This is a genomic window from Candidatus Enterococcus moelleringii (assembly GCF_017377575.1).
Taxonomy (GTDB): domain Bacteria; phylum Bacillota; class Bacilli; order Lactobacillales; family Enterococcaceae; genus Enterococcus_A; species Enterococcus_A moelleringii.
Map to the genome: position 1 here is coordinate 1 of NZ_JAFREM010000008.1, position 57,671 is coordinate 57,671.

The following is a 57,671-nucleotide window of genomic DNA, read 5'->3' on the forward strand; positions in this document are numbered from 1 at the left end:
GATAGATCTTTTACTATTTAAACGGAAACCTTTTTTACGGGTATTAGCACCTCAAAAACTTGATCCTCCGGTAACTCAGAAGTGGCTTCGTCCTGCCAAAGCAGTTCCCAAATATCGCCATCTAAAACTAACTTATGCTCCTTCAAGTAACTCTGGAATCGATTATTGAAGGTGTTAATATGATGGATTTCATCCTTCATAAAACCTGAGACATAATAGCCGGCAGGGCGTGTAACGATTTTTTGTAATTGATATAAATGGAGGCGATCATCCGGAATTTTCACCAAGGCACGATAAGGTGCTGTGTGAAAGTTTTCTTTATAAAAAGCAGCTCCATCCACTAGAAAGCCTATGGGGTAACCGCTAAAAAGATCTTTGCTGTCAACAGAAGAATAGAATCGACCGTAAATTTGCACGGAATCCATCGTGTCGCCGCTTTCGATAATGTCTGAAATGACAAAGGATTCTGTTTCTCGATAGCTGTAGGTAATAGATTCTAGATCGAAGTCTTTTAAGGTTTCATAACGTTCTATGAAACTATCCAAGGAAGTGCGAATGTCTTTCAATTGTTCTATTTGCTGGTCAACTTTACTTCTCTGGCGATAGAACTCCTGGAGAGCGTAGTCTACATTCCGATTTTTTAAAAAGACTTGAATTTCTTCTAAGGGCATTCCGATATTTTTTAACAGCAAAATGACATCTAGTTCAAAGTACTGATCAATTCCGTAATAGCGATAGCCGTTATCGCCCACCTTCACGGGTTTAAACAAGTCGATCTGATCATAATAGATTAAGGTTCGACGGCTAATACCGGCATATTGAGCCATTTCACTGATGGAGAGATATTTTTTCATAAGAATTTTCTCCTTTTGCTTGACTGTAACGTTACGTTACAGTTTATTCTACCATTTGAGAAGGAGGAATAGAAGATGAAATTATTTAAAATCTTTTTCAAGGATTATCGCAAGATGTTCTTGGCAACCTTCATTTTAATGATCTTGCAAGCTGTTGGAACGTTAATGATTCCTTACTATGTTGCTGAAATTATTGATGAAGGTATTTTAATTCAGGATCAAGGAGCAATTTGGCGCAACGGCGGCTTTATGCTGGGTGTAGCCGTACTAACAGGGATTGTATCAATTATTGCCAGTTATTATTCAGCTATTTTAGCCGGTCGTTTCGGCTATTTTTTACGGAAACGTTTAGTCGAAAAGACGCAAAGTTTGTCGCTAGCTGAAATGGAAGAGTTTGGTACTCCGACGCTGTTGGCACGTACAACTAGTGATATTACCAACATTCAGCAAATTTTGATGATGGTATTTCAAATGATTATTCCTGCTCCATTAATCTGTATTGCTTCTATTGTATTAACTGGGGCTATTTCGTGGCGGTTTGTTTGGATTCCGACTCTATCTATCGTGTTGTTCTCGGTTGTGTCATTAGTCGTTATCAAAAAAGCTATTCCATTGGCTGATGTTATGCAGCAAAGAATGGATAAAATGATGCAGGTTTTACGTGAGTTCTACACGGGTGTACGAGTGATTCGGGCTTTTGACAAGACAAAGTTTGAGAAGAAACGTACCGATAATACATTCAGTACTTACGCAGATGTCATGATCCGTGTAAACAAGCTGTTTGCTGTCTTAAATCCGACTGTCAATTTGGTGATGGGGCTTGGGATGACGGCCGTGCTAGCTTTTGGTGGTGTCCTTGTTCTGCAAGGCAATGTGCCAATCGGTAGTTTGACTGCAATTAGTGAGTATACGATTTTGAGTTTATGGTTCTTAACGATGGCCGCAATGGTTATCGTTATGATTCCTAAAGCTTTGGCCTCTTTGGAGCGTATCGGTGAAGTATTAAATAAAGAAGAGGAAATTGTCGATGGATCGAAGGAAAGCTTTGAAGCTGCGCCTGAAGGACCTATTGCTGTTTTTGATCATGTGGATTTTGCCTATAGCGGAGCAGAAGAATCTGTTTTATCAAATATCTCTTTTGACATCCCCAAAGGAATCACGGCCATAGTTGGTGGTACTGGTTCTGGTAAGAGCACAATCGCCAAGGCGATGCTGCGTTTCCGTGACACTTCAAAAGGTGAGATACGTTTTCGAGGGGAACCTATTCGAAATGTTTCGCAAAATGCGCTGCGGGATCGGATTAGCTATGTTCCGCAAAAAGCCTTTTTATTTAGTGGGACGATTGAGGATAATTTCCTCTTCGGTAATCCTGAAGCAACTAGCGAAGAGATGCAAAATGTTGCTAAAATTGCTCAGGCCGAAGAGTTTATTAATGGTTTAGATGGTCAGTATCAAGCGACTGTTGCTCAAAAAGGGAATAATTTTTCTGGCGGGCAAAAGCAACGATTGAGTATTGCACGTGCTTTGATCAAACCAGCTGACTTGTATTTCTTTGATGATAGTTTTTCGGCATTGGATTATCAAACCGATGCGAAATTGCGTCTGGCTTTGAAAAGCTATTTAAAAGATGCCGCGATTGTGATTGTGGCTCAGCGTCTTTCTACTATTAAGGATGCGGATCAAATTATTGTTTTAGAAGAAGGTAAAATTGTAGGTAAAGGGACCCATGAGGAACTGTTAGCTACCTGCAGTGTTTATCAAGAGTTTGCTAAATCTCAAGGGATGGAGGAGAAGAAGCATGAGCATGAAGCAAGTTGATGAAACAATTGATACAGAAATGCCTAAAGACATGAAAAAAACCGGCTTAAGACTATTTAAACTGTTGGCAGAGCAAAAAAGCCGCTTTTTGATTATTATTACCTCTGCGATCTTTTTCGCCGCTCTAATGGCAGTTACGCCGTTGATTTTGGGCTGGGGATTAGATGCTATCATCGCACTGTTCCAAAACAACCAATTTTCGTTGGAGGCGTTAGTCACTGCTCTAACCTGGCCGGTTATCTTCTTGTTTTTAACCTGGATTGGAGTTTCGCTGTTTTCATTACTGCAAGAGTACACTATGGCTAGTGTGGCTGAAACGCTGACCTTGCGACTGCGAAAAACATTGACCGAAAAATTAAACCGTCTGCCGATGAACTTTTTTGATCAGTACAAGACCGGGGATATTTTAACTAGAGCAACGTTGGACTTGGATAAAGTCTCTGAAGTATTGCAAGTAGGCTTGATGCAGTTAATCTCAGCAGTCCTCTCAATTGTGATTGGTTTAGGTCTAATGATCTATTTGAGTCCATTGCTAACTATCGGGATTGTCGTCATTCTTTTGATTAGTTTGTTCTTGACCAATTACTTAGCTAATAAAAACCAAGAATATTTCTCTGAGAACCAGGTGGCTCTTGGGGCTGTGGGAACTAAGGCAGAAGAAAATTATTCTGGCAACTTGGTAATTAAGGCTTACAATCGCCAAAAGGAAACGTTAGAAGAGTTGGATGAATTGAACGAAGCCCAGTTCCAAGCCTTTAAAAAAGCTCAATTTGTTAGCTTTGCTATTAATCCACTAATTCGTTTAATTAACCAGCTAGGATTTGTAACCAGCGCGGTTGTCGGCGGGATTATGGTAATTAACGGTCAACTATCGATCGGGTTGGTGCAAGCTTATTTACAATATGTTAACCAGGTTTCTGAACCGATCACACAAGTTTCTTATGTGATTAACAGCTTGCAAAGTGCCTTTGCTGCTTTGGAAAGAATATTCGAGATTCTAGACTTGGAAGAAGAAAGTGAAGAGCCGCTGACTTTATCTGTTCCTGAAAAAGTTCGCGGTGAGGTGGCCTTCAAGCATGTAGCTTTTGGCTATCAGCCGGAACATTTATTAATGGAGGATGTAAATTTCAAGGTTAAGCCGAAACAGACGGTAGCAATTGTTGGTCCAACTGGTGCCGGTAAAACGACAATGATCAACCTATTGATGCGCTTTTATGATCTGAATGGCGGACAAATTGAAATTGATGGCAAGAACGTCAAACATTTTTCGCGCGCAGCTATTCGCCGCAAGTTCGGAATGGTTCTGCAGGATACTTGGATGTTTGAAGGAACAGTAGCAGATAACATTGCTTATGGAAATCCTGAGGCTACTCGTCAGGAGGTCATACAAGCGGCTAAGGCGGCTCAATGTGATCACTTTATTCGTACGTTGCCGAATGGGTACGATACGATTATATCGTCTGAGGATGGCCAAATTTCCCAAGGTCAGCAGCAGCTCTTAACAATTGCCCGAGCAATTTTAGCTGATCCGCAGATCTTGATCTTAGATGAAGCAACTTCTAGTGTGGATACACGGACTGAGGAAATGATCCAGCAGGCAATGGACCGCTTAACTAGTGAACGAACCAGTTTTGTCATTGCTCACCGTTTGTCTACGATTAAAAACGCTGATTTAATTTTGGTTATGCAAAATGGCTCGATTATAGAGCAAGGGAGTCACCGAACCTTAATGGAAAAAGGCGACTTCTATGCCAATTTGTACAACAGCCAATTTGCCTCAGCATAATCGCAGAAAGCTCGACAAAAATGTCGGGCTTTTTTTGCTTGCAAAAAGGGAAAAAGTTTGTGAAAAACGTTTCATAATGAAAGTATTCAACGGGATTTTCTCGAGTATAAAAAATCTTCTGAAAACTCATTGACTTTTAATTTTGTTCGCGTTATAGTTAATGAAATTAATGAGAGAACCATTAGACTAGAATGAAGACAAGGAGCCGTTCACATGCGCAAGTATACTCAAATGAATCAAATCGTCTTATTAATTATTGAGTACAGGACTTAGAACACCGGAGGAATGTTTATCCGAATGTTTGAGTCCTATTTGCGTTAAGGAATGGGATTCTTGCAAAAGCATCCCACTTTATTGTTGGGATGCTTTTTTAAATGGAATGGGAGATGGAACGTATGAGAAGTGATCAGATTAAAAAAGGAATCGATGCAGCACCCGCCCGGAGCTTGCTTTATGCGACGGGGCAAGTAAAAAATATTGAAGATATGAACAAACCGTTTATTGCGATTTGCAATTCGTACATTGATATAGTACCTGGACACGTTCATTTGAGAGAATTAGCAGATGTAGCAAAGGAAGCGATTCGTGAAGCTGGCGGTATTCCTTTTGAATTTAATACGATTGGTGTCGACGACGGGATTGCTATGGGGCACATTGGGATGCGTTATTCCTTGCCCAGCCGTGAGTTGATCGCTGATTCAGCTGAAACTGTAATCAATGCTCACTGGTTTGATGGAGTTTTCTACATTCCAAATTGCGACAAGATCACACCTGGCATGATCATGGCAGCTATGCGGACCAATGTACCGGCAATTTTTTGCTCTGGTGGCCCGATGAAGGCGGGGATTGATCCAACTGGTCACCAAACGACATTATCTTCTATGTTTGAAGCAGTAGGCGCCTTTAAGGAAGGTCAAATGTCAGAAAAAGACTTTACCTTTATGGAACAAAATGCTTGTCCAACTTGTGGATCATGTGCAGGGATGTTTACTGCTAACTCTATGAACTGTTTATTGGAAATGTTAGGACTGGCTCTTCCAGGAAACGGCACAATCTTGGCAGTATCTGACGAACGTCGAGAACTAGTTAAAAAGTCAGCAGTTCAATTGATGGACTTAGTGAAAAAGCAAATTAAACCACGAGATATCGTGACTAAAGAAGCCATTGACGATGCTTTTGCTTTAGACATGGCGATGGGTGGTTCAACAAATACAGTCTTGCATACATTGGCAATTGCTAATGAAGCAGAAATCGACTACAACCAAGAAGACATCAATGAAATTGCTAAGAGGGTTCCATACTTATCTAAAATAGCACCTTCATCAGCTTATTCAATGCATGATGTACATGAAGCTGGCGGGGTTCCTGCAATTATTAATGAATTAGTTTCGATCGATGGAGCGATTCATCCCGATCGGATCACAGTTACAGGTAAGACCTTACGCGAGAGTGTCAAAGACTGGACTATCAAAAATGAAGAAGTGATTCATCCGAAAGAGAATCCTTACAGCCCAGTTGGCGGCTTGTCTATTCTATACGGCAACATTGCTCCTGAGGGCAGTGTCATTAAGGTCGGGGGTGTAGATCCAAGTATTAAAGTATTCAAGGGTAAAGCTATCTGTTTCAGCTCTCATGACGAAGCGGTTGAAGCAATTGATAACCATACGGTCGGCAAAGGACATGTAGTAGTTATTCGTTATGAAGGTCCTAAGGGCGGACCAGGGATGCCTGAAATGCTGGCTCCTACCTCAAGTATTGTTGGTCGCGGCTTAGGAAAAGATGTCGCTTTAATTACCGATGGTCGTTTCTCAGGTGCCACTCGTGGGATAGCAGTCGGACACGTTTCTCCTGAAGCAGCAGCGGGTGGTCCATTAGCTTTAGTACAAGATGGTGATACGATTACGATTGATTTAACCAACCGTACCTTAAATGCTGAAATTTCAGAAGAAGAAATGATGAAACGCAAAGATCAACTTGTGAAATTTGAACCAAAAGTGAAGAAAGGCTGGTTGGCCCGCTATTCTGCACTTGTAACTTCGGCACACACCGGCGGTATTATGAAACTACCAGAAGATTAGGAGGAATCGTTATGGAAAAAGTAGAGACCAAAGCGCAGCAGCGGGAAAAGATGTCAGGGGCAAAACTGCTCTTAGATTGTTTGCACAAACAAGGCGTAGAAATTATCTTCGGTTACCCTGGAGGATCTGTTCTGCCTTTATATGACGCACTTTATGATGAAACTACGATTCCCAATATCCTGACTCGCCATGAGCAAGGAGCGGTTCACGCTGCAGAAGGCTACGCTAAAGCTACAGGAAAACCAGGCGTTGTTATTGTGACCAGTGGACCAGGAGCTACCAACGCTGTGACAGGAATTGCTGACGCAATGAGTGACTCGGTTCCGTTGATAGTAATTACCGGACAAGTAACGACACCAGGTATTGGTAAAGATGCATTTCAGGAAGCAGATGTTCTAGGAATTACCTTACCAATCACTAAAAATAATTATCAGGTTCGCGATATTGAAGAGCTGCCGAAGATTGTGCATGAAGCTTTCCATATTGCCACAACTGGCCGCAAGGGTCCCGTGGTAATTGATTTGCCTAAGGATATGACTGTCCTGGAAGCTTATGCGGAATGTGATAATGTAGTACACCTTGAAAGTTATCAGCCCAACACAGTCCCTTCAAAGATGCAGATTGAGCGGCTGATGAAGCAGTTTTCTAAAGCGAAAAAGCCAGTTATTCTAGCTGGTGGTGGAGTAGTAGCAGCTGATGGCAGCGAAGAATTTCGTGAGTTAATCGAGCGTTATCAAGTTCCAGTTGTTTCTAGTTTGCTTGGATTGGGCGTCTTCCCTCATGAACATGAGCTGTTCTTGGGAATGGGAGGTATGCATGGCACGTTCGCGGCTAACATGGCAATGATGGAAACTGATTTTCTGCTTAGCATCGGATGCCGTTTTGACGATCGGATTGCTACCAATCCAGAAGCTTTTGCTAAAGATGCTGTAATTGCGCATATCGATATTGATCCAGTCGAAATCGGGAAAATTATTCCGACAGACATTCCGATTGTGGGAGATGCTAAAATTGCTTTGCAGCAAATGCTGGACAAAAAAGTGGAAAAACCTGAATGCAGTGAGTGGCTAGCGCTTTGTGCTGAAAGAAAAGCAAAATATCCATTGCAATATACCGACAGTAATGAGACGATTAAACCACAGAAAGTTATTGAGATTGTCGCAGATATTACGGAAGGCGAGTCATTTGTGGTTACGGATGTTGGTCAGCATCAAATGTGGGTGGCTCAATTTTATCCCTTCCGCTTCCCTAAACAACTAATCACCAGCGGGGGACTAGGCACGATGGGTTATGGTATTCCGGCAGGGATTGGTGCTAAGTTTGGTGAGAAGGATCGTTCGGTAGTGGTTTTTGTGGGCGATGGTGGTTTCCAAATGACCAATCAGGAATTGGCTATTTTAAATATTTACAACTTGGACATTAAGTTTGTCTTGATGAACAATCATTCGCTAGGCATGGTTCGGCAGTGGCAAGAGCGCTTCTTCAATGAACGTCGCTCTCAATCTGTAATGGATGACCAACCGGACTTTATGAAACTGGCTGAAGCTTATGGGATATCAGGCATGAAGATCTCTGAGCCTGGTAAGTTGGATGAACAACTGCGGGAAGCCTTCGCAACAGAAGGTCCGATGTTGATTGAAGTAATCGTGGACAATCGGGAACAGGTTCTGCCAATGATTCCGGCAGGCCAACCAAACGATCACATGTTGGGGGTGGAATAAGATGCGCAGAATGATTACAGCTAAAGTGCACAACCAATCAGGAACATTGAGTCGAATCACCAGTATCTTGAACCGCAGACAGGTAAACATTGAAAATATTTCAGTGGGAACCACTGAGGTGGAAGGCGTTTCACGTCTGACGATGATGATCCAAGCCGATACTTTAGCGGAAGTAGAACAGGTAACTAAACAGCTGAACAAACAAATTGCGGTAGTGAAAGTTTCTGACATTACCGATGAACCCCATTTGGAACGTGAGCTGGCCTTAATTAAGGTGAATGCTCCAGCCCCAATTCGTTCAGAGATTCAAGCAATGATCGATCCGTTTCGGGCTGACATTGTTGATGTATCATTGAAATCAATCGTGGTGCAAGTAGCCGGATCAACTGACAAAGTGAACGCCTGCATTGATGTATTAAAACCCTATGGAATCAAACAAATGGCACGTACCGGTGTTACCGGATTTACCAGAGGTTAATCGCAAATTTTGCTTTTAATAGATAGTTTAAAAACGGAGGAGAATAAATTTATGGTTAAAGTTTATTATGACGATTCAGTAGCAAAAGATGTATTAGAAGGAAAAACAATTACAATAGTTGGTTATGGTTCTCAAGGCCATGCCCACGCTCAAAATTTGCGTGATACAGGTCATGAAGTAATTATCGGCGCTCGTGAAGGTAAATCAGCTGACGCAGCCCGCGAAGACGGCTTTGAAGTATTACCTGTAAATGAAGCAACTAAAAAAGCTGAAGTTGTGATGATTTTAGCACCAGACGAAATCCAAGGTGATTTGTACGAAAATGAAATCAAACCTAACTTAGTGGCTGGCAATGCATTGGCTTTTGCTCATGGCTTCAATATCCACTTTGATGTAATTGAACCACCAAAAGACGTGGATGTTTTCTTAGTAGCACCAAAAGGACCAGGACATTTAGTTCGTCGTACCTTTACTGAAGGTTTTGCGGTACCCGCTTTATTCGCTGTCTACCAAGACGCAACAGGAAATGCTCAAGAAGTTGCATTGTCTTATGCTAAAGGCATCGGCGCAACTCGGGTAGGTGTTTTGGAAACAACCTTTAAAGAAGAAACTGAAACTGATTTATTCGGTGAGCAAGCAGTATTGTGCGGCGGCTTAACCAGCATGATCGAAGCAGGCTTTGAAACATTAGTTGAAGCAGGCTACCAACCTGAATTGGCTTACTTTGAAGTTTGTCATGAAATGAAATTGATCATCGACTTGATTTACGAAGGCGGCTTCGGAAAAATGCGCGATTCAATCTCTAATACTGCTGAATACGGCGATTATGTATCAGGACCTCGCGTAATCACTGAACAAGCAAAAGCAAACATGAAAGAAGTTTTAACCGATATCCAAAACGGCAACTTTGCTAACGGATTTATCGAAGACAATAAAAAAGGCTTCCCTGAATTCAAGAAAATGCGTGAAGAAAGTGCCGGACATCAAATTGAAAAAGTTGGCGCTGAATTACGTAAAATGATGCCATTTGTATCTCGTAAAGACTAATTAGATAGGGAGTGTGGAAGATGGAAATCGTCAAAGATAGTGATGTGCGAACTGCCTATCAGCTGTTGAAAAACGCAGTCACACATACCCCGCTCCAGTATGATCGTTACCTGTCGGAAAAATATCAAGCTAACGTATTGTTTAAGCGTGAGGACTTGCAAAAAGTCCGCTCGTTTAAACTGCGGGGCGCTTATTATGCCATCAAGAAATTACCGGCTGCTGAATTGCAAAAAGGCGTTGTTTGTGCCAGTGCAGGAAATCATGCACAAGGCGTGGCCTACACGTGTAAGGAGTTAAACTCGCATGCTGCGATTTTTATGCCTAGCACAACTCCGCAGCAAAAGGTTTCCCAGGTTCAGTTTTTCGGTGGCGACAATGTTGAAATCTTCTTAATTGGTGATACCTTTGACGCTTCGGCAACGGCAGCCCGTAAATACTGCGAAGAAAACAACATGACCTTTATTGACCCTTTTAACGATCCAAATATCATTGCTGGTCAAGGAACCTTGGCTTTAGAGATGATGACGGATGCGGAAAGAGAAGGCTTCAAACCAGATTATGTCTTAGCAGCGATTGGCGGCGGCGGTTTAATCAGCGGGGTTTCTTCTTATGTGAAGAATACTTCACCGACAACTAAAGTAATCGGCGTTGAACCAGCTGGAGCTCCTTCGATGCAAGCAGCTTTTGATAATGAAGGACCAATTGAATTGAATGAAATCGACAAATTCGTTGATGGTGCGGCTGTCAAAAAAGTTGGCGAGATTACTTATACCCACGCCAACAAATATGTGGATGGTTTAGTTACAGTAGACGAAGGTTTAGTTTGTTCAACCATTTTAGAGATGTATGGCAAGCAGGCGATTATTGCTGAACCGGCTGGTGCATTGAGTGTGGCAGCTTTGGAACCGTTGAAAGACGAGATCAAAGGGAAAACGGTCATTTGCATTATCAGCGGAGGCAACAATGATATCAATCGTATGGCTGAAATCGAAGAACGTTCGCTGATGTATGAAGGCTTGAAACATTATTTTGTGGTTAGCTTTCCACAGCGTCCGGGCGCGTTGAAGGAATTTGTTACTGAGGTATTAGGACCAGATGATGATATTACGCGATTTGAGTACACAAAAAAAGTCAATCGTGGAGCTGGACCGGTAATCTTAGGTATTTTGCTGAAACGTAAAGAAGATCTGCCAGCGTTGTTGAAGAACATTGAACAATTTGATCCGAATTACATTGATTTGAGTGAAAACCAGACATTGTATGGTTTATTAGTATAAAAATAGAGGCTCTTGATCCTTAGCAAAAGGGATCGAGAAGCCTCTTTTTTTAGTCGATCAACTGATACTGATCGTTGAAATAGTTTTTGTAGGCACTATAGCCGCCGATAATTGCTCCTAGGCTAGTAGCCGACAATAGCATAAAAGTCACCATGATTTGATATTTGATGGCATGAACCGGGTCCAAACCAGCAAAAATCAAACCTGACATCATTCCTGGTAAACTAACCAGCCCCACCGTTTTAGCTGAATCAATTGTTGGCTGCATTGCCGTTTTAATACTGCGTTGTAGAATTGGTTGAGCGGCTAATTTTACTGAAGCCCCTAACGCTAATTTTTCCAAAACTTGCTGCCGTTGATCGTGAAACTGAGTATTTAAGTTCCGGTAACATAAGCCGATCGCTACCATGGAGTTGCTGGCAATCATGCCAGTAATTGGGACAATTTGTGACGGAATAAATTGAATAGCTCCGGAAAGAATCAATACCCCCAAGGTTACATAGGTGCTGATTAAGATAGCTGCCAATGAGTGGATGTATTTTTTGTGCTGGCTGGAATTTCGTTTGTGAGCGTTCCAAGCAGCATTAAATACGATGAATAAACTCATGGCTGTGGTAAGTATATTATTGTCGACTTGGAATATATACTTTAAGACATAACCTACGATTACCAGTTGAATGACTGCCCGCAGGATGCTGAAAAAGATATCTTTAGATAGATCTAGTTTTTCCTTATAACTAATTGCCACAGCGATTAGGACTAAACCAAAGGAAAGTACCAGCGATAAATTATTGACGGATAGGTTCATGGTCTAATTTCCCTCCTTTAATCCAAATAATCTTTTCAGCAGCTTGTATCTCAGCTTCGTCGTGAGTAACCTGCAAAATCGTGACTTGCTTTTGATGGATATGGGCAATTAATTGCTGAATGATGGCTTTATTTTGTTCATCTAAACCTACTGTGACTTCATCTAGCAATAAAATTTTCGGCAAGAATAGAATATTGCGAATTAAGGCTACCCGCTGTCTTTCACCGCCAGAAAGCTGAGTGATAGGTTTATCAAGGTAATCCTGAGGCAAATCCACCATTTCTAAATGCTGCAGCATGGTTTGCTGGTCTGGATTTTTTTCTCTTATTAAATAGGGAAAGTCCAGGTTATCACGAACGGTATCACCAAATAAAGTCGGCTGCTGGAAACAATAAGAAACCAGTTGACGGTATTCGGTATACAGATATTCGTTCTGTTTCTTTCCATTAAAGATAATGTCGCCTGAGGTAGGTGTTGCCAACGAAGCGATCAGACGCAGCAGGGTACTTTTTCCACCGCCGGATGGTCCGGAAATAGTGAGAAAATCAGATTCTTTAACGTCTAAATTAATGTGATCAATAATTAACTGCTGTTGCGGTTGATAACAAATGTTTTTTAATTCTAACAAAGACATGGCTAAAATCCTTTCTGTTTAACGGGGAACGATAACGAACAGCTCGGGATGATTTTCCACTACCAGCTGTTTTACATGATAATTAGGATGATCAATAAAATGGCTAGTCGCCTGATATCGGTTTAGAAAATATTCTTGGATTTGCTCTTCTGTCCACTGACGGGCTGGGAAATGCCAGAATTTCGTCCCATTTTCCATTACGAAGACAAAACTAGAGCTCCAAGCATTTTTGATTTCCTCGGGAATGTGTGAGAGTTGTTGTTCAAAAACTTGCATAGCGATTCCTCCTAAAGCGTTAGTTTATTGAGAGACTTGTTGTCCCATTTTTGATTTATTTGAAATTAAGCGTGAACGTCCTTCAGTTTTGACTAAAGTCTTTAATTCCTTCAAGGCATCTTTGGCTATCCATTGTTTCGCTTTTGAAGAATCCACCTGAAGTTCTTCGGCCATTTCAATACATAGCGATTTGCTTTCTAGGCTGACTTTCCCTAATTCCCGCAAAGCCCAAGAAGCGGCTTTTTTCACTAAGAGACGCTCATCATCGGCATACTGCTGAATCAGTTGCAGATAACTGCTAATTTCATTAATCGAAAGTTTGGCATGGGTAGAAGTGTTGGCAATCAGAGTAAAAGCGGCTCTTTTCTGATAAAGCTGATCCGAAGTAATCCACTGGCGAATGTATTCGTCAAAATTCTTCTTGATGACAATGGTCTTGCACAAGAGGTCGCAGAGATCCCAAGAATGCACACCATTCATTAAAGCAATAATGTCTTCATTTGTACAATCTTTCGGTTTTAAAGCAAGAATCGTCAGCATCTTGCATTCATGATAACCCGTTTCCCATAATTGCAGCAGAAAGTCTTTGTCTTTTGGCAGCTGTTTGGCGAACTTTCTAAGCGCTGGAGTAGCCACGCCAATCGCATCCTCAGCGGGGATCCCCAGTTTAATGACATTTTGTTTGTATTTATCTGAAGCATTCTCTTGCAGGTACTGAATAATTTCCTCGATTGTCACAGCACACCTCGTTTTATTTTCTATTATCCCTCACTCTGGATTTTTCGTCTATTGAAAGTTCAAGACAAATCATTTTGAGTTTGACCAATTTTGATGTATGATGTGTTCACGGTTACTTACAGATAGTAACAAGTGTAAATCTTTTCATTTTTTCACGAAAAGCTATATACTATAACCGTGAGTTCAAAAGAGCTCAATTCATCTAGGAGGTTTGTATTATTATGGGAAAAGAACATTATGATAGAAGTAAACCACACGTTAATATTGGTACCATCGGACACGTCGACCATGGGAAAACCACATTAACAGCAGCAATTACAACGGTACTAGGCAAAAAAGGTCTTGCAAACCCTCAGGACTATGCAAGTATCGATGCTGCACCTGAAGAACGTGAACGCGGAATCACTATCAATACTGCCCACGTTGAATATGAAACTGAAAAACGCCACTATGCGCATATCGATGCTCCAGGACACGCGGACTACGTGAAGAACATGATCACTGGTGCTGCTCAAATGGACGGAGCAATCTTGGTTGTTTCAGCAACTGATGGCCCTATGCCGCAAACTCGTGAACACATTCTATTATCCCGTCAAGTTGGGGTTAAATATTTGATCGTCTTCTTAAACAAAGTTGATCTAGTTGATGATGAAGAATTAATCGACTTGGTTGAAATGGAAGTTCGTGAATTGTTAACTGAATATGGTTTCCCAGGTGATGATATTCCTGTCTTGAAGGGATCTGCTTTGAAAGCTTTAGAAGGCGATGCTGAACAAGAACAAGTAATCTTGGACCTAATGGATACTGTTGATGAATATATTCCAACACCAGAACGTGACAACGACAAACCATTATTGTTGCCAGTGGAAGATGTCTTCTCAATTACTGGACGTGGTACTGTTGCATCTGGACGTATCGACCGTGGTAAAGTAAATGTCGGCGATGAAATTGAAATCGTTGGGATTAAACCTGAAACTCAAAAAGCGGTTGTTACTGGACTAGAAATGTTCCGTAAGACATTGGATTACGGTGAAGCTGGAGACAACGTTGGTATTCTATTACGTGGGATCACCCGTGATCAAATCGAACGTGGTCAAGTTATTGCTAAACCTGGTTCAATTACACCACATACTAAGTTCAAGGCTGAAGTATATGTGTTGTCGAAAGAAGAAGGTGGCCGTCATACGCCATTCTTTAACAACTATCGTCCACAATTCTACTTCCGTACAACAGACGTTACCGGTAACATTGTTTTACCAGAGGATACTGAAATGGTTATGCCTGGGGACAATGTGACAATCGAAGTTGATTTGATTCACCCAATCGCAGTAGAAAAAGGGACAACTTTCTCTATTCGTGAAGGTGGACGGACTGTTGGTTCAGGTATCGTAACTGAAATTGACGACTAATTACTGAGAAAGCACCGCAGCCGCGGTGCTTTTTTTCTTTCTTTCCCGCATCAAGTAAGCTATGATTAAAAGAAAAGGTGAGGGATTAGATGGAAAAAATTTTTGTAAGTCCGGGTATGTATTTGCAAGGTGAGAATATTTTAGCTTCGCGGTTTGATGAATTGCTACAGTTTGGAAAAAAAGGTTTAGTTGTTACGGATACATTTGTCTATCAATTGATTGGTGAAGATTTAATTTATCGTTTAACTCAATCCGGGTGTCAAATAACTGTTTGGCTAGTGGACATGGGAGATGAAGCTAGTTTGCCAGCAGAAACAGAGTTTGTTTTGGCACTTGGCGGGGGAAGAGCAATTGACCTTGGGAAATCGTTAGCCTTGCGGGAGAAATTAGCTTGTATTGTAGTACCGACATCAGCGGCTACCGACGCTCCGGTTTCTCGTATTTCTGTGGCTTATGACATGGAGGGCTATTTCCAAAAATATCGCTATTTTTCCAAGGGACCTGATTTAGTTTTTGTCGATACAGCTATTTTGGTGAATAGCCCGGTTCATTTTTTGACCTCGGGAATTGCTGACGGACTATCTACTTATGTTGAAGCACGAACGGTTTGGGAGAATGATGGAATCAATACGCTTGGTGGACGCCCGACATTAGCCGCCCAAGCATTGGCTGAAAAGTGTCGAGAGGTTTTGTTAGCAGAAGGACTTGCTGCCGCAGCGGATAATAAGGAGAAAAAAGTGACGCCGTCATTTGAAGCAGTGGTAGAAGCGAATACTTTGTTAAGCGGTTTAGGTTTTGAATCTGGCGGACTTAGTATAGCTCATGCGTTGCACAATGCATTAACTAGTTGTTATGGGAAAGAGCTAAAGGCTAGTCACGGACAAATTATTGCTGTAACTACCTTGATTCATTTAAAAGTTGAAGGGTGTCCTGAATTATCTGAATACCTAGACTTCTTCAAAGGATTGTCTTTACCAACGACAATTACTGAATTAGGCCTGCAGTTGGATGAACCTGAAATTATCAAAGTAGTGGACTTAGCTTTCGATGAAAATGATGGAATTGTTCGCAGTGGAGTAAATGTGACGAAAGAGGAAGTAATCGCAGGGATCCAAGCATTTATATAAAAAAGAAGTGACCGCAGGTAAATTCCAGCGGTCACTTCTTTTTTTAGATATTTAAAACCTTGTCTAAGAAATCTTTGGTTCGTGGATTATGCGGGTTGTTAAAGATCTGTTCAGGTGTACCATCTTCTAAGATTTTCCCACCATCGGTGAACATCACGCGATCGGCTACTTCTTTGGCAAAGCCCATTTCGTGGGTAACGATAACCATCGTCATCCCTTGATGTGCTAAATCCTTCATAACGTTTAGTACATCGCCAACCATTTCTGGATCTAGGGCAGAAGTTGGTTCATCGAAAAGCATCACATCTGGATTCATTGCCAGCGCACGAGCAATCGCCACCCGCTGCTTTTGTCCACCAGATAAACTATCAGGATAAACATCTTTTTTCTCAGCCAAACCAACTCGTTCCAAAAGTTCAACTGCTCGTTCTTCGGCTTTTTCCTTTGGTTCACCTTTCAAATCTAAAGGAGCCAAAGTGATATTTTGCAACACAGTTAAATGTGGGAATAGGTTAAAGTGCTGGAACACCATTCCAATGTGTTGACGAACTAAGTTGATGTCGGTATTTTTATCAGTTAAATCTTGGCCATCAATAATGATCTGACCTTCTGTTGGATCCTCTAAGCGATTCATGCAACGCAGGAAGGTGGATTTACCAGAGCCGGAGGGTCCGATAACACAAACCACTTCGCCTTCTTTAATCGTAACGTTCAGATCATTCAAGACCGTGTTATCGCCAAATTTCTTCACTAAATGATTAATTACAATTTTTTCACTCATCTTAATTCACCTTCTTATCTAAGCGATTCGCTAATTTAGTTAACAGCGTAATCAAGACCAAATACATTACAGCAATAATTAAGTAAACATAAGAACTTTGTGTTGTCCGAGCTACAATGATTTTACCCGTTTGCAGTAATTCAACTACACCGATAGCTGAGATAATAGTAGTATCTTTCAAACTAATAACGAACTGGTTGATGAAAGATGGAATCATTATTTTAACAGCTTGCGGCAACACAATTTTTTGCATGGTTTTATTGTAGGAAAGTCCTAAACTTCGTGAGGCCTCCATTTGACCAATCGGTACGGCATTAATCCCGCCGCGGACAATTTCAGCAATATACGCACTAGCATTTAAAGTTAAGGTGATAATACCGGCAGCAAAGTCAGGAATTATAATTCCTGTCATACCTGGTAATCCAAAGAAAATGAAGAAGGCCAATACCATCATTGGAATTCCGCGAATCACATCAATATAAAGACCAGCAAATATTCGAAGTCCTCTAACTGGCGAAACCCGGAACAATCCGAAGATAACCCCTAATACAATTGCCAGTGCAAAGGAAACAAGTGCCAGAACAATGGTTTTCCACAATCCTTCTAATAGGGCAGGGTAGTTGTTTTTCAACAAACCGCCAATAGTGGATTCATCTACGCCATCGTCACTAGCCGAAATACTGTCATCTCCAATGTGCGTACTTAGGATTTGATCATATTCACCGGTGCGGCGCATCTCTTTCAAGCCTTCGTTGAACATTTCAACCAGCTCAGCGCTTTCGCCTTTCTTAACAGCAAAACCGTATTCGCCGCCAGATTCACGTTCAATCGGGGTTTTCAAATCTTGTCCTTGTTGAACAGCGTAACCAATAACTGGATAATCATCCATCATGGCATCAATCGAGCCAACCTTTAACGCATCATATAATTGATCAGCTGCATCAAAGTTTTTGATGGAGTAGCCATATTCGTCTTCGTGAGCTTTTAAGAAATCGGCACTTTCGGTTCCAACTTTTGCGCCGACTGTTTTGCCATCTAAATCTTCATAAGAAGTAATGTCATCATTGTCTTTGGCGACAGCTAATTGAATTCCGCTTTGGAAATAAGGCTCACTAAAGTCATAATTTTCTTTTCGTTCATCAGTGATTGTCATACCCGCAATCATGCCATCAGCCTGACCAGACTCTAGAGCCTGCATAGCTGAGGAGAAGCCGATAAATTTGAACTCAAGATTAAAACCTTGCAGTTCTGCAGCCCGGTTCAACAGGTCTACATCAATCCCTTTATATTCGCCATCACTGTCTTGATATTCAAAAGGTGCAAAGGCAGAGTCGCTAGCAATAACGTAAGTATCCTTTTTCGGTTCAACCTTTTTCATCTCGCCAGTAGGAGCCATGTCGCCAGTAGCGATGTATTCGCTGACGATCTCGTCATAAGTTCCGTCTGCTTTTAAATCTTTCAAGCCTTGATTGAATTTCTCCAACAACTCTTTATTTTCACCTTTTTTTACAGCAAAGCCGTAAGAACTGCCGACTTCATAATCGCCAACCATTTTGAAAGGCTGCCCATTGTTTACTGCATATCCTAAAACCGGATAGTCATCGAAAATTGCTTGGACATTGTCATTGGATAAGGCATTATACAATGCATCCGCTGCTTCGTACTGCTTAATACTATAGCCATACTTATCTTTGTTGTCCGCTAAAAAAGTTGCACTTTCAGTTCCGATTTTGGCAGCAACTGTTTTACCCTTAAGATCTTCGTAGCTTGTGATGTCCTTGTTATCTTTGTGAACAGCCATCTGAATCCCGCTGTCGAAGTAAGGATCCGAGAAATCAAATGTTTTTTTACGATCTTCGGTAATGCTCATTCCGGCAATCATTCCATCCAACTGATCAGACTGCACACCTTGAATAGACGGGTCAAAACCTAAAGGTCTAAGATCAACCTCAAAACCTTGATCTTCCGCTATTTTATTGATTAAATCCACATCAATTCCGATATAATTGCCATCTGAATCTTGGAACTCAAACGGTGCGAAAGTTAAGTCAGTTCCTATCTTGTAGGTCGTCGCAGCATGACTTTTTTCACTGAAGCCAAGTGTTATAATACTTGCCACCATCAGTATCAAGATTGATAAAAGTCTTCGTTTTTTCATAACAAACCTCCTATAGTGTTATCGTTGGTCTTATTATATGTTAGAACGGCAAAAGAAAACAAGAGGTACACGCGTTCGCACGAAAAAAAACAAAAAAATCCTGACATGATATGTCACGAAAGTTAACATGGAGTGTTTTAAGGAAAATGTAAGATACCATGAAAGATAAGGATAAAAAATAGCGAAAATATGTTCGGTATGCTATAATTTATCACTGAGAATTCTTCTCTTATTATATAGAAGAAAAAAGGAGGACGTTTGTGTGATAGAAAGAGAAACAGGGAATATTTTTGACCTTCATTCCAAATATGAACCCGCAGGAGATCAGCCGGTGGCGATCAGCCAATTATCAGAAGGGCTCGTAAATGGAAAAAAAGCACAAATTCTCTTGGGAGCAACTGGAACGGGTAAAACCTACACCATTTCCAATGTAATCAAGGAAGTAAATAAACCGACTTTGATCATTGCTCACAATAAAACGTTAGCTGGCCAGCTGTATGGAGAGTTTAAAGAATTCTTTCCTAATAATGCTGTTGAATACTTTGTTAGTTACTATGATTATTATCAACCTGAAGCCTATGTACCCTCCAGTGACACCTATATTGAAAAAGACTCCAGTATCAATGACGAAATAGACAAATTGCGTCATTCGGCTACAAGTGCGTTGCTTGAGCGGAATGATGTTATTGTTGTAGCATCCGTCTCTTGTATTTTTGGTTTGGGGTCACCGAAAGAATACCAAGAGCAAGTCGTATCCTTGCGTGTCGGGATGGAAATGGACCGCAATCAATTGCTGCGAAAGCTGATTGATATTCAATTCGAACGCAACGATATTGATTTCCAACGGGGACGTTTCCGGGTTCGAGGAGATGTTGTAGAAATTTTTCCGGCTTCCCGTGATGAACGAGCTTTGCGGGTAGAATTTTTCGGTGATGAAATCGATCGGATTCGTGAAGTCGATGCATTAACAGGTGAAGTAATGGGTGAGACTGAGCACGTGGCGATCTTCCCAGCTACTCACTTTTTAACTAATGAGCACAATTTGGAAGTGGCCATCAACAACATTCAAAAAGAATTAGCAGATCGCTTAGCAGTATTGCGCAGTGAGAATAAATTGCTGGAGGCTCAACGGTTAGAACAGCGGACGAATTACGACATCGAGATGCTGCAGGAAATGGGCTATACTTCAGGGATTGAAAACTATTCCCGCCACATGGATGGACGTAAGGAAGGCGAACCGCCGTTTACTTTGATTGATTTCTTTCCAGATGATTTCTTGATGGTTATTGACGAATCCCACGTAACTATGCCGCAAGTTCGGGGAATGTACAATGGTGACCGGGCCAGAAAGCAAATGCTGGTAGATTATGGTTTCCGCCTGCCATCGGCTTTAGATAACCGACCATTACGTTTGGAAGAATTCGAAGAGCGGGTCAATCAAATTGTCTACGTTTCGGCGACACCAGGTCCTTATGAAGATACTCAGACCGATACAGTGGTGGAACAAATCATTCGACCAACCGGATTATTGGATCCTGTCATTGAAGTACGACCAATCATGGGACAAATTGATGATTTAGTTGGCGAAATCAATGAACGAGCCGAACGAAACGAACGGGTCTTCGTAACCACCTTGACGAAAAAAATGTCTGAAGACTTAACAGATTACTTTAAAGAGCTGGGAATCAAAGTGAAGTATCTCCACAGCGATATCAAAACTCTCGAGCGTACCGAGATCATCCGCGATTTGCGTCTAGGCAAGTTTGATGTGTTGATTGGTATCAACCTGCTAAGAGAAGGCTTGGATGTGCCTGAGGTGTCTTTAGTGGCCATTTTGGATGCCGATAAAGAAGGCTTCCTCCGCAGTGAACGTTCACTGGTCCAAACTATTGGTCGGGCAGCCCGCAACTCTGATGGTCGCGTAATCATGTATGCCGATAAGGTAACAGATTCGATGCAGCGTGCAATGGATGAAACAGCTCGTCGTCGGGAAATCCAGAATCAATACAATCTTGATCATGGAATTGAACCGAAGACGATCATTAAAGAAATTCGTGATCTGATTGCTATCAGCAAGGTTGCTGAAGAAGTTGGGGCGTATGATATTAGTTCTTATGATGATCTATCTATCGAAGAACGCAGACTGATGATTGAAAAATTAGAAGACGAAATGCGGGAGGCTGCTAAAACTCTTGACTTTGAAACCGCCGCGTCTTTACGTGATACTATCCTAGAGTTAAAAGCAGCTGAGTAAAAGAATAAACGTATTTGTGAATAGGAGAGAATTATGGCAAACGATAAAATAGTGATTCATGGTGCCCGGGCTCATAATTTGAAAAATATAGACGTGACAATTCCCCGTGACAAAATGGTTGTTGTCACGGGCTTGTCTGGATCAGGAAAAAGCTCATTGGCTTTTGATACCTTATATGCTGAAGGTCAACGGCGTTATGTAGAAAGTCTTTCAGCTTATGCCCGTCAGTTTTTGGGTCAAATGGATAAACCAGATGTCGATAGTATCGATGGCTTAAGTCCAGCAATTTCCATCGATCAAAAAACGACTAGTAAAAACCCTCGTTCGACTGTCGGAACGGTAACCGAAATTAATGATTACTTGCGCCTATTGTATGCCCGAGTTGGACATCCGATTTGTCCGAATGATCATATCGAAATTACTTCCCAATCAGTGGAACAAATGGTGGATAAAGTTTTAGAACTGCCAGATCGCACGAAAATTCAAATTTTAGCACCAGTGGTTGTGAAGAAAAAAGGCCAGCACAAAAAAGTTTTTGAAATGATCCAACGGGAAGGCTATGTCAGAATGCGGGTAGATGGAGAAGTCTATGACGTATCTGAAGCTCCAGCATTAGAAAAAAATAAAAAGCATGATATCGCCATTGTGATTGACCGGATTGTAGTTAAGGAAGGAATTCGTTCTCGCTTATTTGATTCCTTTGAAGCAGCTTTACGTCTAGCAGACGGCTATGCCTTGGTTGACGTCGTTGGACAAGAAGAAATGCTGTTTAGTGAACACTATGCTTGTCCTTACTGTGGTTTTACAGTAGGTGAATTAGAGCCGCGCCTGTTCTCCTTTAATGCTCCCTTTGGTGCTTGTCCTGAATGTGACGGTCTAGGATTGAAGCTGGAAGTCGATCAAGAACTAGTGATTCCTGATCCAACTAAGACTTTGAGAAAAGGAGCCTTAATTCCTTGGAATCCGATTAGTTCTCAGTATTATCCTCAAATGTTGGAGCAGGCTTGCTTAAGCTTTGGGATCGATATGGATACACCATTTGAAGATTTGCCTGAAGAACACCAAGAAATCATTCTTCATGGTTCAAACGGCGAGCATTTCCATTTTCATTACGAAAATGATTTTGGTGGTGTGCGGGATGTAGAAGTACCTTTTGAAGGGATTCTGCCTAACATCGATCGCCGTTACCGTGAAACCAATAGTGATTTCACTCGTGAACAAATGCGCTTGTATATGACTGAATTAAAGTGCCAAGCTTGTCATGGTTTACGTTTGAATCCTCAGGCTTTATCTGTACAAGTAAATGGAACAAACATTGGTCAAGTTAGTGAAGACTCAATTAATCAAGCTTTAGAATTCTTTGAAGGTTTGAGTTTGAGTGAACAAGAGACTATGATTGCTCGACCAATCTTAAAAGAAATTGGTGATCGTCTAACCTTCTTGCGAAATGTTGGATTGGAATACTTAACCTTAAGTCGGGCAGCTGGAACCTTATCCGGCGGTGAGGCGCAGCGAATTCGTTTGGCTACTCAAATCGGTTCGAACCTATCAGGTGTGTTGTACATTCTAGATGAACCTTCCATCGGATTGCATCAAAGAGATAACGATCGCCTAATCCATTCGTTGAAAAAAATGCGGGATCTAGGTAATACCTTAATTGTGGTGGAACACGATGAAGACACGATGCGTGCTGCGGATTATTTGATTGATGTAGGGCCTGGTGCCGGTGATCAAGGCGGCGAAATCGTAGCTGCTGGGACACCAGAAGAGGTTGCTAAAAATAATAACTCGTTGACTGGACAATATTTATCCGGCAAACGCCAAATTCCGGTTCCAAAAGAACGCCGCAAAGGAAATGGCAAAGCCGTTAAAGTTACGGGTGCCGCTGAGAACAACTTGAAGAATCTGGATGTTGAATTCCCATTAGGCAAATTTGTAGCTGTAACGGGTGTATCCGGCTCTGGCAAGTCAACGTTAGTCAACCAGATTTTGAAAAAAGCATTAGCACAAAAGCTGAACCGTAATTCAAACAAACCTGGCAAATACAAAAAAATCACCGGGTACAAAACGATTGAGAAGCTGGTGGATATCGATCAAAGTCCAATCGGACGGACACCGCGTAGTAATCCAGCAACTTACACCAGTGTCTTTGATGACATTCGTGATTTATTCGCTAAAACGAATGAAGCGAAAATTCGCGGATATAAAAAAGGTCGTTTTAGCTTTAATGTTAAAGGTGGACGTTGCGAAGCTTGTCGCGGAGACGGGATCATTAAGATCGAAATGCATTTTTTGCCTGATGTTTATGTTCCTTGCGAAGTGTGCCATGGCAAACGCTACAATTCTGAAACCTTGGAAGTGCATTACAAAGGTAAAAACATTGCAGACATTTTAGAAATGACGGTTGAAGATGCGGTTGAATTCTTTAGCCCTATCCCTAAGATTCGCCGCAAGCTGCAAACAATAGTAGATGTTGGTTTAGGTTATGTAACGATGGGACAGCCTGCAACAACCTTATCTGGTGGTGAAGCCCAACGGATGAAGCTGGCTAGCGAGCTGCACAAAAACTCTAACGGAAAAAACTTTTACATTTTGGATGAACCGACAACTGGACTGCACACAGATGATATTGCTCGTCTGTTAAAGGTCTTAGAACGGTTTGTGGACGCCGGCAATACAGTCTTAGTGATCGAGCATAATTTGGACGTAATTAAATCCGCGGACTATGTGATTGATTTAGGACCTGAAGGCGGAGATGGCGGCGGAACGATCCTTGCTACCGGTACGCCAGAAGAAATTGCGGAAGTTTCTGAGAGTTATACCGGTTATTACTTGAAAAAAGCGCTGGAAAGCGCAAAATAATTATAAAGAAAAAATGCAATTCAAAGACTTAGCTTTGATTGCATTTTTCTTTATGGTATGATAATCAAGGATTAAGACGAGAAGGTGTAGTGAAGATGAATAGACAGCAAAATTTTGTACCAATTTTATTAGGAAGCGACATCAACGTTTATGGGATGGCGCGCTCTTTTCATGAAGCATACGGTTTGGTTAGTGAAGCCTATGCTGGATTGCAATTAGCTCCGACAAAGTATTCAAAAATTGTGAACGTTCATACGATAGCAGGATTTGATAAAGATCCGGTATTTATTGAAGAAATGCGGAAGCTGGGAAAAGAAAAATACAACGACCCAAAAACCAAATACTTGTTGATTGCTTGTGGTGACGGATATGCTGAACTAGTCTCACTGCATAAGGAAGAATTATCAGAATGGTTTATTTGCCCATATATTGATTATGCGATGCTGCAACAATTAATCAGCAAAGTCAGTTTTTATGAAATCTGTGAAGAGTACCAATTGCCTTACCCTAAAACCTTGATTGTTCGTGAAGAAATGCTGGAAAACGGTCGTTTAAATCAGGAATTGCCATTTTCGTTTCCAGTAGCTTTGAAGCCGGCTAATAGTGTAGAATGGCTGTCTGTCGATTTTGAAGGTCGGAAAAAAGCCTTTATTTTTGACACCCGTGAAGAATTTGATACAATTTTAGAGCGGATTTATCAAGCAGGATACAAGAGTGAGATGATTGCTCAGGACTTCATACCGGGTGATGACTCTAATATGCGGGTATTGAACGCTTATGTGGACCAAGACCATCAAGTTAGAATGATGTGCTTAGGTCATCCGCTGTTGGAAGATCCTTCACCGGAAGCAATTGGAAACTATGTGGCGATTATGCCGGAGTACAATGAAAAAATTTATCAAACGATCAAGTCTTTCTTGGAGAAAATCGACTATACGGGATTTGCTAATTTCGATATGAAATACGACCCTCGCGACGGCGAGTACAAATTGTTTGAAATCAATTTGCGTCAAGGCCGCAGTAGTTTCTTTGTGACTTTGAATGGATTGAACTTGGCTCAATTTGTCACCGAGGATCGTGTATTCCAAGTACCATTTTCTGAAACCATCTACGGAAAAGCTCAAGCTGATACCGCTATGTTGTGGATGGGAGTTCCGAAAGAAGTATTCGTGAAATTTGCCCGCGACAACGAAGATAAGCAAAAAGCATTAGACCTTATTGAAAAGGACAAATGGGGGACAACCGTCTTTTATAAAAAAGATATGTCACCGATCCGCTGGGTACTAATGAAATATATGTTTAGTAAATATAAAGGACGATTCAATTTGTTCTTTAAAGAGAAAGAAGGGTAATGGTTGGAAAACTTCTTTAGCGTACTAGGCGGAATGGGAACGATGGCAACCGAAAGCTTTGTTCGTTTGATTAATCATCGTATTAACGCTCATAAAGATCAGGATTACTTGAATTATGTTTTATTCAATCATGCAACTGTTCCTGACCGAACCGCCTATATTTTAGATAATGAGGCAGACAGCCCGCTGCCTTATCTATTAGATGATATTGAAAAGCAAAATTTGCTGAAACCAAATTTTATTGTACTGACCTGTAATACGGCTCACTACTTTTTTGATACTATCCAAGGTGCGACGGATATTCCAGTGCTGCACATGCCTAGAGAAACTGCCCAGAAGTTGAAACAGGATAACCCTGAGGGAGGCAAAGTTGCTTTTCTAGGAACTGAAGGCAGTGTTAAGGCTGGTGTCTATCAAAAAGAATTGGAAAGACAAGGCTTCGAAGTTCTTATCCCGAATAAAGAATTGCAAACTAAGGTCAACAATTTGATTTATCGTGATGTAAAAGAAAAAGATTTTATTAACAAGGAATTATACTTGGAAATCTTATCGGATGTCTTTGACGTTTTAGGCTGTCAGCATGTTGTGCTGGGGTGCACGGAACTTTCATTGGTTCAGGAAGAAATGAAAGTCACGCCCTATCCAGTGACTGATGCGCAATCAATTTTAGCCGATCTTACAATTGAATTAGCTTTAAAAAGCAGATCTTCTGATTAAAGAAGGTCTGTTTTTTTGGAGAAAGCCCGAATTCTTAAGTGTATCAGAGTAATATGACTGATTATAAAAAAACACCGTGCTGATAAGGCTTTCATCGTTTTAACAGGAATTTAAGGAATAAATCGGTAGTAAAGACACGCCCGGAATGATACAATGTATAAGATGGAAAGGAGTGACACCAAATGACAGAAAGTTTACATTTAGTGGTCATTACTGGAATGAGCGGCGCAGGTAAGACTGTAGCCATTCAGAGTTTTGAAGATATGGGGTACTTTTGTGTTGATAATATGCCCCCAGGATTAATCCCTAAATTTTGGGAATTGATTCGTGAATCCGGAAAAGTAACAAAAATTGCTTTAGTAGTCGACTTACGCTCTCGAGCGTTTTTTGAAGAAATCCAAAATATGTTAGTGGAAATTGATAACACCGGCTTTATTGATACCAGCTTGCTTTTCTTGGACGCTTCGGATGAAGAACTGGTTTCACGCTATAAAGAAACCAGAAGAACGCATCCAATGGCGATGGATGGATTAGTAACAGAGGGAATTCGTAAAGAGCGGGCAATCTTGGAGGATTTAAAAACCCGTGCTACTTTGGTAATTGATACTACCAATTTAACTCCGCGTCAATTACGGGAGAAAATTAACCATGAATTCAAACAAACAGATGATTTAGGGTTCCATATTGAGATGCTTTCTTTCGGTTTTAAGTATGGTTTGCCTATCGATGCAGATATTGTGATGGATGTGCGTTTTTTACCTAATCCTCATTACATTGCTGAACTTCGACCTAGAACGGGACTGGACAAAGAAGTTTACGATTATGTGATGTCTTTTCCTGAAACCGACGAATTCTACAACAACTTTGTTACTTTGTTAAAAAACATCTTGCCTGGTTATGTCAAAGAAGGTAAAAGTTCGTTAACAATTGCTATTGGTTGTACTGGCGGACAGCATCGCTCAGTCGCCTTGAGTGAACGGGTAGGACATGCCTTGGAGGATTTGGATTACCGGGTAAATATCACTCATCGCGACAAGGACAAGCGGAAAGAGACGGTGAATCGTTCATGAAAATGAAAACTTACCGCATCCGCAAGCCTAAAATCGTTGTAATCGGTGGTGGAACAGGCTTGCCGGTTATTTTGAAAAGTCTCCGTAATCAAAGTGCTGATATCACGGCCGTAGTGACGGTGGCTGATGACGGCGGCAGCAGCGGTGAATTGAGAAATTCGATTGATATGGCTCCGCCGGGGGATTTAAGAAACGTGCTGGCGGCTTTGTCGGACATGCCTCGATTGTATGAAGATCTTTTTCAATATCGCTTTAAAGAAGAAGATAAGTTTTTAGCCAATCATACTATTGGCAACTTAATCATTGCGGCCCTTTCTGAAATGCGGGGCAGCACTTATGAAGCAATTCAATTGTTAGCACATATGTTGCATGTAGATGGACATGTATTTCCATCATCCGAAAAACCGTTAGTTCTTCATGCGGAATTCGAAGACGGAACAACGGTTGCTGGGGAATCCAAAATTGCTTTAGATCGTAAAATCATTAAACGGGTGTATGTTACAGGCCATGGCGATGATCAAGACATTCACGCGGCTCGAAAAGTTGTCCAAAGCATTAAAGACGCGGATATGGTAGTTTTGGGTCCTGGATCATTATTCACCAGCATCTTGCCTAATTTGGTGATTGGCGAAATTGGCGAAGCTGTTCGGACGACTGACGCAGAAGTGGTATACATTTGTAATATCATGACGCAAAAAGGGGAAACGGAGCATTTTAGTGATGCCGATCATGTACGAGTACTTAATCAGCACCTAGATGATAAATTTGTTGATACGGTGTTGGTAAATACCGAAAAAGTACCAGAAGATTATATGAATCCTGAAGTTTATGATGAATACCTTGTTCAGGTAACTCATGATTTTAATGGACTAAGAGAAGAAGGATGCCGAGTTGTCTCTACAGACTTCCTTAAATTGCGGGACGGCGGCGTTTTTCATGATGGAGATAAAGTAGTGGAAGAGTTATTTCGGATTGTTTTCGGTGCAAAAATTTAATAGGGGGCTTGAATCATGTCATTTGCGGCTGAGGTAAAAAAAGAGCTCACTGGATTGGCCGTGCAAAAAGAATTAGCTAAAGCCGAATTAGCGGCCTTGATTCGGATGAATGGATCGCTTAGTTTAAGCAATCACCAATTCGTGTTAAACGTTCAAACAGAGAATGCAGCGATTGCTCGAAGACTTTTCACGCTATTAAAGGAGCATTACGGGGTACGCAGTGAACTATTGGTGCGTCGAAAAATGAAATTAAAGAAAAACAATGTCTACATCGTGCGGTTAAAGCAAGAAACTCAGAGTATTTTAACTGATTTAGATATTATGGATGGCTCAATGTTCCAATCGCATATATCGCAAGAGTTAAAATCGGAAAATGAGAAAGTACGTGCTTATTTAAGAGGTGCGTTTCTGGCTTCTGGTTCAGTAAATAATCCAGAGACAAGCCGTTATCATTTAGAGATTTCCTCTATTTATGAGGAACACAACCAAGACATTTGCGATTTATTGAATCAGTTTGATTTAAATGCCAGAACTCTGGCACGACGAAACGGATATATCACCTATCTAAAAGGTGCTGAGAAAATCGCGGATTTTTTAATCTTGATTGGTGCAACCAACTCAATGCTGAAATTTGAGGATGTTCGGATCGTAAGAGATATGCGTAACTCGGTTAATCGTCTGGTTAATTGTGAGACAGCTAATATGAATAAGACGATTGATGCTGCTTCGAAGCAAATAGGAAATATTCGCTTTATTGAAGCGACAGTGGGTCTTCAATCATTACCGGAAAAATTACAGGAGATTGCAGAATTACGCATGCTGCATCCAGAGGTCAGTTTGAAAGAGCTTGGAGAAATGATTCCATCAGGATCTATTTCAAAATCTGGAATCAATCATCGAATTCGAAAAATCAATGAGTTTGCTGAAGAGCTGAAAAAGAAGAGTATGTAAAAAACGTTAGTGAAAAGGGAAAAATCCCCTTCACTAACGTTTTTTGGTTTTAATGATTAATTCTTCCGATGGAATTCTTGTTTCTGGAAGAGCATCAACTAGAACGATCACTTCATCTGATGACTGAACAAGTTCGAATCCTGATTGTTTTCTATGAGAAATAGTATCTTGCTCATTAGTGGAATCTGTTATAACCATTGTTTCGTTGACTGGTTCTGTCGGTGGAAGCACAACCGGCATAGGAATATCAACTTCATTAGGCATCGCAGTTCCTCCTTTTTAAAGGGACAAAAACTCCTTCAATTGATCCTGTGTAACGGATTCATCAAAAATGTGATCATCTACTAAAACGGTTGGTACAAATTTAATATTCGATTGTTCAGCTTCATTGCGAATTTCCTGCTGTAAAGCTTGATTTGGTTGCTGCTGCAAATGTAAAACTGTTTCAGCGTAATGGGCAACTTGTTCTAAACTCAATTCTTTCCACTCGTCTTGTGAAGCATAGACCTGTAGAATTTGCTGAAGGGCTTTATCAGAATCGCTGCTGATATATTCGTGCATTACATTTCCCCGTTGCAAGCTTTCCTTGTCTTTATCCAATAATTTGATGATACGCTGTACTTTTCCATCAGCAACTGCCTGACCTAAAATCTCCTGTGATTCTTCAAACCATTGTTTACAAAATGGACAACGAAGGTTCATGAATTCAATTATACGCTTTGGTGCCTGATCTGACCCGATTTTGATACCATTCAAATCGTTCACAAATTCAGGTTTAATGACTGAAATATCCATTGATTAATTCCTCCCTTTGTCTCTAGTGTACAAGAAAATCGCAGGATTACAAACAAATAAATTTTTTTACTAAAACTAAAGCAATGGAGCATTTCAAAATTCAGCCAGCTAGTTTATAATAGATCCATTGTGAGTATTTTGATAAACTATCAGCTTTATCACTTGGCAGTAAGTAAGCATCCGAACAATATCAACAAAATAGATGAAAGCTGCATAGTGGAATAATACACAAAATGATTACCGAAATAGGAGGAATCACATGCGACAAACTAAAACAATGGATGGAAATACCGCCGCAGCTCATATATCTTATGCTTTTACTGAGTTAGCAGCGATCTATCCAATTACACCAAGTTCAACCATGGCTGAGCTCGTCGATCAATGGGCGGCACAAGGAAAGAAGAATATTTTCGGTCAGCCTGTTAATATAACTGAAATGCAATCTGAAGCTGGAGCGGCCGGAGTAGTTCATGGAGCGCTAAAAACAGGTGCGTTAACAACCACTTATACTGCTTCTCAAGGATTATTACTAATGATTCCTAACATGTACAAAATTGCTGGTGAGTTACTGCCAGGAGTTTTCCACGTAGCTAGTCGAGCGATTACCACAAATGCGTTGAATATTTTTGGCGATCATGGTGATGTGATGGCTGCGCGCCAGACCGGATTTGCTATGCTCCAGGAAAGCAGCGTACAGGAAGTGATGGATCTTTCAGCGGTTGCTCATTTGGCAGCCATCGAAGCCAGCGTCCCATTTGTGAATTTCTTTGACGGTTTCAGAACTAGCCACGAGATCCAAAAAGTTGAAGTATTGGAATATGACGAACTTGCTCCTCTACTTAATCAGGAAAAATTAGCGGAATTCCGCTCACGCAGCATGAATCCTAACCATCCAACGGTTAGTGGAACGAATCAAAATCCTGATATTCACTTCCAACAAAGAGAGACGGTGAATAAGTATTACCAGGATTTACCAGCGATTGTTCAGAAATACATGCGGGCCATTAATGAGCTGCGAGGAACTGACTACGATTTAGTTACATATTATGGTGTTGAAGATGCTGAAGAGATCATCATTGCCATGGGTTCAGTGGCACAAACGATTGAACAAACGGTGGATCACCTGAATGAACAAGGCCGCAAAGTCGGTTTCTTGAATATTCATCTGTATCGTCCTTTTCCAGTAGAAACACTATTGGAGAAAATGCCAAAAACAGTTAAAAGCATTGCTGTATTGGATCGCTCCAAAGAACCTGGCGCAGACGGTGAGCCGTTGCTGTTAGATGTTCAAAGTGCAATGTATGACGCAGAAACTCGACCAATGATTATTGGCGGACGCTATGGATTAGGTTCCAAGGATGTTACGCCTGATCAGATTATTGCAGTCTACAATGAGCTGTTAAAACCAAAAGGTACCGCGAAGTCTCGATTCACTATTGGGATTGTTGATGATGTGACTCATTTGTCTTTGAAAACAGAAGGAGTGGTTGACTTAACCAACCCTGCTACGTACCAAGCGAAATTCTGGGGTTTCGGTTCTGACGGAACAGTAGGTGCAAATAAATCCGCAATCAAGATTATTGGAGATAACACAGACAAATATGTTCAAGGCTATTTCTATTATGATTCGAAAAAATCTGGCGGATTAACGGTATCCCATTTACGTTTTGGCGATACGCCTATTCGCTCGACTTACTTGGTGGAAAGTGCTGACTTCATTGCTTGTCATACACCAGCTTATATCCATAATTACGATTTGCTGAAAGGTTTAAAGCCGGGAGGGACCTTCCTCTTAAATACGACTTGGAATGATCGACAAATTGATCAATTACTGCCAGCTCGTTTGAAGCGCTATATTGCCGAAAATGATATTAAGTTTTACACTATCAATGCGGCACAATTAGCTATGGGTGCTGGTCTGGGTCAAAGAATCAATACAGTTATGCAAACAGCTTTCTTTAAATTGACAGGGATTATTCCTTTCGACGAAGCGTTGGACATTTTGAAAGCAGAGGCTGATCGCAGCTATCGGCGCAAATCGATGGAAATTGTTGAAAAAAATATTGCGGCGATGGATCGGACATTAGAGGCGTTGCACCAATACCAAGTACCAGAAGAGTGGCGTCATGCTGAAATACCGGCTAAAGTTAGACCTAAAGCAGTGTCACAGTATGTAGAGCAAATTTTAGAGCCGGTAAACGCTATGGAAGGTAACAGTCTTTCTGTAGGCACTTTAGTTAATAATGGAATGACTGATGGAACAATTCCTGTGGGTACAACAACCTACGAAAAACGGGGGGTAGCCTTGCAGGTTCCCGAATGGATCAGCGATCGTTGTACGATGTGTAATGAATGTTCCTTTGTTTGCCCTCATGCAGCTATTCGTCCCTTTTTAGCTGACGAAGATGAAATGCAAGAAGCGCCAGAAGGATATATTGTTCGCGAAATGCGCGGCGAGGATGGATTGAAATACCGTATTCAGGTATCAATCGAGGATTGTACTGGTTGCGGCTTATGTGTTGAGGCCTGCCCGGCTAAAGGCAAAGCTCTTGTAATGAAGCCTTACCAAGAGCAAAAAGAACAAGCAGTAAACTGGGCCTTTGCTATGACTTTGAAACAAAAAGCGAATCCGGCTAAACCAAATACGGTTTTAGGTAGTCAATTTAATCAACCATTATTAGAATTTTCTAGTGCTTGTGCAGGTTGCGGAGAAACACCTTATGTGAAGCTGCTGACACAAATGTTTGGAGATCGTATGATGATTGCCAATGCTACCGGCTGCTCATCTATCTGGGGAGCTGCAGCACCGGTTAGTCCATATACTACAAACGCACAGGGTCAAGGTCCAGCTTGGTCTAACTCTTTATTCGAAGACAATGCGGAGTTTGGTTACGGGATGCTGTTAGCAAGTCAAACTCGTCGACAAGAGTTGGCTTCCAAAATGTCACAGGTACTGGATATAGTATCAGCTGAACTGAAAGACTTGATGGAAGACTGGATGGATCATTTACACGACTCAGAAGGCACTCAGCAGCGAGCGGCTAAATTAGCAGCTGCTTTAGAAGGTGAAAAAGAAAAGGATATTCGCTTAGAGGACATTTACAATAGCCGTGACTTATTCGTGAAAACAAGCCAATGGATATTCGGTGGTGATGGATGGGCCTACGACATTGGTTTTGGTGGTATTGACCATGTCATAGCCAGCGGCGCTGATGTGAACATTCTCGTTATGGATAATGAAGTATATTCTAATACTGGCGGACAAACATCCAAAGCTACTCCGGCTTCAGCAATTGCTAAGTTTTCTGCTAACGGAAAATACGCTTCAAAGAAAGACTTGGGACTAATTGCGATGACCTACGGCAATGTGTATGTGGCACAAATCGCTTCCGGAGCCAACCAAATACAAACAATTAAAGCGCTGGAAGAAGCTGAGAAATTCCCTGGGCCATCATTGATTATCGCCTACACACCATGTATTACTCACGGCTTGCAAGGTGGAATGGGAAGAAGTCTGCAAGAAGCTAAAGATGCGGTTAATTCTGGTTACTGGTCGCTTTATCGTTATAATCCACAGCTTAAAGAAGTTGGAAAAAATCCGATGAAGCTAGATTTCAAACGACCTGATTTTGGTCAGATGGTCGACTTTATGAAGCAGCAAGTCCGTTTTTCTTCCTTGCAAGGTGTTCAACCTGAATTTGCTGAAAGTCTCTACCGTAAGACGGTAAATGATGCTAAGACGCGATTTTTCAATTACGCTAAAATAGCTGGACAAGAAGAAAAATTGCGGGCAAAAATTGAAGGCATTCAAGAAGTAACAACTGAAAAACCAAAACGTGAGAAGCGGGAAAGAAAAATAGATCCCGAAGCAGAAGCGCGTCGAGCAGCCAGAAGAGCAGCTCGTGCAGAAAAGCGACAAACCAACGAATAATTAATGGAGTTCTCAGGACTTTTGTTCTGAGACTTTTTTCTTCTAATGAAACAGTTAAGCAGTCTCTATTTTTTGAACCTCTTATGGTATACTTGTAGAGAAACTGTATAGAAAGAGAGGTTGCCTATGCCTAGTCGCTTGAGTGAATTATTTAATTCCGATTATTGGCTGAGCTTCTTTTCTGAGAATCTTTCAACTTGGGACATTATAGCGAATCTTTTAGATATTGTCGTTGTTTGGTTTTTGATTTATAAGCTGTTTCAGCTTGTAAGAGGGACGAAAGCCGTACAATTAATTAAAGGCGTTGCAGTATTTATTGGAATTCGTATTTTAGCTGAATATACAGGCTTGCATACTTTGTCGTGGCTGATGAATCAGGTAATCACTTATGGTGTCATTGCCGGAGTAGTTATCTTTCAGCCAGAAGTACGCAGAGGGTTGGAACACTTAGGAAGAAGTTCATTTTTTAAACCGACCAAAAAAGAGGATCATGAAGATGAGAAGATGATTTTGGCGTTTGATAAAGCGATCCAATACATGTCTCGTCGGAAAATTGGTGCTTTGATCACGATTCAACGCAATACAGGTTTGGATGAGTATATTGAGACCGGTATTCCGTTAGATGCGGATATTACCGGTGAGCTGTTGATCAATATCTTTATTCCCAATACGCCGTTGCACGATGGGGCAGTTATTGTGAAGAACGGAAAATTAGCAGTAGCTTCCGCTTATTTACCGTTATCTGACAGTATGCTGATACCTAAAGAATTTGGAACACGACATCGTGCTGCTGTAGGTATCAGTGAGGTTAGCGATGCGGTAACAATCATTGTTTCCGAGGAAACCGGTGGGGTTAGTTTAACCTTTAATACCGACTTTTTGCATGATTTAAATCAAGAAGAATATCTAGCTATTATGCGAAGAGAACTGATCTCAGATGAGAAAGAGCGCAACAAAAAAAATATGTTGCAATCCTTTATTGACGGTGTCAGCAAAGGAGGTAAATAGCAGATGATGATTAAGTTTAAAAAGTCTAATTTACCGTACCTGCTGATTTCTTTGCTTTTTAGTCTCATGCTGTTCTTTAATGTAAATAGTCAAAATGTTAGTGACTTTTTTTCGTCAAATCCGACATACCAAGAAGCACTGCAAAATGTTCCAGTCACACTGGAGTATGATTCAGACGCATATTTTGTTCATGGATACGATAACACCGTTTCGGTACGATTGAGCAGTGCCAACCGTATTCAACTAGATCGTGAACTAGATGAAGATACTCGGACGTTTAGTATTGTGGCAGACCTCACTGGGTTAGATATCGGAACCCACGAAGTGAAGCTGAAAACAGATAGTTTGATGAGTTCGATTCATCCATCGATTGAGCCGCAAACAATTTCGGTGACTATTGAAAAGAAAACAACCAAAACTTTTGATGTAACTCCAGTCATCAGTAACGGTGCCGAGGAAAACGGGGTGCAGGTGGATAGTTTAACATCTGATCCTAGCACGGTTGAAATTACTACTGGAGAGCAAACAATGGAGCAAATCAGTCAAGTAATTGCTAGTGTAGACGCTAGTCAATTAACTGGTGAGGATGATACGACAAGAACTCAAATTCTAGCCTTGAATGCTAATGGCGAAGCTTTACCAATTCAAGCAAATCCGCAAACGGTGACTGTGTCATTCAGGGCGGAGCAGGAAACGAAACAAGTCGCTCTTGAACCTAAACAAGAAGGAACAGTTCCGTCTTCGGTTCAAAGTTATGATATAGAACTGGATCAGACTGATGCCACTATTCGGGGGATTAATTCCGCGATTGAAGCGATTGATACAATTGAAGTTCCGGTAAATATCTCGAATATTACAGAACCTGTCAGTCGGAGAGTGGATATCCCTGTGGATGACGGAATAGAAGTTAATCCTGTGGGCACCACAGCAAGGATTAGACCGATCTTACGAAGTTCTGCTTCAACAACACGTTCTACTGAGACAAGTACTAGTACAAGTCAAACCACTTCAACTGTTGACAGTGGAGGAACTGCTTCCTCTTCGACAGAGCAAACAGAGGCCAGCAGCGAATCAACAACGGTATCAACAAATTAGAAGATGAAGAAGGGAAATTTTGAATCATGGGTAAATATTTTGGAACAGACGGCGTCCGCGGGATTGCCAATAAAGAGTTAACACCAGAGTTAGCATTTAAATTGGGAAGATACGGTGGCTACGTTTTAAGTCAGCATGAGGAACGTGAATCGCGCCCTCGAGTGTTAGTTGGACGGGATACACGTATTTCTGGTGAAATGTTAGAATCGGCTTTAATCGCAGGGTTATTATCTGTAGGAATTGAAGTATTTCAATTAGGGGTAATTTCAACACCAGGCGTTGCCTATTTAACAAAATTACAAAAAGCTTCAGCCGGTGTTATGATTTCAGCTTCTCACAATCCAGCAGAAGATAACGGCATCAAATTCTTTGGTTGTGATGGCTTTAAGCTGGTAGATGATCAAGAAGCAGAAATTGAAGCTTTGTTGGAAGCTGATGAAGACACGTTGCCAAGACCTTCAGCCGAAGGTTTGGGTTCATTGGATGAATTCCATGAAGGTCTTTTAAAGTATTCACAGTTTTTGGTTCAAACAATTCCAGGCGATTTATCAGGTATAACTGTCTGTATTGATGCAGCTAATGGCGCTACTTCAACTAGTGTAAATCGTTTATTCGCTGATTTAGAAACTGATTTTTATACCATGGGAACTTCTCCGAATGGATTAAATATTAATGATGGTGTCGGTTCAACTCATCCGGATAAATTAGCAGAGATGGTTGTTGAGAAAAAAGCTAATGCTGGACTTGCATTTGATGGCGATGGCGACCGTGTAATTGCTGTGGACGAATTAGGAAACATCATCGATGGGGATCAAATCATGTTCATTTGCGCTAAATATTTAGCAGAGCGTAAACGTTTAAAGAAAGATACCGTGGTAACTACAGTTATGAGTAATCTTGGTTTCCATAAAGCAATTGAAGATATCGGACTTCAAGACGTCATTACTCAAGTGGGTGACCGTTACGTAGTTGAAGAAATGCGTAAAAATGACTACAATCTTGGTGGTGAACAGTCTGGGCACGTATTGTTCTTAGATTACAATACTACCGGTGATGGCATGTTGACTGGTATTCAATTGTTGAACATCATGAAACAAACCGGCAAGAAATTATCTGAACTTGCTGGTGAGGTTACGATTTATCCGCAAAAACTAGTCAATATTCGTGTAAGCAATAAATACGGTGCAATGGATGTTCCTGCAATCAAAGCGGTTATTGATGAAGCCGAAGCTGAAATGGGGGGAGAAGGACGTATTTTAGTTCGACCTTCTGGTACGGAACCCTTGCTGCGTATCATGGCTGAAGCTCCTACTCACGAAAAAGTAGAATATTACGTTGAGAAGATTGCGGCAGTTGTGCGTGAAGAAATTGGATTAGATTAATAATAAAAAGTGAAACTGCATTCGTGAAAATTTACGAATGCAGTTTTTTGGGATATAAAAAAAGAAAGACCAGCGAACTGATCTTTCCGTCAACTATTTTATTCAACTGTAACTGATTTTGCTAAGTTACGTGGTTTATCAACATCAAAACCGCGTTCTAACGTAGCGAAGTAGGCAATCAATTGTCCAGGAATGACTGAAACCAAAGGGCGTAAGAAATGATGCACGATTGGCAAGATAATTTGGTCGCCTTCTTTACTTAACTCCTCTGAAACGATTACGAAGGTATGAGCTCCACGACTTTCCACTTCACGTAGGTTTCCACGAGTATGAGCAGCCGTAACTTCATCAGTAATGATACCAATGACTGGAGTGCCCTCTTCGACCAAAGCGATCGTCCCATGCTTCAACTCACCGGCGGCAAATCCTTCTGCTTGAACATAAGAAATTTCCTTCAATTTCAAGGCAACTTCCATAGCTACGTAGTAGTCTTCGCTTCGACCGATGTAAAAAGCGTTGCGTGTAGTACTTAGGTAATCAATCGCTAATTGGCTGATTAATTCTTTTTCACTAATCATTGCATCCATCGCATTTGCAGCGATTCCTAATTCTTTCACGAAATCAAAATCTTGGGCAGCTGCTATTTTCTTGGCTTCACCAACTGCTTTGGCTAATACAGTTAGTACCGCAATTTGCGCTGTGTAAGCTTTAGTAGAGGCTACAGCGATTTCTGGTCCAGCATGCAATAACATTGTGTAGCTTGCTTCACGAGAAAGAGTAGAGCCAGCAACGTTTGTGATTGTCAATGAAGGATAACCCATTTCATTTGTTTTAACCAATACTTGACGGCTGTCAGCAGTTTCTCCGCTTTGAGTTAAGAAGACAAAGAATGGTTTTTCTGAAAGTAATGGCATGTTGTAACCAAACTCGCTTGAAAGATGTGCTTCCACTGGAATATGCGCTAGATTTTCAAGCACTTGTTTGCTTGCTAAACCAGCATGGTAACTTGTACCGCAAGCAATAATATAAATACGGTCGCTATCCAGTAGTTTTTCTAACAAGTCGTTTTCAATTGTGACGTTTCCTGCTTGATCAGTATACTCACTGATGATTCGGCGCATAGTAGCAGGTTGTTCGTCAATTTCTTTTAACATGTAGTAAGGGTAAGTACCTTTTTCCATATCTGACAAATCAATTTTTGCTTCATAAGGAGCACGTTCAATTTGATCGCCTGCTTGGTTTTCAATTTGGATAGAATCTTTGGCAACGATAACCATTTCGCCATCGTTAATTTCAACAAATTGATTGGTTTGTTCCAGCATAGCCATCGCGTCACTGCAGACAACGTTGAATCCGTCGCCTAATCCAATTAACAATGGACTTTTGTTTTTAGCTACATAAATAATGTCGCGATTTTCTTTGTCGATTAATCCAAAAGCGTATGAACCATGGATTTCCTGCAATGCTTTGCGGAAAGCTTCTTTCGTATCCAATCCTTCTTTAGAAAAATGCTCTACCAAATGGACCGCGATTTCTGTGTCAGTTTCTCCATAGAAGGCATCATCTGATAAAAAGTTTTGTTTCAACTCATCGTAGTTCTCGATCACTCCATTGTGAACTAAAACAAAACGACCGCTTTCTGAAGTATGAGGGTGGGCATTTTGTTCGCTAGGTTCACCATGAGTTGCCCATCTTGTATGCCCGATACCGATTGATCCGTGAACGTCGTCGGTAATTTTGGCCGCTAATTCTTTGATGCGTCCTTGTGATTTTACTAAATAATCTTCTTGGGCATCCGCTACGAAGATGCCTGCCGAATCGTACCCGCGATACTCTAATTTCTCCAACCCGTTCAACAAAATCCCTGCTGCTTGCTCGTTACCTACAATTCCTACAATTCCACACATAATGACTTTTCCTACTTTCTTTTTCATTATCTGCTTCCGTACCACTTGGTTGTTTCTTTGTTTTTCCTTCACAGAAATGTTTTAAAACAACCTGTAGAGGGTGGTGCCCCTGAAGCCATCCGCCGAATATTTCGATGAGCTTCTTCCTCGTCATCTCATAGAGACCTGGCGCTATCGTTATTGGTCTAACCAATAGTGATTTTTGGTATTGCTAACGGAAACACTGATTAATATATAATAAAACGATACATAAGTCAACTGTCGTTGGAGAAAATAAAAATTGGTCTAATCGAAATGCATAAGAAACCCAGTTGTTTCAGTAATTATTCTGTTCAAAGTTTTCATATTTACGAGGAATAAGGTAGAATGATAGAAAAAAGAGGAGGACCATCATGCAGCAAGTAGAAAATTTAACAGTTGGACAATTACGAGCTTTTTTAGCTGATTTAGAAAACCAAGCCGAAGTTACAGATGATACAAAAGTCTTTTTAGATACTGGGTGGGATAGCATTCAAGAAATTGCACCGGATGCACTGAGTATTGAAGAGGCTAAAACCTTTCAAATTGAAGATCCATTGAATCACGATATTTTTGAAGGCTACTCATTGCTGGAAAAAGCTGAGAAAATGAAGGCCGCCGGACCAGCAGAAAAAGTCTTGATTATTCGCAACTTGTACTAATTTACTAAGTCAAAAAGAGGAAGTAGGAAGAAAAATGAATAAACGTCGTTGGGCAGCAGTTGGAATTGCCGTATTTTTACTAATTTTCTCAGCAGTTACGTCGACTGTTACTAGAGTTCGCGAAACAAGTGAAAGTATGAGTCAAATGAATGAGCTGCTTTATGGGAATGGTGAGCCTAGTGAAGTAATTCTTGAAGCTGGCAGCAGCAGTAAAAAAATTGCTAAACTGACAATTGAAGGCACCATTTTAAATACTGGCACTAGTGGGCTTTTTTCCAGTGCCGGCTACGATCACGAAACTTTTATGAAACAGCTGGAAACAGTAAAAAATGACACGACTATTGATGGAGTTCTTTTAGTAGTGAATACGCCAGGGGGAGCAGTATATGAGACCGCTGAAATTACTAAGGCACTAAAAGAAATTGAAGAGAATGTTCCAGTATATGTTTCTATGGAAAACCAGGCGGCTAGCGGCGGGTATTATGTTTCAGCAAATGCCGAAAAAATCTTTGCTAGTGAAGATACAGTAACTGGTTCAATTGGGGTAATTATGTCCAGCACTAATTATTCTGGATTGATGGAAAAACTGGGTGTTACTGATACAACCATTAAAAGCGGGGAATTGAAAGATATTGGATCAAGTTCAAGACCGCAAACGGAAAAAGATCGCGAAGTTCTTCAGGCCTACATTGACAGCAGCTATGCTCGTTTTGTTAAAGTAGTTGCAGAAGGCAGAGATATGCCAGAAGATAAAGTCAGAGAATTAGCAGATGGGAGAATATACGACGGCGCTCAAGCCTTAGAAAACGGATTAGTGGATGAAATTGGTTATCCAGAAGATGCGCTAGCAGCCCTAAAAGAAGAGCAAGATCTTTCTGATGCACAGGTCATCGAATATACAGATGGCAGTACTGACTTCATCAATAGCTGGTTAGGCAATCAGCTGGCAGAAATTCAAAATTTGAAGCCTTCCCAAGAACAACAGGTAGCCAACATAATTGAACAAGTAGGCACTCCTCAATCACCTAAGGCGATGTATCTATATGGAGGTGAGTAAAGATGACGGATGAACAATTAGGACGTCCAGCAGTTGCACCTTTAGTAGACAGTGAGATAAACAGATCCTTTACTCAAGGTAATTCCTCAAAAGAAAATAAGCATCGTTATCCTGATTATTTTTATGCAGGTTTTTGGATTCGATTTTTTGCTTATATAGTTGATACATTGTGTATTACAGCAATTACAGGAATTTTTATCGGTGTACCATTCAACTTGTTGGGATTGGAGAAAAGCAGTCAGACCTTCTCAGTATATGGAATTTTGTCTTTAGTCATCTATTTAGGTTACTTTATTTTGTTAACGAAACTAAACCAGGGGCAAACTATTGGCAAAATGATTTTTGGTATTCAGGTAGTTTGTTTTAGCGAAGAAAGACTAAGCTGGTCAACTGTGTTGGTACGCGAAGGAGCATGTCGTTTCATTTTGAAAAATACGATTTTTTCTTTAGGATACTTAGTATCGATTTTTACGCCAAACAAGCAGCATTTGGGTGATTTATTTACCGAAACCAGCGTGGTTACTCTTAATATGCTAAAAGCTTCAGACTGTAAAGGAGCATTGAATTATCATGAGCAACCTTGATTTTCCTGGAAATTATGATTATTATCTGCGGAGCGGTCAGAAAGCCTTGGAAGATCACCGTCCTAAAGACGGTATCGTTCAGCTGGAGGCAGCTTATCAGATAAAACAAGAACCTATTGTCAATTGGTTGATCGCTACTACTGCTTTTGAACTAGGCGATTACAAGAAAAGCTTATCTTATATAGTTGAACTCCCAGATTTTTATATGGAAGAAGAAAATCGTGCAGAACTATATTTACAAAATCTTTTAATGAGTAAACAGTATCTTTCGGCCCGGAAATTACTTTGGGAAATTCAAAAGCTGGGTAAGCTGGATAAAGACAAGGTACAATCTTTTGAACAGCTTATCGATATGCAGGAGGCCTTTTATCAGCAAACTCAAAAAAGTATGATTCTTGAAATAAAACAGGAAATGGCTGAGTTGCCTCATGCTTCTGCAGTTTATCAATTGCAAATAGTTCAAAGAGTCAAGGAGCTTCCGCAAGCTGATTTAATAGAAGTATCTAATCAGCTAATGGTGAATCCCAAAGTCTCTCCACTGGTTCGTAATTTTTTGTTTGAAGAGTTGGTGAACACGGGAACTAAAGATTTATTATCGATATTGGCGATTGATGGAAGTATTCATACGTTATCGCCTGAAAAAATCGGAATTTCTGCTTCTAATCCATTAAAGAATGATATTTTAAATGGCCTAGAAGAGATTTTAGAAAATAAAGATCCTGTTCTGTTAACTAGTTTAATGGAGGAGGCTAAGGTAGAATTGGCGCTCTTATACCCGCTCTATGAGCAATATGAAAATAGTCGATTTTGGGTGAACAGCTATCTTTCTGAGTACTTGAATCAAGAATATCCACTAAATGAAAAAGTTGAAGAGATCAGAAAGAAAATCAAGCAAGAGATAAACGGATTTTATCAAGGATAAAGTGCATAGAATCATAGCTTTATATTTACAATTGTCATCCAGTAGTGTACTATTTAGTAGTATGCAAATTGCAAGTATTTTAATATTCGGAGGGAACAAACTTGACAGCAACTTTTGAAAAAACAAGCACCAATGAAGGTGTATTAACATTCTCAATCGATCAAGCAGAAATTCAAAAAGGCTTGACAAATGCGTTTAACAAAGTAAAAAAAGATTTAACCGTACCTGGCTTCCGTAAAGGTAAAATTTCACGCCAAGTATTTAACCGTATGTACGGCGAAGAAGCACTTTACGAAGATGCATTGAATTCTGTTTTACCTGAAGCCTATGAAGCAGCTGTTAAAGAAGCAGCGATCGAACCAGTATCTCAACCTAAAATTGATGTAGATACAATGGAAAAAGGTAAAGACTGGGTGATTAAAGCAGAAATCACTGTAAAACCTGAAGTTAAATTGGGTGACTATAAAGAACTAGAAGTTCCTAAACAAACAGTTGAAGTTTCAGATGAAGATATTGCTAATCGTTTGAAACGCGACCAAGAAACACAAGCAGAGCTTGTAATTAAAGAAGACGAAGCTGCTGAAACTGGCGACACTGCAGTAATTGATTTTGAAGGCTTTATTAATGACGAAGCGTTCGAAGGCGGTAAAGGCGAAAACTATTCTCTAGAGTTAGGTTCAAGTTCATTTATTCCTGGGTTTGAAGAACAAGTAGTTGGACACAAAGCGGGCGAAAGTTTTGATGTAACAGTCACTTTCCCTGAAGAATATCAAGCTGAAGGTTTAGCTGGTAAAGAAGCAGTTTTCAAAGTAACTGTTCATGAAGTTAAAGCTAAAGAATTACCTGAGTTAGACAATGACTTTGCAAAAGACATTGATGACGAAGTAGAAACTTTAGATGAATTAAAAGAAAAATATCGTAAAGAATTATTAGAGCAACGTGAACAAGCAGCGAAGGATGCAAAAGACGAAGCGGCAATCAAGCAAGCAGTCGATAACGCTGAAATCGTAGATCTTCCTCATGTAATGGTTCATGACGAAGTACACCGTTCAATGGATGAGTTCTTAAACAACATGCAACGTCAAGGTATTTCGCCAGAAATGTATTATCAATTAACTGGTTCGTCTGAAGCAGATCTTCATACACAGTTCGAAGGCGAAGCTGAAGGCCGAGTGAAAACAAACCTTGTAATGGAAGCGATCGTTGAAGCGGAAAAAATTGAAGCATCTGATGAAGAAGTTGAAAAAGAAATTACAGAATTGGCAGAAATGTACCAAATGCCAGAAGATCAAATCCGCAAAGCACTTACAGAAGATATGCTGCAACATGACATTAAAATGAAAAAAGCTGTTGAATTAGTTACTGGAACAGCTGTTGAAAAATAATTTTTACTTGGAACTCCGTCGCTATACAGCGGCGGAGTTCTTTTACTATCGGCTGATATGTTCAATGTAAAAAATAAAAAAACGAAACTTTTGCGATACACCTTCTAATTTACGTATTTGTTTGTTAAAATAAAGAAGAAAAAAATTGTACTAAAGGAGTGAAAGAATGAAAAAACGATTGTTAGGATTGAGTTTTTTTGCAGTGTTTTGTCTGAATATAAATGCAACTGTTTACGCTGAAGACATGCCTACGACTGCTTCAAGTGAACAAATAACAACAAGTTTTACAGGAAGTGGTACAGAGGTTCAGGCCACTGACACTGCTGACACCTCAACGGTAACGGAATCCAGTTTAGAGGTTCCTGGGAATGCACAAGCTGAAGAACCTGTCCAAGAAACTACGGTATCTGAGGAAACCACGGAGCAGGCTGAAAATCCTTCTGAAATTACTACAGACGAGGGGACCTTCTATTTACCAAGTGGTCGGTCAGATGCGCCTTCTCTTTTCAGAGCAGCTAGAGCAACATTGCCGTCTGTTCCAGCAACGAATAATAATACACCGACAAAAAGCTTTATTGATGTTTCTTCTCACAATGGAACAATTTCGGTTGCTGCTTATCAAAGCATGAAAAATTATGGAGTCACCGGCGTAGTAGTAAAATTAACGCAGGGTACTTGGTATACGAATCCATATGCTGCTTCTCAAATTAATAATGCAAGAGCAGCGGGATTGAAAGTTTCAGCATATCATTATAGTGAATTTACGACTGATGCTGCAGCGATTGCAGAAGCAAATTACTTTGCGGCAAGCGCGAATTCTCTTGGTTTGGACAAGGGAACAGTTATGGTTAATGATATTGAAGAACCAAACATTGCCGGAAAAGGGGATCACACTTCAAATTCAAGAGCATTCGCAACTAGGTTAAATCAACATGGGTTTGGGAACGTTCGTCACTATGTAGGTCTTTACTGGATCACATCTGGACGAATCAATGCAGGTGCTTTAGGAAATAAAAATATTTGGGTGGCTGCCTATCCTTATAACCTTTCTCAAGAAAACTTTTACACACAGTACGGTGCTTGGCAATGGAGTTCACAGTTGCGTTTCCCTAACGTGAATAGTAACTTTGATATTTCAGCTGATTATACCGGAGCCTTCAGCAATCCTGCACCCTCAGTACCAGAAAATACTGTAGCGATGCATCGTTTGTATAATCCGAATAGTTCGGAGCATTTCTATACGCAAAACGGGATTGAAAAAGATATATTGGTATCGAAAGGTTGGCGCTATGAAGGAATTGGTTGGAATGCTCCAACATCTGGTGCACCCGTGTATCGATTATATAACCCGAACGCTGGCGATCATCATTATACGTTAGATTTCAATGAGAAAGAAAGTTTGGTAAAAGCAGGTTGGCGTTATGAAGGGATTTCCTGGTATTCGGGTGGCGGCATTACTTTACTCCGTCTATATAATCCAAATGCAAAAGCTGGTGCCCATCATTATACAATGAATGTTAATGAGAAAGACAATTTAGTTAGACTAGGCTGGCGTTATGAAGGTCTTGCGTGGTACGGTAAATAGAATCGATAGAAGTTCTCATCTGAGAGCTTCTTTTTTTCTTTAAAAAACGAATAAATTCGCTTGCTATCTTTGTGTTTTTCAGCGAATATGGTATTATATGTAAAGACTGCAATCGTGGAAACACTTGTAGGAAATGAATCAAGAGGTGAAAGCCATGTATGAGAGCACTGGCGCAGGGGATACAGTTCGCTGTTCTTTTTGCGGAAAGACCCAAGAGGAAGTCAAAAAGATAGTCGCGGGACCTGGCGTTTACATTTGTAACGAATGTATCGATCTTTGTAAAGAGATTATCGACGAGGAATTCCATGAAGAGGCAATACGTGAATTTATTGACGTTCCAAAGCCTAAAGAAATTTTGGATGTATTGAATGAATATGTAATTGGTCAAGATCGTGCCAAACGCGCACTATCTGTGGCTGTATATAATCATTACAAACGAGTAAATACTGAAGCCGAAGAGGCTGACGACATTGAATTGCAAAAGAGCAATATCTGTTTAATCGGGCCTACTGGGTCTGGTAAGACATTTCTAGCTCAAACATTGGCGCGTACCTTAAATGTACCATTCGCAATTGCGGATGCAACCAGCTTAACAGAAGCTGGATACGTTGGTGAAGACGTTGAAAACATTTTGTTAAAACTGTTGCAATCAGCTGATTACAACGTTGAACGTGCTGAAAAGGGTATAATTTATATCGATGAAATCGATAAAATCACTCGTAAAAGTGAAAATACTTCGATCACTAGAGACGTTTCTGGTGAAGGTGTACAACAAGCATTATTGAAAATTTTGGAAGGAACTGTTGCAAGTGTACCGCCCCAAGGTGGTCGCAAACATCCTCATCAAGAATTTATTCAAATAGATACAACGAATATTCTCTTTATTGTTGGTGGAGCCTTTGACGGCATCGAAACAATTGTTAAAAACCGTTTAGGTGAAAAAACAATTGGCTTCGGGACTAATAATAAAAAAATTGATGATAGTGTTAGCGTGATGCAGCAGATTATCCCAGAGGACTTGTTGAAGTTTGGTTTGATTCCTGAATTTATTGGGCGTTTACCGGTGACAACTGCCTTAGAGAAACTTACAACAGAAGATTTGGTTCGTATTTTAACTGAACCAAAAAATGCTTTAGTGAAGCAATATCAAAAACTGCTTGCTTATGATGAAACAGAATTGGATTTTGAGGAAAGTGCCTTAAAGGCAATTGCTAATAAAGCAATTTCTCGTAATACGGGAGCACGAGGGTTACGTTCTATTATTGAAGATATTATGATGGACGTAATGTTTGATATCCCTTCTGATGAAACCATTAAAAAAGTCATCGTAACTGAAGACTCTGTCGAAGGTACCGGGCAACCGGTGATTGAATACTTAGACGAGAAAAAAGCTGGATAGCAAAAGAGTGAGCCGCAATTTAATTGTGGCTCTTTTTTAAAGGAGGAAAAAAGGTGAAAGTTCATCAGGCGGACATTGTAATCAGTGCTGTTTCTCCAGCACAATATCCGGAGACGGATTTTCCGGAAATTGCATTGGCAGGTCGCTCCAATGTAGGGAAGTCTTCCTTCATTAACACGTTGATTAACCGAAAAAATCTGGCTCGTACATCTGGCAAGCCAGGAAAAACGCAAACATTGAATTTCTATTTAATCGAAAACTGTCTCCACTTTGTAGATGTTCCAGGGTATGGTTATGCGAAAGTATCGAAAACGGAGCGCGCGAAATGGGGACAAATGATTGAAACCTATATTACGTCCCGTAAGCAACTAAGAGCGGTTGTTTCGTTGGTAGATATGCGGCACGAACCTAGTAAAGAAGACGTTCAAATGTACGAATTCTTAAAATACTACAAGATTCCAGTAATTTTAGTAGCAACCAAAGCAGATAAAATTCCACGAGGCAAATGGAATAAGCATGTCAGTGTAATAAAAAAAGCGTTGGACTTTGATCCAACGGATGACTTTATTATGTTTTCTTCGGAAACCAAGATGGGAAAAGAAGAAGCGTGGCAAGCAATTGAGGCAAAAATGAAAGACGAGCGTGTCAATTAAGACTGCTCGTCTTTCTTTTTGTCTTTCGGTTTCAGGAATTTTTCGATATCTTCGTTTGGTTGAATATCTTTTTTCTTATCAGGATCAACAGCAAATTCTTCAAACAGTTTATCTAAATCATCAGAGCGTTCAAATTTTAGGCCCAATTGATTCACCTCCACCCTGATAGTTTAGCACGTTTGCATAAATTTATAAAAGGGATAAACAATTATTTATGTATTTTTACGACAGTACGGTATAATTGATTTATAGATAGGAGTGAAGGCAATGGGAGAACCGCAATTGTATAGTGTGAGTCAGCTGCATAATTTAGATGAAGCTTCAATTAAAGAAACCGTTCGTGATTGGTTAGTCATGACGCGCCTATTGCTTGAGCCGGTAGAAATGTCAATCAATGGTGAGGAAGAACCTTTTGATTTAATTAAGCTTAGTGGAGCAATTGGTGAGTTGACTTTGACAGATGATAAATGGTTTCAGGTGAAAAAAGGCGACATGGAGTCCACAGTTCATTTCTTAGGAACCACTTTATTTGAGAAAACCTTGATCAATGAATCTATTTATCAACATTGGGAGCCCGTCTATTTAGACTATTTGAGTAAACGACTGGAAAAATATGGATTTTTCGGTTATATTCGCGCGCATGATGAGTACTTGTACCACAATACGAGTGAGATCGAAAAACGTAGACGATTTGAGAGCGCCGAAAAAACGCAAGCGCTTCCTAAAATGCGCGGGATAAATGGAGAATTAGTTGTTGATTGTAACAGCTTTCCCGGATACGATGTTTTCCATACAGGGCATTGCCTCACGTCTTGTTGGCGTATGTTTTACGGTGAACCTTACAAGCAGCTGTTCCCTAAACAGTTGCTGCTGGAAATTCAACAAGTAGAACGTGTTGTGGAATTAGGTGATGGTGTAGTAATTGAGCTTTATAAGAATCCATTTCAATGGAATGAGAAAGCCAATTTAAAATTTCAACGACTGTTTAGAGATCAACTGGGAGTACCTCAGTTATCCTTTACGAATGGTGTAGGCTTGCTGAAACAGCCATATATTGAATTTGCTTTTGAGGATACAGTTGTTCAAACGGTTCAGTACCAAAATGAACAATTCCAGCCGGCTGAAAAGAGCGAAGCGTCTTATTTTGTAACTCGCACCTATGATTTTATTAATGATCAATATCGTGTGCATCGGATGAAAGGGGCGTTAAATGCGTTAGCATATTTCCCTTGGATTGATGACCGTGAAGAAAAAATGATGAATTACCATATCCTCTATCCTGAACGGACCTTAGATCAAGGATTGGCAGCATATGAGTACTATATACGTGATGCGATTGAATTAGAGTTGTCGGATAAGCGGTATTACGATTATACTGCTATATTAAAATTCTTTATTCCGGAAAGAGCACTTGAAGATTTTCCGCTGGAAGGATTGAAAGGGAAATTAACCGATATGAATATTCGGCAAATTAGTCAGGATAACAACACGATCCAGTTTTCGTTAGAAAAGGGAAAGAATCAGTTAATGGTTGTGTTTGCTGATCAACGAACAGTTTCTGGAAATGGTCAAATAAATATGCTTCAAACTTAAAGAGGAGGGGAAGCCGATGAATCAATTAATGAAGAATATTGGAGGTGCTGCACTAGTAGCTTTGTTACTAGTAGTTGTATTACCTTCTTTTGTAGCGAAAGTTTCTTTTGTTATGCTGGTGTTGGTTGCGGGTCTTGGAATATTTGCTATCCAACCAAAACCACAGCCAGTTAGAGTTAGAAAAAATGATCGCAGGAATTAAATAAATCAAAAAGACTAAATCAGTCAAAATCTGATTTAGTCTTTTTAGTTGTTTACTTTATTATGCGACTGGTTTTTTAACCAAACCGTAAATTACGCCTGAAATAATCGCACCAATAATGATGAACAATAAATACATTACTGGGTTGCTTACTAGTAGTGCTACGAAGATACCACCGTGTGGCGCCAATAATTTAATGCTGAAAGCACCAACTAAACCGCCAGCAACTGCAGAACCGACAACGAAGCTAGGAATTACGCGGATAGGGTCTGCCGCTGCAAATGGAATTGCACCCTCAGTAACGAAGGATAAGCCCATGACAATATTTGTCAAACCAGCATCTACTTGGCTCTTTTCAAATTTGTTTTTGAAGAGACGAGTTGCAACAAAGATTGCCAATGGAGGAACCATACCACCCGCCATAACTGCGGCCATTACGATTGATCCACCGGTTGCGACTGTTGTAGCTAAAGTTGCTGTACCAAATACGTAAGCGGCTTTGTTAATTGGACCACCTAAGTCAATTGCCATCATACCACCAAGCAACGCGCCTAAAAGAATAGCGTTTGATCCGCCAAGACCTGTTAAGAAACCATTCAAGCCATCATTGATTGCTTTCATTGGGATATTAATTAACAACATTAAGAATCCGGTAATCATCAATCCAAAGAATGGGTAGAATAGAATTGATTTGATACCATCTAATGATTTTGGCAGGCCGCTGAATACTTTACGCAAAAGAACAATTACATAGCCGGCTAAGAAACCACCGATTAAAGCACCTAGGAAACCAGCACCGCCAGCATTAGCTAAAGCTCCTGCTGCGAAACCTGCAATTAAGCCTGGGCGATCTGAAATACTTGAAGCGATAAAACCAGCTAAAACAGGAAGCATAAAGCCAAATGCTGCACTACCAATTTGGTTGAACATGCTGGCCGCTTGGTTGTAATTTCCTAAGTTGGCTAATTCAGAGTTTGGCACACCCATGAATTGGTCAATCATGAAGGAAAGGGCAATCATGATACCGCCGCCGATTACAAATGGCAGCATATGTGAAACACCGTTCATCAAGTCTTTGTAGATCCGTTGTCCCATAGTACCATTGTCACTAGCTTCTTCTTCAGAATTACTTGATCCATCACCATGATAAGTAGGAGCATTTCCGCTTATCGCAAGCTCGATTAATTCTTCAGTCTTTCTGATTCCGTCGCTAACTGGACGGTTCACTAATTTCTTACCATCGAAACGATTCATTTCGACTTTTTTGTCAGCTGCAATGATAACACCGTCAGCACGTTCAATTTCTTCAGCTGTTAAACGATGTTTAATTCCTTCAGAGCCATTTGTCTCTACTTTAATATCAACACCCATTTCTTTGGCTTTCTTCTTCAAAGCATCTTCTGCCATGTAAGTATGGGCGATGCCAGTAGGGCAGGCAGTAACCGCCACGATATAACGACGATTGAAGTCCTTAACTTCGGATTCTGCTTCCTCTTGTTTTTCTTCTTCTTCTTTCGCTTTTTCAGCTGAATCAAATAATTGCTGTACTTGATCCGGTGTTTTAGCTTGTTTCAGTTGAGCAACAAAGTCGGCATCTATCAATAAACGTGAAAGTGCTGCTAATGCTTGTAAGTGAGTGTCATTTGCGCCTTCTGGAGCCGCAATCATGAAAAATAGATGAGTTGGTTGACCGTCCAATGATTCGTAATCTACACCTTTATTGCTTTTAGCAAACAAAACAGTTGCTTCTTTTACTGCGCTGTTTTTTGCATGCGGCATTGCAATGCCATCGCCTAAACCAGTTGATGTTTGGGCTTCACGGGTTAAAATTCCTTCTTTATAAGTTGCGATGTCAGTGATTCGGCCTGCATCGTACATTTTTTGTACCATTTCATCGATAGCACCTTTTTTATCAGTTGCTTGCAGATCCATAATCATTGCGTCTTTAATCAATAAGTCTTTAATATGCATGTATAATTCCTCCTAAACAATTTTTGTAACTTTGACTTCAGGCAACAATTCATCAATAAACTCTTTAGTAGCTAAATCATCGGAGAAGGTGGTGGCACTGCCGCAAGCAACGCCCCACTTGAAAGCTTCAACAGGATCTTGGGTTTTAGAGAAGCAGCCAACAAAGCCAGCTATCATTGAATCTCCAGCACCAACGGAATTTTTCACCTGACGTTTTAACACATTCGATTGGTAGATACCATCTTTTGTAAATAGTAAAGCACCATCTCCTGCCATTGAAACTAAGGCATGTTGTGCACCTTCTTTTAATAATCGACGTCCATAAGGGAAGATGTCTTCGATTGAATTAAAAGTTGTATCATACAATTCAGCTAATTCATGGTTATTCGGTTTCACCAGTAATGGTTCTTTTGATAAGGCGTCCATTAGGTCTTCGCCAGTCGTATCGATGACGAAAGTTGCTCCTTTGCCGCGAATAATTTCAATCAACGTTTGATAAAAGCCAGTCGGAACACTTGCTGGCTTGCTGCCGGATAGGACAACGACATCTTCTGCTGAAATGTTGGCTAGTTTTTGCTTCAGGTGATCCATTTCTTCTTCAGAAATAGCAGGCCCTAAGCCGTTAATTTCAGTTTCTTCAACCGCCTTCAACTTGATGTTAATGCGGGTGTCATCCTTTACAGCGGTAAAATCTGTTTTTATCGCTTCATTTTTCATCCATTCTTCGATGAAATGTCCAGTAAAGCCGCCTAGAAAACCTAAAGCAGTAGAAGTATTATCGATTCTCTGTAAAATACGAGAGACGTTGATCCCTTTACCCCCAGGCAGTTTTAGATCGCTTTTCATGCGATTGATATCTCCAATTGCTAATTGATCCACATGGACAATGTAGTCAATTGAAGGGTTCAGTGTGACTGTATAAATCATACAGTGACCTCCTTAATAGTTGTCAGCTCTTTGATCTTGTCGTAAATAAGCAACGGACATTTGTCAGTGAGGATGGTTCCTGCTTCCAGTTGGGCTACTCGGGAAAAACTAACTTGATTAAATTTACTATAATCAACTAGTACGAAAGCTTCTTGGGCGTGATCCATCGCCAAGCGTTTCAGTAAAGCTTCTTCGGTATCAGGTGTTGTAAAGCCGTGTTCGACATGTACACCATTCATTCCCATAAAAGCCTTATTGAATCGGTAATTAGCTAATTGATCAGTGGCTTGAGTTCCAAGGACTGCATCCGTTGTCAATTTAATTCGGCCGCCTAAAACAATGGTGTTGATTTCTTGTTCAACTAATCGAGCAGCCAATCCAACTGAGTTTGTGACGGCTGTAATTGCTTTACCTTTAAGAAAGGGAATCATTTCCAAAGTTGTTGTTCCAGCATCCAAGTAAATCACATCACCGTCTGCTACATAATCAGCAGCTAAACGAGCAATAGCTTGTTTCTGTTGAACGTTTTTGAATGATTTTTCTGCCATACCCAGTTCTTGCTCTAAATATTGAGGTCTTTTTGCTCCGCCATGAACACGTTCCAGCAGACCAGCGTTTTCTAATTCCTGCAAATCTCTGCGAATAGTTGACTCCGAAGCATTTAATAATGATATAAGGTCTTGAGATTTAAGAATTGAATGCTGATCTAATAAAGCGATAATTTTCTTCCGTCGTTCCTCTGTAAGCATTTTCATCCCTCCTTCATCAAATATATTACCACAATAATCATCCGGTTTCAACCAAAACCTGTCAAAAACATTCAAAAACGTTTAAAATTGCCGTTTAGAGCCTTTTAGTTCGATTTTCAATCATTATCTAGTAAAATAAAAATAGAAAATGAGGTGTAAGTATGAAAAACGAAACAATTCTACAAGGATTTGAATGGTATTTGCCGGCTGACAGCCAACATTGGAATCGATTAGCTAAGAAGGCGGAAGAGTTGAAAAATTTTGGGGTCACATCAATCTGGCTGCCGCCTGCTTACAAGGGATCTTCTGGCGTGAACGATGTCGGGTATGGAACGTATGATTTATATGATCTAGGAGAATTCGATCAAAAAAACACTGTTCCCACCAAGTACGGAACTAAAGATGAATACCTGCAATGTATTCAAGCGTTGAAAGAATTTAAGATGAAGGTTTATGCGGATATTGTTTTTGATCATTTTATGGGTGCAGATGAGGAAGAGGCTGTTCAGGCAGTTGCCTACAGCTTTAATGATCGTACACAACCGATTTCCGATGAGAAGGAGATCAAAGCTTGGACGAAATTTACCTTTCCTGGTCGTAATGGAAAATACAATGACTATCAATGGCATTGGCAAAACTTTTCTGGTGTTGATTACGATGCCCGCAGCAAGGATCATGCGATCTTTAATTTAGCTGATAAGGGTTGGCAGCCGAAGGTGGATGATGAGAATGGAAATTTCGATTACTTGATGGGCTGTAATCTGGATATGGAAAATCCGGAAACTGTTGAACAATTAGATAAATGGGGAAAATGGTATCAGGAACTGACTGATGTAGATGGTTACCGTTTAGATGCAGTTAAACATATCCGTTTTGATTTATTCGTAGACTGGCTGCTCAATCGTCGCGAAGAGAAGCAGGAAGACCTTTTCGTAGTTGGCGAATATTGGACCGATGAATTAGATAAATTGCATGAGTATTTGGATTCATCTGGCAATCTAATCTCGCTTTTTGATGTTCCGTTGCATTTCAATTTGTATCAAGCCGCAAATTCGATGGGGAACTTTGATATGCGAGAAATTTTTGCTGGTACATTAATTGAAACGCGGCCAGACTGGGCAGTAACCTTTGTCGATAACCACGATACTCAAAAAGGTCAAAGCTTGGAATCGTGGGTTGAAGGCTGGTTCAAAGGCCATGCCTATGCGCTGACCTTATTGCGTAATCAAGGAACTCCGGTTGTCTTTTGGGGTGACTTGTATGGCACTGAGAATGTTGAGGCAGTAGGCACTCCGCTGACAACTATGATGAAACTAAGAGAAGAACTGAACTTCGATAATCAGGCCGATTATTTTGATGATCCTAATCTGATTGGTTGGACATGCATGGGGAATTTTGATGAAGAAAACTCAGGCATGGCTGTAATCATGACAAATGCTGGCGGTGGTGAAAAAGAAATGACGGTCAGTGCCATTCATCAAGGGGAAACTTTCGTTGATATTTTAGGAAATAACGAAGCAAAAGTTGTCTTAGATGATAATGGACAAGGTGTTTTTCCAGTGAATGATGGACAAGTATCCGTTTACGTTAATGAAAAGTTAGCCCAACAAATGAATCAATAAAAAGAACAGCTTCCGTTTTTGGAAGCTGTTTTGTTAGGTTTGAATCAGTTGCGAAGTTTGAAAGATGGTTCGCTTAACCACTTGTGCGTGAACGGCATCAGTCAAAATGACCAGCTGATCACCAGCTTTCATCACGGTATCTCCATGAGTCAATATTTCTGAAGAGCCTCGTCGAATAGAGATTAGCAGCATGTCTTTTGGCCATTGGAAATCGCGAATCATCACGCCGTCCAGTTTGCTTTCTACAGTTACCGGGTATTCAATGACTGTTTTTGTTCCGCTGATGGAAGCCGCATTGTGACCAACCAGCCGCTCCAATAGGGATTCGTAAATTGGATTGCCTCCCAGCAGGTCATTAACAATGTAAGCAGACAGTGAACAAACGGCCAAGGGCATTAAATGAGTAATGTTTCCCACCATTTCAGTTACTAAAATAATTGCCGTGAGCGGAGCTTTGCCAATTGCCGTAAAATAAGCCGCCATAGCAAAAACGACAAAATTGCGGATATAGAGACTGTCCATCCCAAGATAATTATGCAAAACCGTACCATATAATCCGCCCAGAATGGCGCCTAAAGTTAAAATCGGCAAGAAAATCCCACCTGGAAGATTGCCCCCGTAGGAAACCATCGAAAAAACATACCGCAGTAAAAATAGCCCAATTAAAAATAAAACAGAAAACTGTTCTTGATTAAAATCCAAAATCAATTGATTGCCTCCGCCCAAACAATGAGGAAAGAAAAAACCGATTGGAATGATCAATAAAAATGGAATGATGCCATATAAATGTTCGGGTAGATGAGTCAAACGATAAAATTTAGGCAGTGCAAGCAGTGTACGTTGGTAGAAGAACCCGAAAATTCCAAGCAAAATACCAAGAAGAATCAAATGGCCATAGTATTGTAAAGGCAGCTGAGCCACATTTCCAAGATATAAGACTGGTTTTAAACCAAAAAAATTCAACGAAACAAAGTTCGCGGTTAAAGCAGCTGTAAGGGAAGTCAGCCAAATCAAAGGAGAAAAGGTGTGATGAATTTCTTCAATGACAAAGAGCAATCCGGCGATCGGCGCATTAAAGGCGGCAGCTAAGCCGGCAGCTGCACCGCTGGAGATAAATATTTTCTTCTCAGAAGTGCTGGCGTTAGTTTTTACTCCGAAACCTTTTCCTACCATTGCCCCCAATTGAATAGAAGGACCTTCACGCCCTAAAAACAAGCCTGAACCAACCGAAAGAACCCCACCCAAAAACTTTTTCCAAAGGACCGAAAACCAATCCTGCTGTAGTTCACCTTGCAGTTCCCCTTCAATCTGCGGAATTCCGCTACCCTTAATATCCTTATCCGAACGAACAAGCAATGAGATAATCCAGGCCAGCAGGAACATAAAAATCGCCCAGGGAACAAGTGTTAGTGGATTTGTTTGCGCGTATGTATAGAACTTTTCAGCATAATGCACCGCCTCTTCAATCAACAACCGGAAAAGACTGACAATAAATCCTGCTAGTATTCCAATGATTACTCCTTTCCCGATAAAGACTAATTTCGTGTTATCTAATCGTTTAATTTCATGTGTGTTATCCATTAAAAGCCCTCCATCATAAGTACTTAAATAATGTAGCGCTGATTCCCAGGAAAGACAAGGGAATTTACAAGAAAATTTACTGATTTTTTAATGGCTGCTAGTATCCCGAATGTTCGAGAAATGCTATAATTGACAGGATTGAAAACAGAAAGGAAGTTTTGCATGCAGAAACAGGAATTGTTGGCAGGGCTCAATCCTAAACAAAAAGAAGCAGTTTTACATACAGAAGGACCTCTTTTAATTATGGCGGGTGCGGGAAGTGGGAAAACAAGAGTATTGACACATCGTATCGCCTATATAATAGAAGAAAAAGAAGTCAATCCTTGGAATATTTTGGCCATTACCTTTACTAACAAAGCCGCCCGCGAAATGAAAGAACGGGTAAACAAAATTCTTGGTCAGGGTGGAGAAGACGTATGGGTTTCTACTTTCCACTCCATGTGTGTGCGCATCCTTCGCAGAGATGTGGATAAAATCGGCTATGACCGTAATTTTACCATCTTAGACGGCTCAGACCAATTAACCTTAATGAAGCGGATTTTAAAGGATCTCAATATTGACCCTAAGAAATATGATCCTCGATCAATTTTAGGAGCCATCAGTAATGCAAAGAATGAATTAGTGACTCCTGAACAATATAGCCAAACGCAAGGCTCTTTTTTTGAAGAAATCGTTGCTCGTTGCTATGATGCCTATCAACGAGCGTTGCGCAATAATCAAAGTATGGACTTTGACGATTTGATTATGAATGCCATTCGCTTATTCCAGGATGAACCGGATGTCCTAACCTATTATCAACATAAATTTCGCTATTTGCATGTGGACGAATATCAAGATACCAACCATGCGCAGTATACGTTAGTGAATATGCTGGCGGCTCGTTTCCGTAATTTGTGTGTCGTCGGAGATGCTGATCAAAGTATTTATGGCTGGCGTGGTGCGGATATGCAAAATATTTTAGACTTTGAGAAGGACTATCCAGATGCCTCAGTTATTCTATTAGAACAAAATTATCGGTCTACCAAGAAAATCCTGGAAGCTGCCAATCAGGTGATTCAAAACAACAGCAACCGCCGCAAAAAGGATTTATGGACAGACAATAAAGATGGCGAAAAAATCACTTATTATCGGGCGGATAGTGAACGAGATGAAGCTCAATTTGTGGTAAGTCGCATTAAAGCTGAAGTCCGAAGCAGTCAGCATACCTACAACGACTTTGCTGTCCTTTATCGGACCAATGCCCAATCTCGTACGATTGAAGATACGCTGGTGAAATCCAATATTCCCTACACAATGGTAGGAGGTCATAAGTTCTACGACCGTAAAGAAATTAAGGATATTATTGCCTATCTGAATGTGATCAACAATCCTCGTGATGGGGTAAGCTTTGAACGGATTATTAACACACCAAAGCGAGGTATTGGAGCAGCGTCGGTTGAAAAACTGCGGGCT

General features: G+C 40.6%; 47 protein-coding genes (1 of these 47 running past the window's edge). 32 read left to right on the forward strand and 15 right to left on the reverse strand.

Going from position 1 to position 57,671, the window contains the following annotated elements; all coding sequences use genetic code 11:
* Positions 1 to 17: 17 nt before the first annotated feature.
* On the reverse strand, positions 18 to 854 hold the full coding sequence (locus JZO70_RS04620; protein WP_207672375.1) for a MerR family transcriptional regulator: 837 nt from the start codon (positions 852 to 854) through the stop codon (positions 18 to 20).
* A gap of 75 nt (positions 855 to 929) precedes the next feature.
* Between JZO70_RS04620 and JZO70_RS04625 the strand changes: the two genes are divergently transcribed.
* The 7 genes from JZO70_RS04625 to ilvA all read left to right on the forward strand — a co-directional run bounded on the left by JZO70_RS04625 (position 930) and on the right by ilvA (position 11,059).
* Entirely contained in the window at positions 930 to 2,672 is a 1,743-nt protein-coding gene (locus tag JZO70_RS04625; protein WP_207672376.1) for an ABC transporter ATP-binding protein, read from the forward strand.
* Entirely contained in the window at positions 2,653 to 4,458 is a 1,806-nt protein-coding gene (locus JZO70_RS04630) for an ABC transporter ATP-binding protein (RefSeq protein ID WP_207672377.1), read from the forward strand. The genes JZO70_RS04625 and JZO70_RS04630 overlap by 20 nt, the downstream gene beginning before the upstream one ends.
* A 395-nt stretch (positions 4,459 to 4,853) precedes the next feature.
* Positions 4,854 to 6,536 (forward strand): dihydroxy-acid dehydratase, encoded by a 1,683-nt coding sequence (gene ilvD / locus JZO70_RS04635; RefSeq protein ID WP_207672378.1) that lies wholly within the window; start codon positions 4,854 to 4,856, stop codon positions 6,534 to 6,536.
* Between the two features lie 11 nt (positions 6,537 to 6,547).
* Entirely contained in the window at positions 6,548 to 8,257 is a 1,710-nt protein-coding gene (gene ilvB, locus JZO70_RS04640; RefSeq protein WP_207672379.1) for a biosynthetic-type acetolactate synthase large subunit, read from the forward strand.
* 1 nt (position 8,258) lies between these two features.
* Complete coding sequence (ilvN, locus tag JZO70_RS04645; RefSeq protein WP_207672380.1) at positions 8,259 to 8,735, forward strand: acetolactate synthase small subunit; 477 nt, start codon at positions 8,259 to 8,261, stop codon at positions 8,733 to 8,735.
* A 51-nt stretch (positions 8,736 to 8,786) separates the two neighbouring features.
* Entirely contained in the window at positions 8,787 to 9,782 is a 996-nt protein-coding gene (gene ilvC / locus JZO70_RS04650; RefSeq protein WP_207672381.1) for a ketol-acid reductoisomerase, read from the forward strand.
* Positions 9,783 to 9,802: 20 nt separating this feature from the next.
* Positions 9,803 to 11,059, forward strand: a complete 1,257-nt coding sequence (ilvA, locus tag JZO70_RS04655; protein ID WP_207672382.1) for a threonine ammonia-lyase IlvA — start codon at positions 9,803 to 9,805, stop codon at positions 11,057 to 11,059.
* Positions 11,060 to 11,108: 49 nt separating this feature from the next.
* Here the strand turns inward: ilvA and JZO70_RS04660 are convergent, their stop codons facing one another.
* From JZO70_RS04660 to JZO70_RS04675, 4 genes are read right to left on the reverse strand one after another with little or no spacing between them, the layout of a single operon-like run.
* The gene (locus tag JZO70_RS04660) at positions 11,109 to 11,867 is read right to left on the reverse strand and encodes an ABC transporter permease (protein WP_207672383.1); all 759 of its coding nucleotides are present in this window, start codon (positions 11,865 to 11,867) and stop codon (positions 11,109 to 11,111) included.
* Positions 11,848 to 12,501 carry an ABC transporter ATP-binding protein gene (locus JZO70_RS04665; protein ID WP_207672384.1) on the reverse strand — a complete coding sequence of 218 codons (654 nt, stop codon included), beginning with the start codon at positions 12,499 to 12,501 and terminating at the stop codon, positions 11,848 to 11,850. The genes JZO70_RS04660 and JZO70_RS04665 overlap by 20 nt, the downstream gene beginning before the upstream one ends.
* Positions 12,502 to 12,519: 18 nt before the next feature.
* Positions 12,520 to 12,777, reverse strand: coding sequence for a hypothetical protein (locus tag JZO70_RS04670; RefSeq protein ID WP_207672385.1), 258 nt, complete (start codon positions 12,775 to 12,777; stop codon positions 12,520 to 12,522).
* 24 nt (positions 12,778 to 12,801) lie between these two features.
* A complete protein-coding gene (locus JZO70_RS04675; RefSeq protein ID WP_207672386.1) occupies positions 12,802 to 13,515 on the reverse strand; it encodes a DNA alkylation repair protein in 714 nt (237 codons plus the stop codon).
* Positions 13,516 to 13,736: 221 nt separating this feature from the next.
* On the opposite strand from JZO70_RS04675, the gene tuf reads away from it, so the two are divergent.
* A complete protein-coding gene (tuf, locus tag JZO70_RS04680) occupies positions 13,737 to 14,924 on the forward strand; it encodes an elongation factor Tu (RefSeq protein WP_207672387.1) in 1,188 nt (395 codons plus the stop codon).
* Positions 14,925 to 15,013: 89 nt separating this feature from the next.
* Positions 15,014 to 16,051: an iron-containing alcohol dehydrogenase gene (locus JZO70_RS04685; RefSeq protein ID WP_207672388.1), complete on the forward strand. Its 1,038-nt coding sequence runs from the start codon at positions 15,014 to 15,016 to the stop codon at positions 16,049 to 16,051.
* Positions 16,052 to 16,094: 43 nt separating this feature from the next.
* On the opposite strand, the gene JZO70_RS04690 is transcribed toward JZO70_RS04685, so the two are convergent.
* Positions 16,095 to 16,832 (reverse strand): amino acid ABC transporter ATP-binding protein, encoded by a 738-nt coding sequence (locus tag JZO70_RS04690; RefSeq protein WP_207672389.1) that lies wholly within the window; start codon positions 16,830 to 16,832, stop codon positions 16,095 to 16,097.
* Between the two features lies 1 nt (position 16,833).
* Positions 16,834 to 18,990: an amino acid ABC transporter substrate-binding protein/permease gene (locus tag JZO70_RS04695; protein ID WP_207672390.1), complete on the reverse strand. Its 2,157-nt coding sequence runs from the start codon at positions 18,988 to 18,990 to the stop codon at positions 16,834 to 16,836.
* Between the two features lie 262 nt (positions 18,991 to 19,252).
* On the opposite strand from JZO70_RS04695, the gene uvrB reads away from it, so the two are divergent.
* The 7 genes from uvrB to whiA all read left to right on the forward strand — a co-directional run bounded on the left by uvrB (position 19,253) and on the right by whiA (position 29,191).
* Complete coding sequence (gene uvrB / locus JZO70_RS04700; protein WP_347565091.1) at positions 19,253 to 21,244, forward strand: excinuclease ABC subunit UvrB; 1,992 nt, start codon at positions 19,253 to 19,255, stop codon at positions 21,242 to 21,244.
* Between the two features lie 33 nt (positions 21,245 to 21,277).
* Positions 21,278 to 24,106, forward strand: coding sequence for an excinuclease ABC subunit UvrA (gene uvrA / locus JZO70_RS04705; protein ID WP_207672391.1), 2,829 nt, complete (start codon positions 21,278 to 21,280; stop codon positions 24,104 to 24,106).
* Between the two features lie 95 nt (positions 24,107 to 24,201).
* A complete protein-coding gene (locus JZO70_RS04710) occupies positions 24,202 to 25,458 on the forward strand; it encodes a carboxylate--amine ligase (RefSeq protein WP_207672392.1) in 1,257 nt (418 codons plus the stop codon).
* A gap of 3 nt (positions 25,459 to 25,461) precedes the next feature.
* Complete coding sequence (locus JZO70_RS04715; protein ID WP_207672393.1) at positions 25,462 to 26,175, forward strand: amino acid racemase; 714 nt, start codon at positions 25,462 to 25,464, stop codon at positions 26,173 to 26,175.
* A gap of 182 nt (positions 26,176 to 26,357) precedes the next feature.
* Positions 26,358 to 27,245, forward strand: a complete 888-nt coding sequence (gene rapZ / locus JZO70_RS04720) for an RNase adapter RapZ (RefSeq protein ID WP_207672394.1) — start codon at positions 26,358 to 26,360, stop codon at positions 27,243 to 27,245.
* Positions 27,242 to 28,240: a gluconeogenesis factor YvcK family protein gene (locus JZO70_RS04725; RefSeq protein WP_207672395.1), complete on the forward strand. Its 999-nt coding sequence runs from the start codon at positions 27,242 to 27,244 to the stop codon at positions 28,238 to 28,240. Before rapZ ends, JZO70_RS04725 begins: the two co-directional genes overlap by 4 nt.
* A 15-nt stretch (positions 28,241 to 28,255) precedes the next feature.
* A complete protein-coding gene (gene whiA, locus JZO70_RS04730; RefSeq protein ID WP_207672396.1) occupies positions 28,256 to 29,191 on the forward strand; it encodes a DNA-binding protein WhiA in 936 nt (311 codons plus the stop codon).
* Positions 29,192 to 29,224: 33 nt separating this feature from the next.
* Here whiA and JZO70_RS04735 read toward each other — a convergent pair whose 3' ends face one another.
* Together JZO70_RS04735 and JZO70_RS04740 are read right to left on the reverse strand one after the other, a co-directional pair.
* Positions 29,225 to 29,455 (reverse strand): hypothetical protein, encoded by a 231-nt coding sequence (locus JZO70_RS04735; protein WP_207672397.1) that lies wholly within the window; start codon positions 29,453 to 29,455, stop codon positions 29,225 to 29,227.
* 15 nt (positions 29,456 to 29,470) lie between these two features.
* Positions 29,471 to 29,986: a thioredoxin domain-containing protein gene (locus JZO70_RS04740; RefSeq protein WP_207672398.1), complete on the reverse strand. Its 516-nt coding sequence runs from the start codon at positions 29,984 to 29,986 to the stop codon at positions 29,471 to 29,473.
* A 259-nt stretch (positions 29,987 to 30,245) separates the two neighbouring features.
* Between JZO70_RS04740 and nifJ the strand changes: the two genes are divergently transcribed.
* The 4 genes from nifJ (at position 30,246) to glmM (ending at position 37,402) form a co-directional block, all read left to right on the forward strand.
* Positions 30,246 to 33,917, forward strand: coding sequence for a pyruvate:ferredoxin (flavodoxin) oxidoreductase (nifJ, locus tag JZO70_RS04745; protein ID WP_207672399.1), 3,672 nt, complete (start codon positions 30,246 to 30,248; stop codon positions 33,915 to 33,917).
* 126 nt (positions 33,918 to 34,043) lie between these two features.
* Complete coding sequence (gene cdaA / locus JZO70_RS04750) at positions 34,044 to 34,925, forward strand: diadenylate cyclase CdaA (protein WP_207672400.1); 882 nt, start codon at positions 34,044 to 34,046, stop codon at positions 34,923 to 34,925.
* A gap of 3 nt (positions 34,926 to 34,928) precedes the next feature.
* Complete coding sequence (locus JZO70_RS04755; RefSeq protein ID WP_207672401.1) at positions 34,929 to 36,020, forward strand: CdaR family protein; 1,092 nt, start codon at positions 34,929 to 34,931, stop codon at positions 36,018 to 36,020.
* A gap of 26 nt (positions 36,021 to 36,046) precedes the next feature.
* Positions 36,047 to 37,402, forward strand: a complete 1,356-nt coding sequence (gene glmM / locus JZO70_RS04760) for a phosphoglucosamine mutase (protein ID WP_207672402.1) — start codon at positions 36,047 to 36,049, stop codon at positions 37,400 to 37,402.
* A 98-nt stretch (positions 37,403 to 37,500) separates the two neighbouring features.
* On the opposite strand, the gene glmS is transcribed toward glmM, so the two are convergent.
* Positions 37,501 to 39,309, reverse strand: coding sequence for a glutamine--fructose-6-phosphate transaminase (isomerizing) (glmS, locus tag JZO70_RS04765; protein ID WP_207672540.1), 1,809 nt, complete (start codon positions 39,307 to 39,309; stop codon positions 37,501 to 37,503).
* A gap of 392 nt (positions 39,310 to 39,701) precedes the next feature.
* Between glmS and JZO70_RS04770 the strand changes: the two genes are divergently transcribed.
* The 8 genes from JZO70_RS04770 to yihA all read left to right on the forward strand — a co-directional run bounded on the left by JZO70_RS04770 (position 39,702) and on the right by yihA (position 47,574).
* Positions 39,702 to 39,989, forward strand: a complete 288-nt coding sequence (locus JZO70_RS04770) for a hypothetical protein (protein ID WP_207672403.1) — start codon at positions 39,702 to 39,704, stop codon at positions 39,987 to 39,989.
* A 34-nt stretch (positions 39,990 to 40,023) separates the two neighbouring features.
* Entirely contained in the window at positions 40,024 to 41,046 is a 1,023-nt protein-coding gene (gene sppA / locus JZO70_RS04775; protein WP_207672404.1) for a signal peptide peptidase SppA, read from the forward strand.
* Between the two features lie 2 nt (positions 41,047 to 41,048).
* Positions 41,049 to 41,630, forward strand: a complete 582-nt coding sequence (locus tag JZO70_RS04780) for an RDD family protein (protein ID WP_207672405.1) — start codon at positions 41,049 to 41,051, stop codon at positions 41,628 to 41,630.
* A complete protein-coding gene (locus tag JZO70_RS04785; protein WP_207672406.1) occupies positions 41,617 to 42,552 on the forward strand; it encodes a hypothetical protein in 936 nt (311 codons plus the stop codon). Before JZO70_RS04780 ends, JZO70_RS04785 begins: the two co-directional genes overlap by 14 nt.
* A 101-nt stretch (positions 42,553 to 42,653) precedes the next feature.
* Positions 42,654 to 43,937: a trigger factor gene (tig, locus tag JZO70_RS04790; protein ID WP_207672407.1), complete on the forward strand. Its 1,284-nt coding sequence runs from the start codon at positions 42,654 to 42,656 to the stop codon at positions 43,935 to 43,937.
* Between the two features lie 166 nt (positions 43,938 to 44,103).
* Complete coding sequence (locus tag JZO70_RS04795) at positions 44,104 to 45,522, forward strand: GH25 family lysozyme (RefSeq protein WP_207672408.1); 1,419 nt, start codon at positions 44,104 to 44,106, stop codon at positions 45,520 to 45,522.
* 154 nt (positions 45,523 to 45,676) lie between these two features.
* Entirely contained in the window at positions 45,677 to 46,921 is a 1,245-nt protein-coding gene (clpX, locus tag JZO70_RS04800; protein WP_207672409.1) for an ATP-dependent Clp protease ATP-binding subunit ClpX, read from the forward strand.
* Positions 46,922 to 46,974: 53 nt separating this feature from the next.
* The gene (yihA, locus tag JZO70_RS04805) at positions 46,975 to 47,574 is read left to right on the forward strand and encodes a ribosome biogenesis GTP-binding protein YihA/YsxC (RefSeq protein WP_207672410.1); all 600 of its coding nucleotides are present in this window, start codon (positions 46,975 to 46,977) and stop codon (positions 47,572 to 47,574) included.
* Here the strand turns inward: yihA and JZO70_RS04810 are convergent.
* Positions 47,571 to 47,720: an SPJ_0845 family protein gene (locus JZO70_RS04810; protein WP_207672411.1), complete on the reverse strand. Its 150-nt coding sequence runs from the start codon at positions 47,718 to 47,720 to the stop codon at positions 47,571 to 47,573. The genes yihA and JZO70_RS04810 overlap by 4 nt on opposite strands.
* Positions 47,721 to 47,841: 121 nt before the next feature.
* Between JZO70_RS04810 and JZO70_RS04815 the strand changes: the two genes are divergently transcribed.
* Both JZO70_RS04815 and JZO70_RS04820 read left to right on the forward strand, forming a co-directional pair.
* Complete coding sequence (locus JZO70_RS04815) at positions 47,842 to 49,167, forward strand: hypothetical protein (protein ID WP_207672412.1); 1,326 nt, start codon at positions 47,842 to 47,844, stop codon at positions 49,165 to 49,167.
* Between the two features lie 16 nt (positions 49,168 to 49,183).
* Positions 49,184 to 49,369: a hypothetical protein gene (locus JZO70_RS04820; protein WP_207672413.1), complete on the forward strand. Its 186-nt coding sequence runs from the start codon at positions 49,184 to 49,186 to the stop codon at positions 49,367 to 49,369.
* A gap of 60 nt (positions 49,370 to 49,429) precedes the next feature.
* On the opposite strand, the gene JZO70_RS04825 is transcribed toward JZO70_RS04820, so the two are convergent.
* From JZO70_RS04825 to JZO70_RS04835, 3 genes are read right to left on the reverse strand one after another with little or no spacing between them, the layout of a single operon-like run.
* Entirely contained in the window at positions 49,430 to 51,340 is a 1,911-nt protein-coding gene (locus JZO70_RS04825; protein ID WP_207672414.1) for a PTS fructose transporter subunit IIABC, read from the reverse strand.
* A gap of 12 nt (positions 51,341 to 51,352) precedes the next feature.
* Positions 51,353 to 52,267: a 1-phosphofructokinase gene (gene pfkB, locus JZO70_RS04830; protein ID WP_207672415.1), complete on the reverse strand. Its 915-nt coding sequence runs from the start codon at positions 52,265 to 52,267 to the stop codon at positions 51,353 to 51,355.
* A complete protein-coding gene (locus tag JZO70_RS04835) occupies positions 52,264 to 53,016 on the reverse strand; it encodes a DeoR/GlpR family DNA-binding transcription regulator (RefSeq protein ID WP_207672416.1) in 753 nt (250 codons plus the stop codon). The genes pfkB and JZO70_RS04835 overlap by 4 nt, the downstream gene beginning before the upstream one ends.
* A 161-nt stretch (positions 53,017 to 53,177) precedes the next feature.
* Here JZO70_RS04835 and JZO70_RS04840 point away from each other — a divergent pair, with 161 nt between their 5' ends.
* The gene (locus tag JZO70_RS04840) at positions 53,178 to 54,638 is read left to right on the forward strand and encodes an alpha-amylase (protein WP_207672417.1); all 1,461 of its coding nucleotides are present in this window, start codon (positions 53,178 to 53,180) and stop codon (positions 54,636 to 54,638) included.
* 33 nt (positions 54,639 to 54,671) lie between these two features.
* Here JZO70_RS04840 and JZO70_RS04845 read toward each other — a convergent pair whose 3' ends face one another.
* Positions 54,672 to 56,219, reverse strand: coding sequence for a ClC family H(+)/Cl(-) exchange transporter (locus JZO70_RS04845; RefSeq protein WP_207672418.1), 1,548 nt, complete (start codon positions 56,217 to 56,219; stop codon positions 54,672 to 54,674).
* A 162-nt stretch (positions 56,220 to 56,381) separates the two neighbouring features.
* Here JZO70_RS04845 and pcrA point away from each other — a divergent pair, with 162 nt between their 5' ends.
* Positions 56,382 to 57,671, forward strand: partial view of a DNA helicase PcrA gene (gene pcrA, locus JZO70_RS04850; RefSeq protein WP_207672419.1) — the 5' portion only. Its footprint extends 954 nt past the window's final position; the window shows 1,290 of its 2,244 coding nt (coding positions 1–1,290); it begins with the start codon at positions 56,382 to 56,384; the stop codon falls past the right edge of the window.

Bases quoted from the DNA above. Each gene is read 5' to 3' on its own strand.
- JZO70_RS04620 (WP_207672375.1), bottom strand. From the start codon at position 854: ATGAAAAAATATCTCTCCATCAGTGAAATGGCTCAATATGCCGGTATT.
- JZO70_RS04625 (WP_207672376.1), top strand. From the start codon at position 930: ATGAAATTATTTAAAATCTTTTTCAAGGATTATCGCAAGATGTTCTTG.
- JZO70_RS04630 (WP_207672377.1), top strand. From the start codon at position 2,653: ATGAGCATGAAGCAAGTTGATGAAACAATTGATACAGAAATGCCTAAA.
- ilvD (WP_207672378.1), top strand. From the start codon at position 4,854: ATGAGAAGTGATCAGATTAAAAAAGGAATCGATGCAGCACCCGCCCGG.
- ilvB (WP_207672379.1), top strand. From the start codon at position 6,548: ATGGAAAAAGTAGAGACCAAAGCGCAGCAGCGGGAAAAGATGTCAGGG.
- ilvN (WP_207672380.1), top strand. From the start codon at position 8,259: ATGCGCAGAATGATTACAGCTAAAGTGCACAACCAATCAGGAACATTG.
- ilvC (WP_207672381.1), top strand. From the start codon at position 8,787: ATGGTTAAAGTTTATTATGACGATTCAGTAGCAAAAGATGTATTAGAA.
- ilvA (WP_207672382.1), top strand. From the start codon at position 9,803: ATGGAAATCGTCAAAGATAGTGATGTGCGAACTGCCTATCAGCTGTTG.
- JZO70_RS04660 (WP_207672383.1), bottom strand. From the start codon at position 11,867: ATGAACCTATCCGTCAATAATTTATCGCTGGTACTTTCCTTTGGTTTA.
- JZO70_RS04665 (WP_207672384.1), bottom strand. From the start codon at position 12,501: ATGTCTTTGTTAGAATTAAAAAACATTTGTTATCAACCGCAACAGCAG.
- JZO70_RS04670 (WP_207672385.1), bottom strand. From the start codon at position 12,777: ATGCAAGTTTTTGAACAACAACTCTCACACATTCCCGAGGAAATCAAA.
- tuf (WP_207672387.1), top strand. From the start codon at position 13,737: ATGGGAAAAGAACATTATGATAGAAGTAAACCACACGTTAATATTGGT.
- JZO70_RS04685 (WP_207672388.1), top strand. From the start codon at position 15,014: ATGGAAAAAATTTTTGTAAGTCCGGGTATGTATTTGCAAGGTGAGAAT.
- JZO70_RS04690 (WP_207672389.1), bottom strand. From the start codon at position 16,832: ATGAGTGAAAAAATTGTAATTAATCATTTAGTGAAGAAATTTGGCGAT.
- JZO70_RS04695 (WP_207672390.1), bottom strand. From the start codon at position 18,990: ATGAAAAAACGAAGACTTTTATCAATCTTGATACTGATGGTGGCAAGT.
- uvrA (WP_207672391.1), top strand. From the start codon at position 21,278: ATGGCAAACGATAAAATAGTGATTCATGGTGCCCGGGCTCATAATTTG.
- JZO70_RS04710 (WP_207672392.1), top strand. From the start codon at position 24,202: ATGAATAGACAGCAAAATTTTGTACCAATTTTATTAGGAAGCGACATC.
- rapZ (WP_207672394.1), top strand. From the start codon at position 26,358: ATGACAGAAAGTTTACATTTAGTGGTCATTACTGGAATGAGCGGCGCA.
- JZO70_RS04725 (WP_207672395.1), top strand. From the start codon at position 27,242: ATGAAAATGAAAACTTACCGCATCCGCAAGCCTAAAATCGTTGTAATC.
- whiA (WP_207672396.1), top strand. From the start codon at position 28,256: ATGTCATTTGCGGCTGAGGTAAAAAAAGAGCTCACTGGATTGGCCGTG.
- JZO70_RS04735 (WP_207672397.1), bottom strand. From the start codon at position 29,455: ATGCCTAATGAAGTTGATATTCCTATGCCGGTTGTGCTTCCACCGACA.
- JZO70_RS04740 (WP_207672398.1), bottom strand. From the start codon at position 29,986: ATGGATATTTCAGTCATTAAACCTGAATTTGTGAACGATTTGAATGGT.
- nifJ (WP_207672399.1), top strand. From the start codon at position 30,246: ATGCGACAAACTAAAACAATGGATGGAAATACCGCCGCAGCTCATATA.
- cdaA (WP_207672400.1), top strand. From the start codon at position 34,044: ATGCCTAGTCGCTTGAGTGAATTATTTAATTCCGATTATTGGCTGAGC.
- JZO70_RS04755 (WP_207672401.1), top strand. From the start codon at position 34,929: ATGATGATTAAGTTTAAAAAGTCTAATTTACCGTACCTGCTGATTTCT.
- glmM (WP_207672402.1), top strand. From the start codon at position 36,047: ATGGGTAAATATTTTGGAACAGACGGCGTCCGCGGGATTGCCAATAAA.
- glmS (WP_207672540.1), bottom strand. From the start codon at position 39,309: ATGTGTGGAATTGTAGGAATTGTAGGTAACGAGCAAGCAGCAGGGATT.
- JZO70_RS04770 (WP_207672403.1), top strand. From the start codon at position 39,702: ATGCAGCAAGTAGAAAATTTAACAGTTGGACAATTACGAGCTTTTTTA.
- sppA (WP_207672404.1), top strand. From the start codon at position 40,024: ATGAATAAACGTCGTTGGGCAGCAGTTGGAATTGCCGTATTTTTACTA.
- JZO70_RS04780 (WP_207672405.1), top strand. From the start codon at position 41,049: ATGACGGATGAACAATTAGGACGTCCAGCAGTTGCACCTTTAGTAGAC.
- JZO70_RS04785 (WP_207672406.1), top strand. From the start codon at position 41,617: ATGAGCAACCTTGATTTTCCTGGAAATTATGATTATTATCTGCGGAGC.
- JZO70_RS04795 (WP_207672408.1), top strand. From the start codon at position 44,104: ATGAAAAAACGATTGTTAGGATTGAGTTTTTTTGCAGTGTTTTGTCTG.
- clpX (WP_207672409.1), top strand. From the start codon at position 45,677: ATGTATGAGAGCACTGGCGCAGGGGATACAGTTCGCTGTTCTTTTTGC.
- JZO70_RS04815 (WP_207672412.1), top strand. From the start codon at position 47,842: ATGGGAGAACCGCAATTGTATAGTGTGAGTCAGCTGCATAATTTAGAT.
- JZO70_RS04820 (WP_207672413.1), top strand. From the start codon at position 49,184: ATGAATCAATTAATGAAGAATATTGGAGGTGCTGCACTAGTAGCTTTG.
- JZO70_RS04825 (WP_207672414.1), bottom strand. From the start codon at position 51,340: ATGCATATTAAAGACTTATTGATTAAAGACGCAATGATTATGGATCTG.
- pfkB (WP_207672415.1), bottom strand. From the start codon at position 52,267: ATGATTTATACAGTCACACTGAACCCTTCAATTGACTACATTGTCCAT.
- JZO70_RS04835 (WP_207672416.1), bottom strand. From the start codon at position 53,016: ATGCTTACAGAGGAACGACGGAAGAAAATTATCGCTTTATTAGATCAG.
- JZO70_RS04840 (WP_207672417.1), top strand. From the start codon at position 53,178: ATGAAAAACGAAACAATTCTACAAGGATTTGAATGGTATTTGCCGGCT.
- JZO70_RS04845 (WP_207672418.1), bottom strand. From the start codon at position 56,219: ATGGATAACACACATGAAATTAAACGATTAGATAACACGAAATTAGTC.